The sequence below is a fragment of the Pseudomonas sp. MWU12-2319 genome (assembly GCF_023242525.1).
Lineage (GTDB): Bacteria > Pseudomonadota > Gammaproteobacteria > Pseudomonadales > Pseudomonadaceae > Aquipseudomonas > Aquipseudomonas gingeri_D.
On record NZ_JALJES010000015.1, the window covers coordinates 55934 to 113604 of the forward strand.

Consider the following 57671-nt stretch of genomic DNA (forward strand, 5'->3'; position numbering starts at 1 on the left):
TTGCTGCCGGACAGCCGCAGCGGTGGTGGCGAACTGGGCCGCCGCCTGGCCGCGAGCCTGGGTGAGCGCCCGGCCACGCGGGTCTGGCAGGTCAAGGGCGAGGAGTGCATCGGCCGTGCCGGTGCAGGCCTGCAGGATCTGGCGCGGCCCTTGGCCCGGTTGATCCTGGCCGCCGCCGAATGCGCCGAGCCGGTCAGCGAAACCCGTCATGAAGCCTTGCCCGTGGAGTTATCCACAAGCGTGGTGCGCAGCTTGCCGAGGATCGAAGATCTCGGCGCGGTGGCGGTGGACCCGGGGGCGATTCCCATGGCCGAAGCCGAATTTATTTTCTCCGGCGGCAACGGGGTCAAGGACTGGGCGCTGTTCCACGAAACAGCGGCGGCCTTGGGCGCCACCGAGGGCGCGTCGCGGGTGGCGGTGGACGATGGCTTCATGTCCCGCGACCGTCAGGTCGGCGCCAGCGGCACCTGGGTCACCGCGCGGGTCTATGTGGCCGTGGGGATTTCCGGGGCGATCCAGCACCTGCAAGGCATCGGTGCCTGCGACAAGGTGGTGGCGATCAACCTCGATCCGGGTTGCGACATGATCAAGCGCGCCGACCTGTCGGTGATCGGCGAAAGCAGCGAGATCTTCCGCGCCCTGATCGCGGCGGTGACGGCATACCGCAACGGCGCCAAGCGCGATGCGGCTTAAGGTAGGGATGACGTCATGAGTACGAATGTAATCAGCCTGGTCTCCATCGGCGCCCACCCCACCTCCGGCCGCGCCCGTCGCGCCGAACAGGATGCCCGCGCGGTGGAACTGGGTTTGCAACTGGCTGGGGATAACTTGCAGGTGGTGCATGCCGGCGATGTCTCGGAGCCGGCGCTGCGGGCTTACCTGGGCATGGGCCTGGACGAATTGCGGGTGCTGGAACAACCGGCCGGCGCCGATGCGCTGCCAGTCCTGACCGATTATCTTCGCGACGCCGGCGCCCAGTTGGTGCTCACCGGCAGCCAGGCGGAAACCGGTGAAGGCTCGGGCATGCTGCCGTTTCTGCTGGCGGAAAACCTCGGTTGGCCGCTGGTGGTGGGCTTGGCCCAGGTCGAGTCCATCGAACACGGCGTGGCCCATGTGCTGCAAGCTTTGCCGCGGGGGCAGCGGCGTCGTTTGAAAGTCCGTCTGCCGTTTCTCGCGACGGTGGATAACGCCGCGCCCAAGCCACGGCAGAGCGCCTACGGACCGGCGCAACGGGGTGTGTTGCAGGCCGAGGAAGTGGAGGTGCTGGAGGATGAGTTATTCACAGGCGCCTTGCTGCAACCGGCCAAGCCACGGCCCAAGCGCTTGAAGGTGATCAAGGCCAAGAGCGGCGCCGACCGGATGAAAGCGGCCACGGCCAAGGCCAGCGGCGGCGGTGGGCAGGTGCTCAAGGGCGTCAGTGCCGAGGCCGGGGCCGATGCCATTCTCAAGCTGCTGATCGAGGAAGGCGTGCTGCGCTGAAGCCCGTTCAGCGCCGTGTAGATCGGTACAGCACCAACAACTCACGGTAGTAGTGCCACACCTGCAACGCATAGTGCTCGCGTCCGTCGCCCTGCTCCGGCAGGGCGCCGGCGTTGTAGGCGCCCACGGCCGGCCAGCCGTAACCCAACTGCTGAATAAACTGCGCCAGAATCCAGGCCCCGACCATGACACTGGTGCAGGGCTCGCTCTGCAGCTTGTGCTCGTCGATACCAAAGGCCGCCAGGCGCGGCAGATGGCGGCTGTTGATTTGCATCAGGCCGATATCGCGGCTGCCGTCGCGGTTGATATTGAGCGCCGCCGGGTTCATGCCCGACTCGACTTGGGCGATGGCGTAGAGCAGCAGCGGGTCGATGTGATAACGCTCGCCGGCGTCCTGAAAACAGTTGGCCTCGGCGCTGCCGGCCAGGATCAGGTAGAAGACGACGAGCAGGGTGTATGGATGGCGCATCGGGTTCTCTCGCAAAGCGTGTGGCCAAGACACCTCCATACCTCCACTGCAAGAACATGGCGCGTTGTGGACAGAGTGTAGTCGGACGCTTGAGGGCTTCATTTCCCGCCGTGTAAAACCATAAGCCTTCGCTTGACGGCCAAGTGTCCACAGAGACTGTGGGCCGGCCTGTGGATAAGGTGTTTGTGCATGGCTACAGCCCATGCCAATCAACGTCTGTAGCCCTTCGTATGAAAAATGATCAACCTAACCGACGGTTTTTATTCGGATTTTTATGTGGATAAGGGCGTTGCCGAGGTTCGCTCGGGCGCCGACTTGTTAACAAAGTCTGTTGGCGTATATGTGGATAAGATGTTTGCTGTCCTCTGTAGGCCTTGTTTTATATGGTCTGTAGAGGGTTGGTCAAAAAACACCCAAACAGGCCTTTTACAGCCCTCGACAGGCCTGAAACCTTCATATCTCGCGGCTTTCAGCGGTTTTCCACAGATGACTGGAAAAGTGCCCGACTTGCACACAAAGTCTGTTGGCGCTTCTGTGGATAAGGTGTTCGCGGTCCTCTATAGGCCTTTAAAAACGTGGTCTTCAAGGTTTTGATTAAAAAACGATCAAAGACTGCCTGAATAGACCTTTCTGAATAAGTCACGGATTTTATTCAGATTCCTTCAGTGTCGACGGTGCATAAAGCGCTACTTGCGCACATTTACTGTGGGTGGCTCTGTGGATAAGTTGTTCGCTAAGGCCGCAAAGCCCCGGTTCTTATAGCCCATAGCGCTATAGATCAAATTTCATACAGTTCTAAGGGTGTTTATTGACACCCTCTTGGGCGCCACCTTGACTCAAGGCTCAGGTACACAACGTTTCTGCCAGCCATGCCCACGCCCAGGGAGATAGTCATGACACGGATTTCGACATCCATCAGTGAGATCAAGGAACGCTACGACGTCATCGTGATCGGTTCCGGCTACGGCGGTGGTATCGCCGCGTCGCGGCTGGCGCGGGCCGGGAAAAGTGTCTGCCTGCTGGAGCGCGGACGCGAGATCCAGCCGGGGGAATACCCCAACACCATGATCGCGGCGACGGAGGAGTTGCAGGTGCATGACCCGGACGGCCATATCGGTTCGCGCACCGGTCTGTTCGACCTGCACGTCAATGCCCAGCAGAACGTGGTGGTCGGTTGCGGCCTGGGCGGGACTTCGCTGATCAACGCCAACGTGTCCCTGGAGCCGGAGCCGGGGGTCTTCGAGGACCCACGCTGGCCCCAGGCGGTGCGCGATCATCGTGACACGCTGCTGGCCGAAGGTTATGCGCGGGCTCGGGAAATGCTCAAGCCCAATCCGTATCCGGCCTCCGGACCGAAACTGGCGAAGCTGGACGCCAACCGCAAGTCGGCGGACTTTCTCGAGGAAAAAGCGCATTTCTATACGCCACCGATCAACGTGACCTTCGACAAGCTGCCCAACAACCTCAACCATGTCGGCGTCGAACAGCTGCCGTGCAACCAGTGTGGTGACTGCGTCTCGGGCTGTAACAACAAAGCCAAGAACACCACCCTGATGAACTACCTGCCGGATGCCTGGAATCACGGCGCGGAGATTTTCTGCCAGGCCGAGGTGCGCCATCTGGAGCGTGACGGTGACGGTTGGATCGTGCACTTCCAGTACCTGGACAGCGGCCGGGAAAAGTTCTCGGCACCGACCCTGTTTGTCAGAGCCAACGTGGTGGTGGTTTCCGCCGGCACCCTGGGCTCCACGGAAATCCTCCTGCGTTCGCGCAGCAAAGGCGTGCCGATGTCCGACCAGCTCGGCGAAAACATGAGCGGCAACGGCGATATCCTCGGCTTCGGCCACAATTGCGAGCAGACCATCAACGGCATCGGTTTCGGCGCCCACTCGGCCAAGGAGATGGAGCCGGTCGGGCCGTGCATCACCTCGATCATCGATATGCGCACCGAAGGTGACTGGCGCAGTCGCATGGTGATCGAGGAGGGCTCGATCCCGGGCGCGCTGGGGCGGCCGATGGTGCCGGCCATGGCCGGGTTTGCCGGGATGATCGGCGAGGCCACCGACAAGGGCGTCAGCGCCCAGCTCCACTACAAGGCCCGCGAGGCCGAGAGCTTTCTGCGCGGCCCGTATTACGGCGCGCTGCACAATATGCAGACCTACCTGATCATGAGCCATGACGACGGCAAGGGTCGCATGTTGCTGGACGACAAGGACCAACTGCGTATCGACTGGCCCGGGGTGGGCGAGCAGGAGAACTTCAAGCTCGGCAACGAACGCCTGCATCAGTCGACCAAGGCCCTGGGCGGGGTCTGGGTGCCGAACCCGATCTGGACCAAGTTGCTCAAGCACAGCATCGTCTCGGTACACCCGTTGGGTGGCTGCGTGATGGGCGAGGATGCCGCGCAAGGCGTGGTCAATCACAAAGGCCAGGTGTTCAGCGGGAGCCACGGCGATGCGGTTTATCCGGGGCTGTATGTGACCGACGGGGCGGTGATTCCGACTTCCCTGGCGGTCAACCCGCTGCTGACCATCTCGGCGGTCAGCGAGCGCAACATGGGCTTGCTGGCGGCCGATCGCGGCTGGGTCATCGACTACCGCCTGCCCTCGGCACCGCGCAAGCCGGTGCCGCCGCCGACCCTCGGGGTGCAGTTCACCGAAACCATGAAGGGTTATTTCTCCAAGGACTTCACCCAGCCCCAGGGCACCGACCTGGCGGTCTACCAGGCGGCCGCCAAGAGCGGCGAGGCGCAGAACTCACCCATCGAGTTCACCCTGACCATCACCGGCAACGACCTCAATCGCCTGATCAAGGAGCCGGAGCATGCCGCGACCCTGGTCGGCACCCTCAATGCCCCTGCGCTGTCGCCTTATCCGCTGACGGCCAGCAACGGCGTGTTCAACCTGTTCGAGCAGTACCAGGAACAGGTCGGCGTGCGCCATATGAACTACGACATGAAGCTGACCGCCGAGGACGGTCGCGACTATTTCTTCAGTGCCTTCAAGACCGTGCCCGAAGACAACGGCGTGCTGAATATCTGGCCGGACACCAGCACCCTTTACGTCACGCTCTACCAAGGCCCGGACAAGACCGGCGCGGTGATCGGCTCCGGGGTCATGCATATCAAGCCCGCCGACTTCGCCAAGCAGATGACCACCATGAAGGTGCTCAATGCCCGTAACGAGCGCGAGCGCATCGAGGCCCTGGCGCGTTTCGGCAAGTTCTTCGCCGGGATTCTCTGGGAAAGCTACGGCGGGGTGTTTGCCGGCGATATCTACTTCAACCCGGACGCGCCGCCCCGGCACAAGCGGCCACTGGATGCGCCGGTGCCGACGGTGCATTTCTTCGAGACCGAGGACCAGGTGCAACTGCGCCTGACCCGTTACCAGGCCGGCAGCAAAGGTCCGGTGATGTTGGTGCATGGGTTGGGCGTGGGCTCGAATATCTTCTCCACCGATACCATCCAGACCAACCTGCTGGAGTACCTGTGCAAGCACGACTACGACGTCTGGCTGCTGGATTTCCGGGTCAGCATCCTGTTGCCGGCGAGCAAGCACGAGTGGAACGGCGACCAGATCGCCCAGTACGACTACAAGGCGGCCATCGCGCAGATTCGCCAGGCCACCGGGGCCCGGGATGTGCAGTGCGTGGTGCATTGCTATGGCGCCACGACCTTCTTCATGTCGATGCTGGCGGGATTGCAGGATGTGCGCTCGGTGGTCTGCTCGCAGATTGCCGCGGACACGGTGGTGGCCACGGCGACCGGGATCAAGGCCGGCCTGCACCTGCCGGGGGCGCTGGAGGCGGTGGGCATCAAGTCGCTGACCGCCTATGCCGACAGCAAGGAGAGTTGGTTCAACAAACTCTATGACAAGGCCCTCAACGTCTATGCGCGGATCGAGGCCCAGGGTTACTGCACCAATCCGGTCTGTCACCGGATCACCTTCATGTATGCCTCGCTGTACCGTCACGACACCCTCAACGAAACCCTGCACGACAACCTGCATGAGCTGTTCGGCCAATCGAATATCCAGACCTTCGAGCACCTGGCGCTGATCTGCCGCAAGGGGCACCTGGTGGACTTCAAGGGCAACGACGTCTACATGCCGCATTTCAGCCGGCTGCAATTGCCGATCTGTTTTATCAGTGGCGCCGATAACCAGTGCTATTTGCCGGAGAGCACGGAGAAGACCTACGACCGGCTGGTGGATCTGCATGGCCCCGAGTTGTTCAGCCGCCATGTGGTGCCGGGTTATGGCCATATCGACTGCATGTTCGGCAAGAACGCGGTGGCCGATGTGTATCCGCTGATCCTTGAACATCTGGAGAAAACCGCGCTGGGCTGATGCGCATCAGTCTCGAAAACGCCGCCACACCTTGTAGGAGCAGGGCTTGCCCGCGAAAGGGCCGGTGCGGGTTATCCAGGAGATCAGGTTGATAATACTGGCCTCTTCGCGGGCAAGCCGGGACGCCGGACTGCCTGCTCCTACAGATCTGTGTAAAGCCGCACCCCCGGTGATCGGCCGGAAGAAATGGATTGGCAAGGAAGGGTGATATGGACAATTACATCCGCTGGTTCCAACGCTTTATCTGGATAGGCATCGTGATGAACATGGTGTTCGCACTGCCTGCCCTGTTCGCCCCGGCGCTGCTGACCTCGGTGGTCGGCCTGCCGCCGGTGCTCTCGGACCCCTGGCTGGAAAACGCCGGCATGCTGCTGGTGGGGATCAGCCTGTTCTACATGCCGTCGGGCTTCAACGCCCCGCGCTTCGTGATCCACTCCTGGTTATGCGTCTTGAGCCGGCTGGTCGCCGTGGCGTTCTGGATCTACCTGATCGACACCAGCAACACCCCCACGGTGTTCGTGCCCATGCTCTACGGCGACCTGAGCATGTTCCTCATCCTGGGCGTCACGCTCTTCATGGGCAGCACGCCGGCCCACCGGCCCTGGGCCTTGCTGGTCGATGGCTGGCATGCCTGGTGCCAGGGGTGGGAAGCCCGCTGGCATCGCCACGGCTTTCGGGTCGGCCTGCTGATCACCCTGCTGGTGCTGGGTTTTATCGGCTACGAAACCTGGTACAACATGCTGCGGGTGGTGCCCGAAGAGAAATTCACCTCCGACGAAGACCACTTCAAGTACGCCGCCATCGGCCTGGGCATCGAGGCGCGAATCCCTTATTACCTGTTTGCCGTGCTGCCGCAGATGTGCCCGGAAAAAATGCCCAAGCCCGGTGGCTGGGAGGCGTTCGGCTTCCTCTATGAAAACGGTCGCGACCTGCCCATCGGCATGGCCAAGCGGCAGATCGGCTACCCGACCGTGGAACCCAACTGCGCGCTGTGCCACACCGGCTCCTACCGCGCCTCGGCCAGCGATGTGGCCAAGCCGATCGCCACCGCGCCGGCCAATACCCTGCAACTGCAAGCCTTCCAGTGGTTCGCCTACGATTGCGCCAGCGACCCGAAATTCACCACCGACGCGGTGATGACGGCGATCAACGCCAAGTTCCAGCTGGGCTTCTTCGAGCGGCTGTACAACCGCTACCTGATTATCCCCATGGCCAAGACCGCGCTGCTCAAGCAGAAGCAGGCCTACGCCTGGCAGAAACTGCGGCCGGCACAAGGGCCCGGGCGTACCGACACCTTCAACCCGACCAAAATGGTGGTCTTCGGTTTCCCGGATGACTCGACCATCGGCACCGTCGACCTGCCGCAGATCTGGAACCAGAAGCCGCGCGAATCGCTGTACCTGCACTGGGACGGCAACAACAACGATATCCACGAGCGTAACTACGCCGCGGCCATGGCCGTGGGCGCGACGCCGCAGTCGGTGTTGCCGGAGAGTTTCAATCGGGTCACCCAGTGGTTGCTCGGCACCAAGCCGCCGGCCTGGCCGTTCGCTTTGGACCAGGCGCGGGTAGCCCAGGGCAAGCCGATCTGGGACAACAACTGTGCGGGCTGCCATGAGTTCGGCAAGGCCGACACCGGCCAGGTCACCACCCAAATCGACCAACTGGGCACCGACCCCCATCGCCTGGATTCCTTCACCGTCGGCCTCGTGCAGGCGTTCCATGGCTTCAAGAAACCGCCATTCGATTTCAACGCTTATCGCAAGACCCAGAGCTACAGCAACACCCCCACCGACGGCATCTGGATGCGCGCGCCGTACCTGCACAACGGTTCGGTGCCGAGCCTGTGGGACCTGTTGCAGACACCGGACAAACGGCCGGTGGTGTTCAACACCGGCTCGGATGTCTATGACCCGGTCAAGGTCGGTTTCATCACCAGCGGTGCCCAGGTCCAGGCGCCGACCTACTTCAGGTATGACACACGCCTGGAGGGCAACCACAACAGTGGTCACCTGTACGGGACCCAACTGACCGACGCCGAGAAATGGGCGCTGATCGAATTCATGAAGACGTTGTAGGGAGACAGCTATGAATTTGCCTCATCTGGAACATGAACTTGCGAAAATCCGTGTCCGTCTCAGTGGTCTGAAAGCCCGGTTGGAGTTGTCCTGGAAAAAACTCACCAGTGACATCGAGCCCGAGGAATTCCAGGCCATCCAGGCGTTGTTGCAACGCGGGCATGACCAGGCCCAATACGTGCTGGACCATGGCGACCTGCCGACGGACGAGCCGGCGGTGCCCTGGGAGTTGTCCCATGGGTTGTCGATCCTGCATATGGGCAACGCCAAGGCCTTGCCGACCTCGGAGTCGCAGCTGCAAACCCGGGTCCTCAAGGACGGCACGTTGCTGGGCTGTCGCAAATGGGAGTTGCTCGACCTGCTGTGGAGCGAGGCGTTGATCAAGTGGATCGAGAACCTGCGGCGCCATGCGCCGTTTGCCACCACGCCGATGGTGATGATGATCGACAACGACGTGACCCTGGCGATTGCCGGCGACTGGGGCACCGGGCCCTTTGAAAGCCATGCCCCGGCGGTCAATGTCGCCAAGCAGATGCAGTTGGCCCAGGCCGATTTCACCATTCACCTGGGCGACGTCTACTACGCTGGCACCGGCTCCGAGGAAGATGTCGACATGGCCGGCTGGCCGATGGGCAAGCACGGCGCCTTCACCCTCAACTCCAACCATGAGATGTACAGCGGCGCCCATGGTTATTTCGCGGAGCTCAACTCACGGTTCCCGATGCAGCAGGGCACCAGTTATTTTGCGTTGTACAACGATGACTGGCTGATTGTCGGACTGGATTCGGCCTATGCCTCCGCGCCGCTCGGTCTTTATATGGACGGTACCTTGAACCAGCAGCAGATCGACTGGATGAAGAGCCTGCCCAAGGGCAAGAAGTTGCTGGTGCTCAGTCATCACCAGGGTTTCGATATCAGTGGGGCAAACAAGACCACGCTGTATCAGCCGGTGTGTGATGCCTTGGGCCGGGTGCCGGATTATTGGTACTGGGGGCACCTGCACAATGGGATTGTGTATGCCGAGCAGGGCGGGTTACGGGCGCGTTGTGCCGGGCACGGGGCGATTCCCTATGGCGTGACCAGCGAGCTGGATGGCAATGAGCGGGTGCTGTTTTCCGAAGTGCAGAATGCCATGGACGATGAATACCCGGAGCGAGTGCTCAATGGGTACGTGAAGGTGCGGTTGAGCGGGGAGAATATTATCGAGGAGTTTATTGGCGAGGATGGGTCGGTGAGGTGGGCGTCTCACGGGTAATTCGGTGCTGGCCGAGCTGACGCATTCGCGGGCAAGCTCCGCTCCCACAGGATCTGTGTGGTACCGCAGTTTTGCGATCGATCACAAAACCCCTGTGGGAGCAGGGCTTGCCCGCGAAGCCTTTGCTCTTAGCCGTGCACCGGCACACCCTTGAGGTACGGCGCAGGCTCGGCCCCCAGGTTGCTCAACAGCCGCTCGCTGTACCAATCCACAAAGTTGACCACGCCAAACTCATAGGTCTTCGAGTACGGCCCTGGCTGGTAGGCCGTGGAATTGATACCGCGCTGGTTTTCCTCGGCCAGGCGACGGTCCTGGTCGTTGGTCGCATCCCAGACTTCACGCATGCGCGCCACGTCATAGTCGACGCCTTCCACCGCATCCTTGTGTACCAGCCACTTGGTGGTGACCATGGTTTCCTGGGCGCTGATCGGCCACACGGTGAACACGATGATATGGTCGCCCATGCAGTGGTTCCACGAGTGCGGCAGGTGCAGGATGCGCATCGAACCCAAATCCGGGTTCTTGATCCGGCCCATCAGCTTCTTGCAGCCCTGCTGGCCGTCCATGGTCATGGACACGGTGCCCTTGAGCAGCGGCATGCGCACGATCCGGTTACGCAGGCCGAAGCTGGCGTGGGCGTAAGGGATCTTCTCGGCTTCCCAGGCCACGGTGCATTCGGCCACGTGGTCCTTGAATTTCTGGTCGGCCCGCGGGTCGGTGACGTCGTCCCATTCCAGCAGGGTCTTCAGCAGTTCCGGGTGGGAGCCGCCGCAGTGGTAGCACTCGCGGTTGTTTTCCAGCACCAGCTTCCAGTTGGCCTTCTCCATCAAGGTGGTTTGCACCGCCACCTTGGTGTTTTCCATGTCGTAGGGTTCCATGTAGTGGTTCAGGGTCGTCAGGAACTCATCGATGGCGGGCGGGTTTTCCGCCAGGCTGATGAAGATGTAGCCGCCGGAGGTCTTCACGTGCACCGGCTTGAGGCCGTACTGCTTCATGTCGAAGTCGGCGCCCATCTCGGTGCCGGCGAACAGCAGGCGCCCGTCCAGTTCGTAGGTCCACTGGTGGTAGTGGCAGACCAGCTTGGCGACCTTGCCCTTGTCGCTGGTGCACAACCGCGAACCGCGGTGGCGGCAGACGTTATGGAAGGCGTGGACCACGCCGTCGGCGCCGCGAATCACGATGATCGGGTTCTTGCCGATCTGCAGGGTCATGTAGTTGCCCTTGGTCGGGATTTCGCAGGTCATGCCGGCGATCAACCACTCTTTCTGAAAGATTTCCTGCATATCGATTTCGAACAGCCGCTCATCGGAGTAGAACGGTTGCGGCAGGGAGAAGGTGCGTTCGCGCTCTTGCAGCATTTGCGCGGTGGCCTTGCGTGCGGGTTCCAGCGGATCGCCCAGGCTCAGGGTTGCGGTGACGTCCATCGATTTAGTCCTCATGGCCATGCGGTGTGGCCGGCGAATAGTGGCTGATACGGTTAGCACGCAAGTACGGAAATACATTGGATCATTTGCGATGGAGTGTGCGGCTGGCAGCGACATGAACCTTATCCATGGGCGACATGGCCGAATCCGTTCCCGACGCGCAACCCCCGGTCGTTGCGGGCTGGTCGCGATAAGCATGCCAATGTCGCGGATAGGTAAATGGTCGCTTCGACCCTTGCGCAGAATCGCCAACATAGAGCCGACAGTCGGCGGTGGAGAACAATATGTCGAACAACTTCCTCAATCCGGTAACAACCCAGACCTGGGCCAATGGTCGGCATATCGTGCGCTGCGTGAAGGTCATCCAGGAAACCTGGGATGTGCGCACCTTCTGCTTCATGGCCGACCAGCCGATCATGTTCTTTTTCAAGCCGGGGCAGTTTGTCACCCTGGAGCTGGAAATCGAAGGCCAGCCGATCATGCGCTCCTACACCATTTCCAGCTCGCCGTCGGTGCCCTACAGCTTTTCGGTGACCATCAAGCGCGTGCCCGGCGGCAAGGTTTCCAACTGGTTGCACGACACCCTGCACGAAGGCCAGGAGCTGGCGGTGCACGGTCCGGTGGGGCTGTTCAACGCCATCGACTTCCCGAGCCCCAAGGTGCTGTACCTGAGTGGCGGCGTCGGTATCACCCCGGTGATGTCCATGGCCCGCTGGTTCTACGATACCAACGGCAATGTCGACATGGTGTTTATCCACAGCGCCCGTTCGCCCAAGGACATCATCTATCACCGCGAGCTGGAGCATATGGCCTCGCGGATCGACAACTTCAGCCTGCACCTGATTTGTGAGAAGCATGGTTTGGGCGAGCCGTGGGCCGGTTATCGCGGTTATCTGAACCACAAGATGCTGGAGTTGATGGCGCCGGACTTCCTGGAGCGTGAGGTGTTCTGCTGCGGGCCGACGCCGTATATGAACGCGGTGAAGCGTTTGCTGGAAGCGGCCGGGTTCGATATGAGCCGCTACCACGAAGAGTCGTTCGGTGCGACGCCGCCGGAGGCTCGTGCCGACGCGGTGGAACAGGCCGAACAGGCTGCAGAGGCACCGGAAGTGGATGCGGCGGATCTGCATCAAGTGGAGTTCACCGCGACTGGCAAGAGCATTCGTGTGGCACCGGGGGAAACCGTGCACGCGGCGGCGGCCAAGCTTGGCCTGATGATTCCCAAGGCCTGCGGCATGGGCATCTGCGGGACCTGCAAGGTGCTGAAGCTGGGCGGCGAAGTGGAGATGGAGCACAACGGCGGGATCACCGACGACGATGTGGCCGAGGGTTATATCCTGTCGTGCTGCAGCGTGCCGAAGGGGGATGTGCGGATCGAGTATTAACTGAAGCACCGCGGTCCCCTTGTGGCGAGGGGGCTTGCCCTAATGTTAAGGCCGAACACGGCCCCTGTAGGAGCATGGCTTGTCGGGACGCCGCATCGCAGCGAAGAGGCCCGTAAGACCGCCAAAAGCTTCGCGGGCAAGCCCTGCTCCTACAGTCCGCGTGAACCGGACTTTAATCGCTTGGGTCTTGAGGTTTACAGACTGAACCGCGCCACCATGCTGTTCAAATCCACCGCCAGGCGCGACAGCTCATTGCTCGCGGCGCTGGTCTGGTTCGCCCCGGTCGCCGATTGCACCGACAGATCGCGGATATTCACCAGATTGCGATCCACCTCGCGGGCCACCTGAGCCTGCTCCTCCGCCGCACTGGCGATCACCAGGTTGCGTTCGTTGATCTCGACAATCGCCGTGTTGATGGTGTCCAGCGCCATCCCCGCGCCCTTGGCGATATTCAAGGTCGACTCCGCCCGATCGGTGCTGTTGCGCATCGAATCCACTGCTTGCTCGGTCCCACCCTGGATACTGCCGATCATCCGTTCGATTTCGCTGGTGGACTGCTGGGTCCGGTGCGCCAAAGCACGAACCTCATCCGCCACCACGGCAAAACCACGCCCGGCTTCCCCGGCCCGTGCCGCTTCAATCGCCGCGTTCAAGGCCAGCAGGTTGGTCTGGTCGGCCAGCCCGCGGATCACATCCAGTACCTTGCCGATATCCTGGGATTCCTTGGCCAGGTTGCCGATCAGCGTTGCGGTGCTTTGCACATCGCTGCTCATGCGTTCGATGGCGCCGACGGTTTCCTGCACCAGGTCACGACCGTCGCCGGCCGAGGCGGTGGCGTTCTTCGACGCTTCGGAAGTGCTCACGGCATTGCGCGCGACTTCTTCCACGGCGCTGGTCATTTCATTGACCGCCGTGGCGGCCTGTTCGATCTCGTTGTTCTGCCGTACCAGGCCCTTGGCGCTTTCGTCGGTGACGGCATTCAGCTCTTCCGCCGCCGAAGCCAGCTGGGTCGCCGAACCGGAAATACGCTGCAGGGTGTCGCGCAGTTTCTGCTGCATCTTGACCATGGCCTGCAACAGGCGCCCGGCTTCGTCGTTTCCCTCGACCTGGATCGGTCGGGTCAGGTCGCCTTCGGCGATCTGCTCGGCGGCGGTCAGGGCGTCGGCGATAGGGTGGGTGATGCTGTTGGTCAGCAACCAGGCGAGCAGGAGGGTCAGGCCGGTGGCGGCCAGCAGCAAGCCCACCACCATATTGAACGCCGAGGCGTATTGGTCGGCGGCTTGTTGATGGGTGTCGTCGGTCTGCTGGGTATTGATCTCCACCAGCTTGGTGAGCACGGTGTTGACCTGTTCGGAGTTGGCCAGCAAGTCGCTGTTGATCAGGGCTGCCAGTTCAGTGACCTGATTGTTGCGCGACAGGCTTTTCATCCGATCTTCAAGCTGGCGGTACTGGCCGAGCACCTGCACATAGCGGTCGTAGGCCACGCGCTCTTCAGGGCTGCTGATCAGTTTTTCGTAGATGGCCTGGGCCTTGCCGATCTGCTGGTTGCGCAGGGTGAACAGGTCGAGGATTTTCTGTTGCTCGTCGGGCGCGCGGTTGGTCACCAGGCGATAGGACAGCACCCGCAGGCGCAGGGTCAGTTGGGTAAGGTCGTCGAGGCTCTTGATGCTCGGCACGCTGTTGGTACTGAGCTCTTCGGCGGCGCCACGGATCTTGCTCATCTGGTTCAGGGCAAATATCCCCAGGATCAGCATCAGCGCGCCGATCAGGGAGAAGCTGAGGAAGGCGCGCGGGGCGATGTTCATGTTGCGTAGGGACATGGTGGCTACCTGAGAGGAGGGCGCATTCCGTGCGACTTTTAAGGCGTGTCTGAATGACCTATCGGTCATTCGACTAAAGTCTTAAGCCCCTGCGCGTATTTGTCGCAGGCGGAGGTTTCCGACAGGGGGCGGGGAACATGTCCTGGCAATCGCAGTCCCTAAGGTTCCAGGAAAAGCACCCCGCCAGGAAAATCAAGGCTTTGCGACAGTTTTCCCCTGGCAAACAGGGGGGCTTTTCTTTATCGTACGCGCCCTTTGAAACTGCCCGAGAGATCAAGAAAATGTTGGAAGCTTCCCTGAGTCAACTGGAACAACTGGTCAGCGAGCTGGTTCAGCAAAAACAGGAGCTGTTGGCCGCCAATACCGCGCTGAGCACTGAACTGGCCCAGGCCAAGGACGAAAACGAAAGCCTGCAACTGAGCCTGATGGAACAGGAAGAAAAGCACGGTGCTACCGCCGCCCGTATCCAGGCGCTGGTCGAGCGTGTCAGCGCAGGTCCCGTGAGCGCATGAGAACCAGCAGCGATGGGGTGACCGTCATCTCGATCCTCGGCGAGGAGTACTCGATCAAGGCCCCCGCCGGCCAGGAGCGGACCTTGCAGGACGCGACGGTAATGCTCCGGGCGGCGTTGGCCGACACCAAGAAGAAGTTCCCCACGCTGATCGGCGACAAGCTGCTGGTATTGGCGGCGTTGAACCTGTGTTCGCAGCAGATCGAAGCGCAGCAGCGTCACCGGGAAGAACTGGACCGTTACCAAGAGCAGGTCAGCGCCACGGTCGAAGTGATTTCGAAAACCATCGGGCAACACTGACGATACCGCCCGGATCAGAGGCTGGCACGGTCCCTGTAGGAGCATGGCTTGCCAGCGAAGAGGCCGGTGAGCCTTGTGGTGCCTGTCCAGACGCTATCGCCGGCAAGCCGGCTCTCACAGAGGCCATAAAGGTCCGTAGCCTCTGTGGTCAGGCGGCCATCACCTCGCGAATATCCGCCGCCAGTTCCCGTACCCGCGCTTCCTCGGTGTCCCACGAGCACATGAAGCGCGCGCCGCCCTTGCCGATGAAGGTGTAGAAGCGCCAGCCCTTGGCGGTCAGCGCGGCGATGGCCGGTTCCGAGAGGTGCAGGAACACGCCGTTGGCCTCCACCGGGAACATCAGTTCGACGCCGGGAATGTCCTTGACCAGGCTGCTGAGCAGCTGCGCGCAGTGGTTGGCGTGGCGGGCGTGCTTGAGCCAGGCGTCGTTTTCCAGCAAGCCGACCCAGGGCGCCGAGAGAAAGCGCATTTTCGAGGCCAACTGCCCGGCCTGCTTGCAGCGATAGTCGAAATCCACCGCCAGGTCGTGATTGAAGAACAGGATCGCTTCACCCACCGCCATGCCGTTTTTCGTGCCGCCGAAGCACAGCACGTCGACGCCGACCTTCCAGGTCAGTTCGGCCGGGGTGCAGCCGAGGTAGGCGCAGGCATTGGAGAACCGCGCGCCGTCCATGTGCAGGTGCAGGCCGAGTTCCTTGCAGGTGGCGCTGATGGCGCGGATTTCATCCGGGGTGTAGACGCTGCCGACTTCGGTCGCTTGAGTCAGGGTCACCACGCGCGGCTTGGGGTAGTGGATGTCCTGGCGCTTGAGGGCGATTTCGCGGATCGAGTCCGGGGTCAGCTTGCCATTTTCGGTGCGTGCGGTGAGCAGTTTGGAACCGTTGGAGAAAAACTCCGGCGCGCCGCACTCGTCGGTCTCGACGTGGGCGGTCTCCGAGCAGATCACGCTGTGGTAGCTCTGGCACAACGACGACAGGGCCAGGGAGTTGGCCGCGGTGCCGTTGAAGGCGAAGAACACTTCACTGTCGGTTTCGAACAACTGGCGGAAGCCGTCGGCGGCGCGCTGGGTCCATTCGTCGTCGCCGTAGGCGCGCTGGTGGCCGTGGTTGGCCTGTTCCATGGCGGCCCAGGCCTCGGGGCAGATACCGGAATAGTTGTCGCTGGCGAATTGTTGGCTCTTGTCGGTCATGGCCCGGTCCTTGTGAACGATTATGGTGCGCACTGTAACCAGAATTGGCGTTATCGCACAGGCACAGTTTCCGTAGGAAAAGCCTCTATAGATCGAAAGGTTGACGCTGTCCTTGTAGGAGCAGGGCTTGCCCGCGAAGGCGTCAGTATTGTCAACCTGATCTCTGGATCGCCCGCACCGGCCTCTTCGCGGGCAAGCCCTGCTCCTACAGGGGTTGTGGTGTTTTCCAGATCCTTGTTCCAGACGCTGTTCGGCCCTCGACTATCTCAGCGCGCCAAGCCATGTCGTAAACGCACCTTTGCGTGGCGTCCATAGGCATTTGATCGGTCTGCGTCGGCCCTACCATCGCATTCAAAGGGCACTGCCGTCAGGCAACGGCCCCACTGATAAAAATGGCGCACCGCCGCCGCTGGGAGAGACGCGATGTTCAGCAAGCAAGACCAGATCCAGGGTTATGACGATGCACTGATGGCGGCCATGAATGCCGAGGAGCAGCGCCAGGAAGATCATATCGAGCTGATCGCGTCGGAAAACTACACCAGCAAGCGCGTCATGCAGGCCCAGGGCAGCGGCCTGACCAACAAATACGCCGAAGGTTATCCAGGCAAGCGCTACTACGGTGGCTGCGAACACGTGGACAAGGTCGAGGCCCTGGCCATCGAACGCGCCAAGCAACTGTTCGGCGCCGACTACGTCAACGTCCAGCCGCACTCCGGTTCCCAGGCCAACGCCGCGGTCTACCTGGCCCTGCTCAACGCCGGCGACACCGTGCTGGGCATGAGCCTGGCCCACGGCGGTCACCTGACCCACGGCGCCAAGGTCAGCTTCTCCGGCAAACTCTACAACGCCGTGCAGTACGGCATCGACACCACCACCGGCTTGATTGACTACGACGAAGTCGAGCGCCTGGCGGTCGAGCACAAGCCGAAAATGATCATCGCCGGTTTTTCGGCCTACTCGAAAACCCTCGATTTCCCACGCTTCCGTGAAATTGCCGACAAGGTCGGTGCTTACTTCTTCGTCGACATGGCCCACGTGGCCGGTCTGGTCGCTGCTGGCCTGTACCCGAACCCGCTGCCCTACGCCGACGTGGTCACCACCACCACCCACAAGACCCTGCGCGGTCCCCGTGGCGGCCTGATCCTGGCCAAGGCCAACGAAGAACTGGAAAAGAAATTCAACGCCGCGGTATTCCCCGGCGGCCAGGGCGGCCCGCTGATGCACGTGATCGCCGCCAAGGCCGTGAGCTTCAAGGAAGCCCTGGAGCCAAGCTTCAAGGCCTACCAGCAGCAAGTGATCGATAACGCCCAGGCCATGGCGGGCGTATTTATCAAACGCGGCTACGATGTAGTGTCCGGCGGTACCGACAACCACCTGTTCCTAGTCAGCCTGATCCGTCAGGGCCTGACCGGCAAAGAGGCCGATGCCGCCCTGGGCCGTGCCCATATCACCGTGAACAAGAACGCCGTGCCGAACGATCCACAGTCGCCGTTTGTCACTTCCGGTCTGCGCATCGGCACCCCGGCCGTCACCACGCGTGGGTTCAAGGTGACCCAGTGCGTCGAGCTGGCCGGCTGGATCTGCGACATCCTCGACAACCTCGGCGACGCGGATGTCGAAGCGAACGTCGCCAAGCACGTGACAGCCCTGTGCGCGGATTTCCCGGTTTATCGCTGAGAGCGGTTTTGGAGTAAATGACTATGCAACGCTATTCGGGCTTCGGCCTCTTCAAGCACTCTCTCAGCCATCACGAAAACTGGCAGAAAATGTGGCGCACGCCGACCCCGAAAAAGGTCTATGACGTGGTCATCGTCGGCGGCGGCGGGCATGGTCTGGCGACCGCCTACTACCTGGCCAAGGAGCACGGCATCACCAACGTGGCCGTGGTCGAGAAGGGCTGGTTGGGCGGCGGCAACACCGCCCGTAACACCACTATCGTGCGTTCCAACTACCTGTGGGACGAGTCGGCGCACCTGTACGAACACGCGATGAAATTGTGGGAAGGCCTGTCCCAGGACCTGAACTACAACGTGATGTTCTCCCAGCGCGGCGTCTACAACCTGTGCCACACCCTGCAGGACATCCGTGATTCGGAGCGTCGGGTCAGCGCCAACCGCCTCAATGGCGTCGACGGCGAACTGCTCAACACCCAGCAGGTGGCGGACGAGATTCCGTACCTGGACTGCTCGAAGAACGCCCGTTACCCGGTGATGGGCGCTACCGTCCAGCGTCGCGGCGGCGTGGCCCGTCACGATGCCGTGGCCTGGGGCTTCGCCCGTGCGGCCGACGCCCTCGGCGTCGACCTGATCCAGCAGACCGAAGTGATCGGTTTCCGCAAGGAAAACGGCGTGTGCATCGGTGTCGAAACCAACAAGGGCTTTATCGGCGCCAAGCGCGTCGGCGTGGTCACCGCCGGTAACTCCGGGCATATGGCCAAGCTGGCCGGTTTCCGCCTGCCGATCGAATCGCACCCGCTGCAAGCGCTGGTGTCCGAGCCGATCAAGCCGATCATCGACAGCGTGATCATGTCCAACGCCGTGCACGGTTACATCAGCCAGTCCGACAAGGGCGACCTGGTGATCGGTGCCGGTATCGACGGCTACAACGGCTACGGCCAGCGTGGTTCGTACCCGGTGATCGAGCACACCATCCAGGCCATCGTCGAGATGTTCCCGGTGTTGTCCCGCGTGCGCATGAACCGCCAGTGGGGCGGCATCGTCGACACCACCCCGGATGCCTGCCCGATCATTTCGAAAACCCCGGTCCCGAACATGTTCTTCAACTGCGGTTGGGGCACCGGCGGCTTCAAGGCTACCCCTGGCTCGGGCAACGTGTTTGCCGCGAGCCTGGCCAAGGGTGAAATGCACCCGTTGGCCGCTCCCTTCTCCATCGACCGTTTCCACAACGGTGCGTTGATCGACGAACACGGTGCTGCTGCGGTCGCCCACTAACAGGAGAAATCCCTATGTTGCATATCTTCTGTCCTCATTGCGGCGAGCTGCGCTCCGAAGAGGAATTCCACGCTTCCGGCCAGGCGCATATCCCGCGTCCACTGGACCCGGGCACCTGCACCGACGAGCAGTGGGGCGACTACATGTTCTTCCGCGATAACCCCCGCGGCCTGCACCACGAGTTGTGGGACCACGTTGCCGGTTGCCGTCAGTATTTCAACGTGACCCGCGACACCGTTACCTACGAGATTCTCGAAAGCTACAAGATTGGCGAGAAGCCGCAATTCACCGCTAAAGCAGACAGTTCGAAAGTGCCCGGCGCGGCTGTGGGAGAGAAGGTATGAGCCAGGTCAATCGCCTGTCCAACGGTGGTCGGATCGACCGCAACAAAGTCTTGAGCTTCACCTTCAACGGCCAGGTCTATAAAGGCTTTGAAGGCGACACCCTGGCCGCCGCGTTGCTCGCCAACGGTGTGGATATCGTCGGTCGCAGCTTCAAGTATTCCCGGCCACGGGGCATCTTTGCCGCCGGTGCCGAAGAGCCGAACGCGGTCCTGCAACTCGGCGCCACCGAAGCGACCCAGATCCCTAACGTGCGTGCCACCCAGCAAGCGCTGTATCAGGGCCTGGTGGCTACCAGCACCAACGGCTGGCCGAGCGTCAACAACGACATGATGGGGATTCTCGGCAAGGTCGGCGGCAAGCTGATGCCACCGGGCTTCTACTACAAGACCTTCATGTATCCGCAGTCGTTCTGGATGACCTACGAGAAGTACATCCGCAAGGCCGCGGGCCTCGGTCGCTCGCCGACCGAGAACGATCCGGACACCTACGACTACATGAACCAGCACTGCGACGTGCTGATCGTCGGTGCCGGCCCTGCCGGTCTGGCCGCTGCACTGGCCGCCGCGCGCAGCGGTGCGCGGGTGATCCTGGCCGATGAACAGGAAGAGTTCGGCGGCAGCCTGCTCGATTCGCGCGAAAGCCTCGATGGCAAGCCGGCGGCCGAGTGGGTCGCCAGCGTTATCGCCGAATTGAAAGGCCTGCCGGACGTGCTGCTGTTGCCGCGCGCCACCGTCAACGGCTACCACGACCACAACTTCCTGACCATTCACGAGCGCCTCACCGATCACCTCGGTGACCGTGCGCCGATTGGCCAGGTGCGCCAGCGTATCCACCGGGTCCGCGCCAAGCGCGTGGTCCTGGCCACCGGTACCCATGAGCGTCCGCTGGTCTACGGCAACAACGACGTACCGGGCAATATGCTCGCCGGTGCCGTTTCGACCTACGTCCGCCGCTACGGCGTGGCCCCGGGCAAGAAGCTGGTGCTGAGCACCAACAACGATCACGCCTATCGTGTGGCTTTGGACTGGCTCGATGCCAGCCTGCAAGTGGTGGCTATCGCCGATGCCCGCAGCAACCCGCGCGGCGCACTGGTGGAAGAAGCACGGGCCAAGGGGATTCGTATCCTCACCGGCAGCGCCGTGATCGAAGCCCGTGGCAGCAAGCACGTGACTGCGGCGCGCGTCGCCGCCATCGACGTCAAGGCCCATAAAGTCACCAGCCCTGGCGAATGGCTGGACTGCGATCTGGTAGCAAGCTCCGGCGGCTACAGCCCGGTGGTCCACCTGGCCTCGCACCTGGGCGGCAAACCGACCTGGCGTGAAGATATCCTCGGTTTCGTACCGGGCGAAGCACCGCAGAAACGCGTGTGCGTCGGCGGTATCAACGGCGTCTACGGCTTGGCCGATGCCTTGGCCGACGGTTTTGAAGGTGGCGTTCGCGTGGCCAGCGAAGCCGGTTTCAAGGCGGTCGAAGGCGTGCTGCCCAAAGCCCTGTCGCGTCTGGAAGAGCCGACCCTGGCGCTGTTCCAGGTGCCCCATGAAAAAGCTACCGCACGGGCGCCAAAGCAATTCGTCGACCTGCAGAACGACGTCACCGCCGCCGCCATCGAACTGGCGACCCGCGAGGGCTTCGAGTCGGTCGAACACGTCAAGCGCTACACCGCGCTGGGCTTCGGCACCGACCAGGGCAAGCTGGGCAACGTCAACGGCCTGGCCATCGCCGCCCGTTCGTTGAACGTGACCATCCCGCAGATGGGCACCACCATGTTCCGCCCGAACTATACGCCGGTGACTTTCGGCGCGGTCGCCGGCCGTCACTGCGGGCATATCTTCGAGCCGGTGCGCTACACCGCCTTGCAGGCCTGGCATGTGAAGCAGCGCGCCGAGTTCGAGGACGTGGGTCAATGGAAACGTCCGTGGTACTTCCCGCGCAACGGCGAAGACCTGCATGCGGCGGTCAAGCGTGAGTGCAAGGCCGTGCGTGACAGCGTCGGCCTGCTCGACGCCTCGACCCTGGGCAAGATCGATATCCAGGGCCCGGACGCCCGTGAATTCCTCAACCGTATCTACACCAACGCCTGGACCAAGCTCGACGTGGGCAAGGCGCGCTACGGCTTGATGTGCAAGGAAGATGGCATGGTCTTCGACGACGGCGTCACCGCCTGTCTGGCCGACAACCACTTCCTGATGACCACCACCACCGGCGGCGCGGCTCGCGTCCTGCAGTGGCTGGAGCTCTACCACCAGACCGAGTGGCCGAACATGAAGGTGTACTTCACCTCCGTGACCGACCACTGGGCGACCATGACCCTGTCCGGGCCGAACAGCCGCAAGCTGCTCAGCGAAGTGACCGACATCGACCTGGACAAGGACGCGTTCCCGTTCATGACCTGGAAAGAAGGCCTGGTCGGCGGTGTGCCGGCGCGGGTGTTCCGGATCTCCTTTACCGGCGAGCTGTCCTATGAGGTCAACGTCCAGGCCGACTACGCCATGGGTGTGCTGGAGAAAATCGTCGAGGCGGGCAAGCAGTACAACCTGACCCCGTACGGCACCGAGACCATGCACGTGCTGCGGGCCGAGAAGGGTTTCATCATCGTCGGCCAGGACACGGACGGCTCGATGACCCCGGACGACCTGAACATGGGCTGGTGTGTCGGCCGGACCAAGCCGTTCTCCTGGATCGGCTGGCGCGGGATGAACCGTGAAGACTGCGTGCGTGAAGAGCGCAAGCAGTTGGTCGGGCTCAAGCCGATCGATCCGACCAAGTGGCTGCCGGAAGGCGCCCAGCTGGTGTTCGACACCAAGCAGACGATCCCGATGAAAATGGTCGGTCACGTGACCTCCAGCTATGCCCACAACTCCCTTGGCTATTCATTTGCCATGGCCGTGGTCAAGGGCGGCCTGAAGCGCATGGGCGAGCGGGTGTTCGCACCGCTGGCCGATGGCAGCGTGATCGAGGCGGAAATCGTTTCTTCGGTGTTCTTCGATCCGAAGGGTGATCGCCAGAACATCTGACGGAACCCGGGATCGAGGTTGGACGCGGACCTTGTAGGAGCTGGCTTGCCGGCGATGACGGCGGCACAGTCACCACAGGGTCCACGGACAACCGCAAAGACAGAATTCAACACAGGTGTTTCACATGACCACAGCCAACGTTTACCAACAACGCCCGACTTCCGGGGCCAAGGCCGAGTCGTCGTTGCACCATGCCGACCTCGCCAGCCTGGTGGGTAAAGGCCGCAAGAACGCCGGTGTCACCGTGCGGGAAAAAAAATTGCTCGGTCACCTGACCATTCGTGGCGATGGCCATGACGCGGCCTTCGCCGCCGGCGTGCACAAGGCCCTGGGCCTGGAACTGCCCGTGGCACTGACCGTGGTTGCCAAGGGCGATACCAGCCTGCAATGGCTTGGCCCTGACGAGTGGCTGCTGATCGTCCCGAGCGGCGAAGAGTTCGCTGCCGAGAAGGCGCTGCGCGAAGCCCTGGGCGACCTGCATATTGCTATCGTCAATGTCAGCGGCGGCCAGCAACTGCTGGAGCTGAGCGGACCGAACGTGCGCCAGGTGCTGATGAAGTCCACCAGCTATGACGTGCACCCGAACAGCTTTCCGGTGGGTAAAGCCGTCGGGACGGTGTTCGCCAAGTCGCAACTGATGATCCGCCACACCGCCGAAGACACCTGGGAGCTGGTGATCCGTCGCAGCTTCTCGGATTACTGGTGGTTGTGGTTGCAGGATGCGGCGGCCGAGTACGGTCTCAGCGTCCAGGCCTGAGGTTTTGTGTGATCTGTAGGAGCCAGCTTGCTGGCGATGGACTCACGGGCGCCGCAGTGTTTCAGGCGCCCAGCGTTATCGTTGGCCTCCATCGCCAGCAAGCTGGCTCCTACAGGGTTTGGTGTCGTATACAAGGGTAAGGATTGCCTGGAGCTCTCTACCAAGAGGCTTGCGATCAACCGCTTGGCGGTTGCCCCTCACGAACAGGAGTCAAGCAATGAGCCGCGCCCCCGATACATGGATTTTGACCGCCGACTGCCCCAGCGTGCTCGGCACGGTGGATGCGGTGACCCGCTATCTGTTCGAGCAGGGCTGCTACGTCACCGAGCACCACTCGTTCGATGACCGCCTCTCGGGGCGTTTCTTCATTCGCGTGGAGTTTCGCCAGCCCGACGGTTTCGACGAACTGGCCTTCCGCGCCGGCCTCGCCCTGCGCGGTGAGTCCTTCGGCATGCTGTTCGAACTGACCCCGCCGAACTACCGGCCGAAAGTGGTGATCATGGTCTCCAAGGCCGATCACTGCCTCAACGACCTGCTCTACCGCCAGCGCATCGGCCAATTGTCCATGGACGTGGCCGCCGTGGTCTCCAACCACCCGGACCTCAAGCCCCTGGCCGACTGGCACCAGATTCCCTACTACCATTTCCCGCTGGACCCGAACGACAAGCCGGGTCAGGAACGCCAGGTCTGGCAGGTGATCGAGGAGTCCGGTGCGGAGCTGGTGATTCTCGCCCGCTATATGCAGGTGCTCTCGCCCGAGCTGTGTCGCAAGCTCGACGGCAAGGCCATCAATATCCACCACTCGTTGCTGCCCGGCTTCAAGGGCGCCAAGCCCTATCACCAGGCCTATAACAAGGGCGTGAAACTGGTGGGGGCCACTGCGCACTACATCAACAACGACCTGGATGAAGGCCCGATCATTGCCCAGGGCGTGGAGGTGGTGGACCACAGTCACTACCCCGAGGACCTGATCGCCAAGGGCCGCGATATCGAAGGGCTGACGTTGGCGCGAGCGGTGGGGTATCACATTGAACGGCGGGTTTTCCTCAACGCCAACAGGACCGTCGTCCTCTGATTTTTTTGCTGCCGGTGCCGGCCTCATCGCCAGCAAGAACAACGCAACAACCACAGGCAATAACCCGAGCAATCTCCCACAGTGGACGCGGTGCCTGCCGTGAAGCAATACCCCTGTAGGAGCCGGCTTGCTGGCGAAGAGGCCCGCAAGAACAACGCAACAACCACAGGCAATAACCCGGGCAATCTCCCACAGTGGACGCGGTGCCTGCCGTGAAGCAATGCCCCTGTAGGAGCCGGCTTGCTGGCGAAGAGGTCGCAAGAACAACGCAACAACCACAGGCAATAACCCGAGCAATCTACGCGCTGCCCCCTGGCAACGTGTTGCTACATAAAAACAACAGCGAGGTGAAAGCATGTCTGGCAATCGTGGTGTGGTGTATCTCGGCAATGGCAAGGTCGAGGTGCAGAAAATCGACTATCCGAAAATGCAGGACCCACGCGGCAGGAAGATTGAGCACGGTGTCATCCTGCGCGTCGTCTCCACCAACATCTGTGGTTCGGACCAGCATATGGTCCGTGGCCGTACCACTGCCCAGACCGGTCTGGTCCTGGGTCATGAAATCACCGGTGAAGTGATCGAGAAGGGCAGCGACGTCGAGAACCTGAAACTCGGCGACCTGGTCTCGGTCCCCTTCAACGTGGCTTGCGGGCGCTGCCGTTCCTGCAAGGAGCAACACACCGGCGTCTGCCTGACCGTCAACCCGGCCCGTGCCGGCGGTGCCTACGGTTATGTCGACATGGGCGACTGGACCGGCGGCCAGGCTGAATACGTGCTGGTGCCGTACGCCGACTTCAACCTGCTCAAGCTGCCGGATCGCGACAAGGCCATGGAGAAGATCCGCGATCTGACCTGCCTCTCCGACATCCTGCCTACCGGCTACCACGGCGCGGTCACCGCGGGTGTTGGTCCAGGCAGCACCGTATACATCGCCGGTGCCGGTCCGGTCGGCCTCGCGGCGGCGGCTTCGGCGCGCCTGCTGGGCGCGGCGGTGGTGATCATCGGTGACGTCAACCCGATCCGCCTGGCCCACGCCAAGGCCCAGGGTTTCGAAATCGCCGACCTGTCCAAGGACACCCCGCTGCACGAACAGATCGCCGCGCTGTTGGGCGAACCTGAAGTGGATTGTGCCGTCGATGCCGTGGGCTTCGAAGCCCGTGGTCACGGCCATGAAGGCGTGAAGCACGAGGCTCCGGCCACCGTGCTCAACTCGCTGATGGGCGTGGTCCGCGTGGCGGGCAAGATCGGTATTCCGGGCCTGTATGTGACTGAAGACCCGGGTGCGGTGGATGCTGCCGCGAAAATGGGCAGCCTGAGCATCCGCTTCGGCCTCGGCTGGGCCAAGTCCCACAGCTTCCACACCGGCCAGACCCCGGTGATGAAGTACAACCGCCAGCTGATGCAGGCGATCATGTGGGATCGGATCAATATTGCCGAGATCGTCGGTGTCCAGGTCATCAGCCTGGATGACGCACCGAAGGGCTACGGCGAGTTCGATGCGGGCGTGCCGAAGAAGTTCGTGATCGACCCGCACAAGCTGTTCAGTGCGGCGTAAGCAGTAAAGGGCAAGACGGAAAAAGGGCGACTTCGGTCGCCCTTTTTAGTGGGTGAAATTCAGTTGGAACAGACGGGCTTTTTGGCCGATATCCCGGTGGTACACGGTCGTTGGCAGCACATCGTTTCTGTAGGAGCAGGGCTTGCCCGCGAAGCTTTTAGCGATCTCAAGGGCCTCTTCGCGGCGGTGCGGCGATCCGACAAGCCCTGCTCCTACAGTTTTGTTTCGTTGCATATTCTGCGATCAGGCCCGTAGCCGCCAGCCCAGTACATCCATCAGGTCGCAGCCATCGCGCATGACCATCGCGGGACCTGGAGGATATGTTGGAAGTCGATGTCATTGGCGTTGTGCAGTTCGATGTGGGACAGGGCTTCGAGCATCTGTGTCGCCGCGAGGAAGCGGGCGGCGGCGTTGGCGTGGAGCACGTCGGTCGGGCTTTCGGCGTCGATCAACAGGCTGGGAATCAGGCAGTCGATGGCGGTGAGGGGTATGTATTTCGTCATGGGTAAAACCTCAGTCTATTGGTTAGAAACCGCCCGATTCGTCGCCAAACGAAACGGGTGGCAGCTGTACGCAGGTTGGCGAACCGGAATAGACCAAGCCGGCAGACCCGAAGGTCTCCCGCGCACAGCTGCCATATAGAAGCAGCTTTGCGGGTGCGAACGCGCCTGCAAACAAGCACAGAGCTTTCGCACAGTCTAAAAACCGAGTCGCCAAACCCGTATCGCCAATCAGGGCGACCGGCGGACTATAAGCCGCAGGCTTCTGAGGACGCAAGGCGGGGAATTGTTACGGGTCATTCTGATGGGTGGATCTAAGGATCGGCTATCTTCTAGCCGAAACAAACCTTGAAAAAGCTGAATATGGCAAAAATAGCCAGATTGCTTCGGCGTTGCTATAGTGAGCTGGCCATCTCAGCTTGCGAGCACATGCCATGATTGCCTTGCCTGACCTCCTTGATCTGCCCCGCCAGAATGCCTCCCAGGTGAAGAACAAGTGGGCCGACGTTGTCCGTCTGGTCCATCAGTCCGGCACTGTGGCGGTGACCAACCACTCGACTGTGGAAATGGTGCTGCTGGCCGCCGAGACCTATCAGCAGCTGATCGCCGAAGTACAAGCCTACAAGGCCCGGGAGCAATCGGCCCTGGAGGAGTTGACCCAACGTTTCGATGCCCGCCTGGAGGTTCTGCAACAGCCTGAATCTGTCACTGGCGTGCGTTCACTGCTGGCGGCCAAAGGCAAGCTGGGCAAGCGTCCCAAGGCAGGATCTTCCTACTGATGAGTGAAGTATTACCCAGCGAACGTCCTTATATTTTCGTCTTGGCTGGTGTCAACGGTGCAGGTAAAAGCTCCGTGGGTGGTGCGCTCCTGGCTGAACACGGGCTGGATTGGTTCAACCCGGATAGTTTTGCACGTGAGTTGGTCGGCTCGCAGGGCATTGATCCTGCTCAGGCCAATGCCCTGGCTTGGGAGCACGGCCGCTCCCTGTTGGAAACCGCACTGCTCCAGGGGCGTAACTACGCGTTCGAAACCACGCTGGGTGGTAACACGATTGCGCGCTTGCTGGCTCAGGCCGCTCGCACTCATGACGTGGTGATGCTGTTTTGCGGATTGTCGTCCGCGGAGCAGCACCTGCAACGGGTACGTTTTCGCGTTTCCGTCGGTGGTCACGATATTGCGGAAAAGAAAATTCGCGAGCGTTGGGTATCCTCTCGAGCGAATCTGGTCAGTCTGATGCCGCTGTTGGCGCACTTGCAGGTGTTCGATAACAGCGCCGACGTCTTACCGGGTGAGGATATTCCAGACCCTGTGCTGATTCTGGAGATGGTGGCTGGACAGATCACTTTCCCGGATCCGGAAGATGCCGTTGCCTTGCAGGGCACACCACAATGGGCGCGGCCGCTGGTACAGGCGGCTATTGAATATCTTCCGGAGTAGTCGGTCTGAAACGCCGCCGATCCTGCAAGGACCTCGCGGCTTTTGGGTTCAGAGCGCCGCCAACGGCCCCTGGTACAACACCGGTCCGGTCGGTTGCCCGGTCGGTGACCCGCCCGTCGGCTCAAGGCTGACCGCCAGCACCACCGAGGTGCTGAGCAACGCCTTATGCGCTTCGCTCAACTCGACCCGTCCCTTGCCCTCCTTGGGCACCAGTCCCAGGGACACCGGCTTGCCGCCCACCGGAATCGCCCACAGTTCCAGGCTGCGGTCGGCGGTCACCGCCGCCAGGCTCAGCGGTTCCACTTGCAGGTAGTCGGCATGGGCCTTGACCCGCAATGCCGGGGTTTGCGTGCCGCTGAGCAGGGTTGCGCTGGCGCTCACCGGGTCATGGTTATAGAACACGCCCAGGGCCGCCACCAGCACCAGCGAACAGGCCGCCGCGAGGATGCGCAACCGACTCCAGAACGGCCGTTTCTCAGGCAGGTGCAGCCGTTGCGGATCGATCCTTGCGACAACACCTTGCCACACCCGATCCGGCACCGGCTGTTCGGCCACCGATTCGGTCAGGGCCATCAGGTTTTCCTGCCACTCGGCGACCTGGGCCCGCAGTTTGGCGTCGTCGCGCATCAGTGCTTCGAAACGCCGACGCGCAGCCTTGGACATCACACCGATGGCGTAGTCGGCGGCGAGGGCGCGGCGCAGGCGGGGGTTCTGGTAGTTCATGATTCAAGGCACCTGCGCAGGCGTTCCATGCCGCGACGTATCCAGGATTTGACCGAGCCCAGCGGCGCCGGCAGTTGTTCGGCCAGTTCCGCGTAGGACAAACCGTGGAAGTAAGCCAGGGTGATCGACTGGCGTTGCATGCCTTCCAGGGTCTCCAGGCAGCGGTTCAGGGCACTGGCCTCGCGGGCGCTGTCGAGCAGTTCGTGGGCCGAGGGGCTGTCGTCGGCCAGGCTGTCTTCCTGGCCATCGACCAGGGGCACCTCGCGAAGCCGGCGCAACTGGTCGATGGCCAGGTTGCGGGTGATATTGACCATCCAGGTCATCGGCGCCGAAAGGTGTGCCTCGTAGCGCGAAGCGTTGTTCCAGATGCGCACGAAACTTTCCTGGAGGACTTCCTCGGCCAGGTCGGCGCGGCCCAGGCAACGCAGGGCTACACCGTGCAGGCGTGGGGCGACGCTACGATACAGCGTCTCGAATGCGCGGCGGTTGCCCAGTGAGCACTGGGCCAACAGCTGCCTGAGTTGATCGGCGTCGGCGGTGGAAATGGGTGTTCTCCAGACAATCAAAAGACGATGTATGGGCCGCGCTGTGCGCTCGTTGCCGCCTGAGGGTAGTTCACGGCACGCGGTTGTTCCATTCATGGGGGTTCCTCGCGGGCTGGCCGGCCTCGCGGATAGCTTGGCCATGGACCCGTAACATGGCTCAACGCGGTCTCTGTAGGAGCCGGCTTGCTGGCGATGGACCCACGGGCGCCGTGGTGTTTCAGGCGCCCCGCGTTATCGTTGACTTCCATCGCCAGCAAGCCGGCTCCTACAGTAGAGCGGTGGCTTGGCCGGGCTCAGCTTTTGGGCAGCAGCACCTTGTCGATCACCTGGATCACGCCGTTGGATTGCATCACGTCGTAGGTGGTGATGTCGGCGGTGGTGCCTTTCTCATCCTTGATCACGATGTTGTGCGGGCCGTTCATCATTGCCCACAACTTGCCCCCGGCCACGGTGGTCAGCTCGGTCTTGCCGCCGCCGGCCTTGATGCGCTTGCTCAGTTCGGCCATGTCGAGTTTCCCGGCCACCACGTGGTAGGTGAGGATATGGGTCAGGGTGCCTTTGTTTTCCGGCTTGAGCAGGGTGTCGACGGTGCCGGCGGGCAGGGCGGCGAAGGCGGAGTTGACCGGGGCGAAGACGGTGAACGGGCCCTGGCCCTTGAGGGTCGGCACCAGTCCGGCGGCCTTCACGGCGGCGACGAGGGTGGTGTGGTCGGCGGAATTGACCGCGTTGTCGACGATGTCCTTGCTCGGCAGCATGCTTTGTCCGCCGACCATCACACTGTCGTGGTCCATGCTCATGCTCGCCGCCTGGGCCAGGCCAGCGGACAACGCGAGGGTCAACAAGCTGGCAATCAGGGGCGCTTTGATCGAAGTGCATTTCATGATGGGGAATCCTTGTCGGTATGAAGTCGGCCAGGAAGTTCTGTCCGTGCTTGATATACGCAAGGGGGCGGGGATCGGATGCAGGGACCGCTGAATTTTTTATGGGGACGGTAGGAGGATTCGGCGCGTGCGGAACAAGTCCGGTTTTTTTGACTCCAACGGCAAGTGTTCGGCGCCTGTCCCTGCTGGCGGGTGGTCATGATGACTTTCGAGGTGTTGCAATGAAGATTCCACGCGGTGTTGTACTGGCTTCGCTCCTGGCATTCGCCGCTACCCCGGTGTTTGCGGCGTTCAGCCTGAACGATGCGGCCAATGCGGTTTCGTCCATGCAAGGCGGGCAAAATGGCAATGCGGCGGCACCGGCCAGTGGTCTGCTCAGTACCCTGGGGTCGCAGTTGCACGTCACCCCGGAACAGGCGGTGGGGGGGACCGGTGCGATGCTCGGCCTGGCCAAGAACAAACTCAGCGGCAACGACTATTCGCAGTTGAGCAAGAGCGTGCCGGGGCTCGACCAGCTCTCGGGCGGCGGTGTCCTGTCCGGCCTGGGCGGTTTGCTCGGCCAGTCGGGTAACTCGGCGTCGGTGGGCAGCGCACTGGGCAATGTGCAGAACACCAGTGACCTGAACAAGGCCTTCGGTGCCCTGGGCATGGACAGCGGCATGGTCGGCCAGTTTGCTCCGGTGATCCTGCAATACCTGGGGCAGCAGGGTGTCGGTGGTCCGTTGCTCAAGAGCCTGGGTAGTATCTGGGGCGCCGGTAGCTGATTCAGCCTCGGGCTCGAATAAAAGAGCATCGAACGGTTCAGGCTGTTCGGTGCTTTTTTCTGTACGGGCGCAACGGTATTTTTGCGCTGGAACGCGGATTTGTGGGAGCCGGCTTGCCGGCGATAACGTCCGAACAGGCGCCGCAAGGCTCAAGGGCCTCATCGCCGGCAAGCCGGCTTGTATGGTAGGACTTGAAGGGAGGAGGAGGGACAAAGCCGGATTCTGACTGTTCGCGCAGTACAGACCGTGGGAGATTTCACCCCTCCTCCTTTCACCCAAGCGCCGATAAAGAATGCTTCAGGCTAGACCGACGATAGGAACAAGCCTGCGCCTCTGGGTGACCCCTTCAAGTACGCAAACCTTATCCCGGAGGATGCTTAATGGCAATGCTGGTTCCCGTCTCAAAACCGATAGTGGGCGTAGATGTCGCCAAGAATGAGCTGGTGATCTACCACGCTGAACGCGATCTGCTGGAGACCATTGCCAACACCAAGGCGGCCATCAAGAAGTGGCTAAAGGCGTTGCCTGGAACTGTCACCATCGCCATTGAAGCCACGAACATCTATCACGTGCTTTTTGCCGATTTGGCCTATGAAGCCGGGTGTGACATTTACATGATCGGTGGCTATGAACTGAGCCACTATCGAAAAGGCGTGAATGTACGCGCCAAGACCGATGCCCTCGATGCCCGCCTATTAGCTCGGTACCTGAAAAATGAGGCCGAGGAGTTACATCCATGGACGCCACCGTCCCCTCTTTATCGCCAGTTGTTGAGCCTGTTCCGTCGGCGTGCTGCATTGGTCCAGGCCCGTACCAGCCTGGTTCAAAGCTGGGCCAATGAGCCGCGTCTGAAAACCTCATTCGCCGCTCAGGTCCGCTCGATGCAAAGACTAGAAGCGCTCGTCGAAAAAATGATCAAGGACCTGCTGGAAAAAGCTGGCTTGATGGGTCAACTGAAACGTTGCATGAAGGTTGAAGGTATTGGTTTTTTAACGGCTGCCCGGTTGCTGGCTACTTTTCAGCGTGGTGAGTTCAGGGGCGGCGATGCATTTATCGCCTTTCTTGGGATGGACCTGAGGGTGTCCAAATCGGGGCAAAAGGACGGACGTCGCAGCCTGACCAAACGGGGTGACTCAGAGGCTCGTCGACTGCTGCATAACGCCGCCATGTCTGCCAGCCGTACAGCGACCTGGAAACCGCTCTACGAAGAGCTAAGGGCCCGTGGCTTCAGCACGACTCAGGCGTTGGTCATCCTTGCCCGTAAATTGGCGCGGGTGGTGTTCGCCCTGTTAAAAAACCAGAGCGAGTACCAATCTAAAGTTGCTTAAGGGCTTCCCCGCAACCATAGAATCTCCCACAGGTGGTGGTCAACCGGGCCGATTTGTCGACGCGCTCTCGCTGCGCAAGGCTGCGATACGTTGGTCCTTTTCACTCCAGAGCTGGTTGACCCAGTCCTGGATCTGCTGGCGAAACAGCGGGTCGTTCTCGTAGTCGCCTTGCCACAGATCGGCGGTCAATTCGCGGGTCTGGAAGTCGATGATGACCTTGGGCAGGTTGCCGCTGATCAAATCCCAGAACCCCGGAATCCGCTCTTGTGGATAAACCACGGTGACATCGAGGATCGCGTCCAGTTGTTCGCCCATGGCCGCCAGCACGAAGGCCACGCCGCCGGCCTTGGGCTTGAGCAGATGGGTAAAGGGCGAGTCCTGCTCCTGGCGTTTGGCCGGGCTGAAGCGGGTGCCTTCGAGGTAGTTGACCACGGTCACCGGCTGGCGCTTGAACAGCTCGCAGGCGGCCTGGGTGATTTCCAGGTCATGGCCCTTGAGTTCCGGGTGCTTGTCGAGAAAGGCCTTGGAGTAGCGCTTCATGAACGGATAGTCCAGCGCCCACCAGGCCAGGCCCAGGAACGGTACCCAGATCAGTTCTTTCTTGAGGAAGAACTTGAAGAACGGCGTGTGTCGGTTGAGGGTCTGGATCAGCGCCGGGATATCGACCCAGGACTGATGGTTGCAGACCACCAGGTACGAGGTGTCGCGGCGCAGGCCTTCGGCACCGCGAATATCCCAGCGGGTGGGGATGCACAGGGCGAAGATCAGCTTGTCGATCTCGGCCCAGGTTTCGGCGATCCACATCACCGCCGCGCTGGCATAGTCGCGAAAACGACCGGGCAGCAGCAGCTTGAGCAGGGCGAAGAGCATCAGCGGGCCGAACAGTACCAGCGTGTTGAGCAAAAGCAGGAACGTGACGAAACTGCCGGTGAGCAGGCGGCGCATACAGGGACTCTTTCAAAACGTGAGGGCGCGCCATGATAAAGGCGGGCGCGGGCAGACGCCAAATCGCCCGGGCGACAAATGTTTCACGGGATGTCGGATAGGTTGATAGTGGTCTGTCAGATTTGTTCATGAACCAACGCGCGAACAGCGGTCTAAAATGGCGCCCCTTGTGCGTCCACCCAAAGGTACAGCCGAAGTGAAATCCATTCTTGCCCTGTTGTCCCTCCTGGCCCTGCCGGTCATGGCGGCCGAACCGACCCTCTACGGGCGCTACGAATATATCCAGCTGCCGGAAATCGGCCAGACCTTCAAGGCCAAGATGGACACCGGTGCGTTGACCGCCTCGCTATCGGCCAAGGATATCGAACTGTTCAAGCGTGACGGCGAGGACTGGGTACGTTTCCGCCTGGGCACGGCCGATGCCGACGGCAAGGTCTACGAGCACAAGGTCGCGCGCATCAGCAAGATCAAGACCCGTACCGAGGAAGACGAAGACGGCGAAGCCAGCGACGCGAGCAAGCGCCCGGTGGTGGAACTGGATATGTGCCTGGGTAACGTCAAGCGTAGCGTGGAGGTCAACCTGACCAACCGCAGCGGCTTCAACTATCCGCTGTTGATCGGCGCCAAGGCCCTGCGCGAATTCGGCGCGGCGGTGAACCCGGCGCGGCGTTATACCGCTGACCAACCCCACTGCTGATTGACGGGGCGGCACGGGTCCGGCACCGTTGCGCGATCAACACCAGTGCTCGGACGCCATGCCCCATATCCTGATTGTCGAAGACGAAGCGGCGATTGCCGATACCCTGATCTATGCCCTGCAGGGTGAAGGGTTCACCACCACCTGGCTGAACCTGGGGGGCGCGGCGGTCGAGCACCAGCGCACGACGCCGGCCGACCTGCTGATCCTCGATATCGGCCTGCCGGATATCAGCGGTTTCGAGGTGTGCAAGCAGCTGCGGCGCTTTACCGAAGTGCCGGTGATGTTTCTCAGCGCCCGTGATGGCGAGATCGACCGCGTGGTGGGCCTGGAAATCGGCGCCGACGATTATGTGGTCAAGCCCTTCAGCCCACGGGAAGTCGCGGCGCGGGTGCGGGCGATCCTCAAGCGTGTGGTGCCCCCGGCGTTGTCGGCGGTTTCCAGTGAACGCTTCCTGGTCGATCACGAACGGGTACAGATCAGCTATCGCGGCCAGCCCTTGAACCTGACCCGTCACGAATTCCGCCTGCTCGCCAGCCTGCTGGAGCAACCCGAACGGGTCTTCAGCCGCGAGCAGTTGCTCGATGCGCTGGGCGTGGCGGCGGACGCCGGCTACGAGCGTAACATCGACAGCCATATCAAGAGCCTGCGAGCCAAGCTGCGTGCGGTGGCTGGCGATGCCGAACCGATCCAGACCCATCGCGGCCTGGGCTACAGCTACAGTCCGGGGAACAGCTGATGCCGTTGGGGATCCGGATTTTCCTGGTGTATTTCCTTTTCGTCGGCCTGACCGGCTATTTCGTGCTGAACACGGTGATGAAGGAAATCCGCCCCGGCGTGCGTCAGTCCACCGAAGAAACCCTGGTGGACACCGCCAACCTGCTGGCGGAAATTCTCCATGACGATGTGAAGAACGGCACCCTCAGCCAGAGTCGCCTGCCGCAGGCACTCAAGGCCTATGGCCAGCGCAAGCCGGCGGCGACCATCTGGGGCCTGGAGAAGAATCAGGTCAACCACCGGATCTACGTGACCGACGCCCGTGGCATCGTGTTGCTCGATTCCGCCGAGCAAGCGGTGGGACAGGACTATTCGAACTGGAACGATGTCTACCTGACCCTGCGCGGCGAGTACGGCGCCCGCTCGACCCGCACGGTGGACGGTGACCCGAACTCCTCGGTGATGCACGTCGGCGCGCCGATCACCGACAATGGCCAGATCATTGGCGTGGTCACGGTGGCCAAGCCCAATAGTTCGTTGCAGCCTTATGTGGATCGCACCGAGCACCGCCTGCTGATGTACGGCGCCGGGCTGATCGGCCTGGGCCTGTTGTTCGGCGCGCTGTTGTCCTGGTGGCTGAGCGCGGCGTTGCGGCGCCTGACCGCTTACGCCCAGGCGGTCAGTGAAGGTCAAAAGGCCGAGCTGCCACGCTATCGCGGCGGCGAGATGGCGCAGTTGGCCAATGCCGTGGAGCATATGCGCACGCAGTTGGAGGGCAAGGCCTATGTCGAGCGCTACGTGCACACCCTGACCCACGAACTGAAAAGCCCGTTGGCGGCGATTCGCGGGGCGGCGGAGCTGTTGCAGGGCGAGATGCCGGAAGCCCAGCGCGAGCGTTTTGTCGGCAATATCGACAGCGAAAGCGCGCGGATGCAGCGGTTGATCGAGCGGTTGCTGAACCTGGCACTGGTGGAGCAGCGTCAGGTATTGGAGGAGCAGGTCGAGATCCCCTTGGGGAGCCTGGTAGATGAAGTCTTGCAGGCCCAGGCCGCGCGGATCGAACGCGGACGCTTGCAGGTGCAGCAGTCGATTGCACCGGACCTGAAGGTATTCGGCGAACCCTTCCTGCTGCGTCAGGCCATCGGCAATCTGTTGGACAATGCCCTGGACTTTACGCCGCCGGAAGGGCTTGTGCACTTCAAGGCCGAACGCCAGGGCCGGCAGCTGTGCTTGACGCTGTTCAACCAGGCCGAGGCGATTCCCGAGTATGCGCTGCCGAGACTGAGCGAACGCTTCTACTCCCTTCCACGGCCAGGTAGCGGCCGCAAAAGCACCGGGCTGGGGCTGAACTTTGTCGAGGAAGTGATGAAGCTGCACGGCGGCGAACTGCGCATCGGCAATGTGCCCGGCGGGGTCGAGGTCAGCCTGAGCTTTCCCGGATAAACACCGCATCTCCACACAGTCTCCACATTCGTCCCATCAAGCCCCCACACAGGCTGCGCAGACTCTCCCCCATACCAACAGGGAGAGAACCCATGAACCGCGGTCTGGCTATAAAACTCGGGGCGATTGCCCTACTGATGCTGTTGTTGCTGGTCCCGTTGATGATGATCGACGGGGTGATCAGCGAACGTCAGCGCTTGCGCGACGGTGTCCTGGAAGATATCGCCCGCAGTTCCAGCTACAGCCAGCAATTGAATGGTCCGCTGTTGGTGGTGCCGTATCGCCAGACCGTTCGCGAATGGAAGACCGATGCCAAGGGCGAGCGCTACCAGCAAAGCAGCGAAGTCAGCGGGCGCCTGTACTTCTTGCCGGAGCGTTTTGAGCTCGATGGCAAGGTTCAGACCGAACTGCGCTCGCGGGGCATTTACGAGGCGCGGCTGTTTCATGCCAATAACCAGATCAGCGGTAACTTCGTGCTGCCGTTGCAATTGGGTATCACCGAGGACTTTGCCGATTACCGCTTCGACGAGCCGTACCTGGCGGTGGGCATCAGCGATATCCGTGGCATCGAAAACGCCCTGACCTTGCAGGTGGGCAGCCAGAACCTGGAGTTTCGGCCCGGGACCCAGGTCAGTTGGCTGGGTGACGGTGTGCATGTGAACTTGCCGCGGGTCGATGGCCGCGAAGAGCAGCGCCTCGATTTTTCCTTCGACCTGGTGCTACAAGGCACCGGTCAGTTGCAGGTGCTGCCGGTGGGCAAGACCAGCAGCATCCATCTGAGTGCCGATTGGCCGCACCCGAGCTTTATCGGCAACTACCTGCCGGTCAAACGGGAAGTCACCGACCAGGGGTTCAGCGCCCAGTGGCAGACCTCGTTCTTCTCCACCAATCTGCGTGAAGCCTTGAACAACTGCCTGGCGACCAGCGACTGCGATGGCTTCAAGGCCCGCAGCTTTGGGGTGAGTTTTATCGAACCGGTGGACCAGTACCTCAAGTCCGACCGGGCGATCAAATATGCGCTGCTGTTTATCGCCCTGACCTTTGCCGGCTTCTTCCTCTTCGAAGTGCTCAAGCGCCTGGCGGTGCATCCGGTCCAGTACGCCCTGGTCGGCGTGGCGTTGGCTTTCTTCTATCTGCTGTTGCTGTCGTTGTCGGAGCACCTTGGGTTTGGCCTGGCTTATCTGTTGTCGGCTGGGGCCTGTGTGGCGTTGATCGGCTTCTATGTCTGCCATGTCTTGCGCAGCCTGACCCATGGCCTGGGTTTCGGCATCGGCCTGGCCGCGTTGTATGGTTTGCTCTATGGGCTGCTGAGCGCCGAGGACTATGCGTTGCTGATGGGCTCGCTGCTGCTGTTCTGTCTGCTCGGAGTGTTTATGGTGCTGACCCGCAAACTCGACTGGTACGGGATTGGCCAGGGCAAGCCTGCCGAGGCGCTGAACTTTGATAGGGGAGCTGCCCATGAGTAGGTCGCTGGGGTTACGCGAGGATCAGCAATGGGGCGCGGAGTTGGCCCGCCTGTTGGCTAGTCAGACAAGACCGAGCACGGTCCCTGTAGGAGCCGAGCTTGCTCGCGATAGGGCCCGTGAGACCACTGAAAGCTTTACAGGCAGGTCACGTGGCGCTCTGTCTTGAAAGCCTCTCCGGCGGTTATCCATGGCGACGGCCCAACAACCCGCGCAGGGAAATAGCCACCGGAATCCCCAGCCCCACCCAGCTCAGCGCATCCCAGGCGCCGTCGCCCAACAGCGCGGCGAACAGGCCGGCCGCGCTGAGGAGGGCAATCAACACGGGAATGCCGAAGACCTTCCAGAAAATCGAAGCACGCGGTTTCATCGTGCACCCTCGGTTTTCAGGCTAGTCCGTCGGCGTACCCACCACAGGTACACGCCGCTGCCGAGCACGATAATGGTCAAGCCATCCAGCACCGCCCAGAGCACCTTCATCGGCATGCCGCCGTAGTCACCGAAATGCAGCGGTTGCGACATGCCCATGGCGTCCATGTACCAAGGGCGTTGGCCCACGGCGGTGACTTGCAGGGTGGCGGCGTCGATCAGCACCGGGGTCAGCAGGTGCGAGGTGAGGTGGGTGCTGCCTTTCATAAAGACGGCGTAGTGGTGTTCGCTGGAAAAGCGCGTGCCGGGGAAGGCGATAAAGTCCGGGCGCATGTCGGGGGCGGCCTCGGCGGCGATCTCCAGCAGGCGCGTGGCCGGGGCGAGTTCGGTCAGCGGTGGGGCGTCGCGGTACGGCGCGACCATGGCGCCGAGGGTGTCGGCGCGCCAGGCGGCGATCAGCAGGTCGGCGCAGGCGCTGATCACCCCGGTGATGCCTACCACCAGGCACCAGGTCAGGGTCACGATGCCGATCAGGTTGTGCAGGTCGAGCCAGCGCAGGCGGGTGGATTTATCGCGGCGCACGCTGGCGAACGTCTTCCGGCGCATGAACGGCAGGTAGAGCGCCACGCCGGAGATGATCGCCAGCACGAACAGCACGCCCATAAAGGCCAGCAGCAGTTTGCCGGGGAGCCCGGCGAACATATCCACGTGCAGGCGCAGCATGACCATCATCAGGCCGCCGTTGGCCGAGGGCAGTTCCACGGCCTGGCCGTTGCGGGCGTCGAGCATGAAGGTGTGGGAGGCGTTGGGTTCGGTGCCGGCGGTTTTCGCCATGATGGTGGTCACGCCGTCGGGCTCGTCCTCGTCCCAGCCGAAATACTGCATGACCTCGCCCGGACGATGGGCCTCGGCGGCGCGGACCAGTTGCTGCAGGTCCAGGCGCGGGGTGTCGGCGGGCAGCGTTGGCAGCGCGGCGGCGTCGCCCAGCAGGTGGTCGATCTCGTGGTGGAAGATCAACGGCAAGCCGGTCAGTGCCAGCATCAGCAGGAACAGCGTGCAGATCAGGCTGGCCCAGGTGTGGACAAAGGACCAGCGGCGGATGGTTTGGCTTTTCATGGCTTTTCCAAATGCAAAAGGGCCACGGCGGACCGTGACCCTTGTTTCGACGCGATGCGGCTAGCGGGTTACCACTTGTAGTTGACGGCGGCGACCACGCTGCGCTGGTCTCCGTAGTAGCACCAGGTGCCGTCGCAGGTAGAGAGGTAGTCCTTGTTGAACAGGTTCTTCGCGTTGACTTCCACCGACGCACCGGCCAGGGAACTGCTCAGGCGACCCAGGTCGTAATGCACCGCAGCGTCATAGACGGTGTAGGAGCTGACGTGACCATTGGGAGTGTTGGCCGTGTTGCCGAAGGTATCGCCGACATAACGCACGCCACCGCCGACACCAAAGCCATCGAGGAAACCGGTGCGCCAGGTGTAGTCGCTCCAGAGGGAAGCCTGGTTACGCGGTACCAGTTGCAGGCGGTTGCCCTGGTCGTCGCCCTTGAGGATTTCCGAGTCGGTGTAGGTGTAGGCCGCGATCAGCTTGAGGTTCTTGGTCACGTCGGACGTGGCTTCCAGCTCCAGGCCACGGACCTTGGTTTCGCCGATCTGGCTGGTGATGCCACGGTCGCTGACCGAGACGTTTTTCTGGCGAAGGTCGAAGACGGCCGCCGTGAGCAGGGTCTTGCTGCCTGGCGGTTGGTACTTCACACCGGCTTCGTACTGATGGCCTTGAGTCGGTTTGAAGGACTGGGTTGCGCTGGCGTTGGCGCCCGCGGATGGCTGGAACGACTCGGTGTAGGAAATGTAAGGGGTGATCCCGGAGTCGAACACATAGCTCAGGCCGGCGTTGCCGCTGAAGGCGCTGTCGCGCTGGGTGTGGGTGGCGTTGTTATTGTTGAAGAAGGTGGTGCCGGTGTGAATCCAGTCCTCACGGCCACCGAGGGTCAGGCGCCACTTGTCCAACGCGATCTGGTCCTGGGCATACAGGCCGGTCTGGTTGGTCTTCTGGTTGTAGTTGTAGAAGGTGTTGTAAGCGATATTGGAGAAGTTCTGCCCGTAGATCGGGTTGTTCACGTTGCTGTCAGGCGCGTTGCCTTCCTGCCATTTGTAGCGGGTATCGGTGCGCTGATGGTCCAGGCCCAGCAGGACGGTGTGGCTGAGGGCGCCGGTCTGGAAGTCGGCCTGGAAGTGGTTGTCCACGGCGATCTGGCTGATGTTTTCATCGACCTTGTCGACCAGACGGGTCAGCGTGCCGTCCGGAGCGACGACATTGCCAAAGGAGGCGTAGGCCTGACGGAAATTCAGCTCGCTCTTGGTGTAGCGCAGGTTCTGTTTGAACTGCCAGACATCGTTGAAACGGTGATCGAAGGCGTAACCCAGGGCGTAGTAAGTGCGGTCGTAGTAGTCCGAATCCGGATCGCCGAGGTTTTTGCTGTGTGAAATCGGCCCGGCCGCCGAAGGCAGCTTGGTGCCTTGCAGGGGCAGGAACTGGCCGCTGATACCGGTATCGTCGCGGGTGAATGCGGACAGGAAGGTCAGGTGCGTATCGTCGTCGACATTCCAGGTCAGGCTGGGTGCGATGTTGTAGCGCTTGTCGCTGACATCGTCGATGGGCGTGTTGCCGTCACGGATGACACCGTCGATGCGATAGAGAAAGCGGCCGTCGTCGTCGATTTTGCCGGTGCTGTCGAAACTGATCTGTTTGCGGTTATTACTGCCTGTTTCGGCACGGACTTCGTGGCTGCTCTCGGCCTCGGGGCGACGGCTGACCATGTCGAGCATGCCGCCTGGCGGGGTTTGACCATAGACCGAAGAGGCCGGGCCACGCAGGACGGCAATACGTTCCAGGTCCCAGGTTTCGAGTTTCGGGTTGGCGTAGGAGCCTTTGGGCAGAGGCAGGCCATCGAGGAACTGGGTGGGTTCGAAGCCACGGATCCGCAACCAGTCGGCGCGCGAGTCGCTGCCGTAGCTGCTGGCGATCACGCCGGGGGTGTAGCGCAGGGCGTCGTCGAGGTTCTGGACGCCGCGGTCTTCCATCTGTTCGCGGGTAATGACCGAAATCGAGCGCGGTGCCTCGACAATCGGCGTATCGGTCTTGGTGCCGGCGGCGGTGCGGGTGGCGGTATAGCCTTCGACCGGGCCCCAGGCGTTTTCAGCAACGCCCTGGCCGGTGATATTGGTTTCCGGCAAGGCCACTACGCCGCTCGGGATCGCGATCAGGGTGTAGGTCCCGGCGCTGCTTTGGATCAATTGCAGACCGGTACCGCCAAGAGCTTTGTGCAGGGCGGTGATGGCGTCGAACTGGCCTTTGACCGGTGCCGAGGTTTTGCCCGAGGCCAGCGCCGGGTCGATGCTCAGGGCCAGGCCCGCCTGGCTGGCGATCTGGCTCAGGGTCGAACCCAGCGGTCCGGCCGGCAGGTTGTAGGCATGAACGCTGGAAGCCTGTTCGGCCGCCATCAGCGTCGGGCTGAGCAACGGGGTGCCAAGAGCGATGGCGACGGCGAGGAGACTGGGGCGTAGCAAGGTGTCGAGCGGGCGGGACATAGGGCGGGTTCCTGAATGGAAATGTTTCTCAATGCCTATGGGCCGAGCGAAATTCGGAAAGTGATAGGGTTGATTGAAAATAATTTAGATTCACATCGAGGGGCGAACGTCGATTTTGTGGAAGCGGTCGCTCAATACCCGAGCTGATGACTCTGTGGGAGCGGAGCTTGCCCGCGAAGAGGACCTTGAGGCCGCCAAAAGCTTCGCGGGCAAGCTCCGCTCCCACAGTCGATAGTGTTTCAATCCGCCAGATTCGGCTCAGGGCTGGGTATCGGTCTTGGCCCGTAACGTCACCCACCACTGGGTATGCCGCGTGATCTGCACCGGCAAGGTCGGCAGTAATGCGGTCAGCGCCAGGTCGGTGTCATGCAGCGGGAAACTGCCGGTGATCCGCAGGTCGGCAACGTGCGGATCGACACCCAGATGGCCACGCCGATAGCGGCCCAACTCTTCGAGCATGTCGGCCAAGCGCACGTTGTCCACCACCAGCATGCCCCGGGTCCAGGCATCGGCGCCGGGGTTGAGGGCCTGCAACGGACCGAGGCTGTCACGACGCATCAGCACCTGCTGGCCTTCATGGAGGACCTGTTCATCGGCGTCGGCCTGCGGGCGGGCCGCCACCGCCGATTGCAGAACACTCAACAGCGTGCCGTCGTCTTCACGCTTGACCAGGAAACGCGTCCCCAGCGCGCGCATGCGCCCTTCATCGGTTTCGACGATAAACGGCCGGGTGTCGTTATGCCCGGTCTCGATCAGGATTTCACCCTCGCGCAGGACGATGCGCCGGGTCTTCTCATCGAAGCGCAGATCCAGGGCACTGTGGGTGTTGAGCTGGATCGTCGTACCGTCGGCCAGGTGCAGGGTGCGTTGCTCGCCGGTGGCGGTGCGCTGGTCGGCCAGCCAGTAATCCATGGGCAGGTAGCGATTGCCGAGGAACAGTGCCAGGCCGCAGGCCAGTATCACACTGGCCAGGCCGCTGCCGAGCTTGCGTACCCGCTGACGGAGGCCGTCGCGGGATTTCAGCAGGGCGCCCCGGGCCGGGCCGCTGGTACCGCTGAAGCGTTGGTCGAGCATGCCCAACTGCGACCAGGCGCGGGCGTGTTCTTCATGGGCCGCGTGCCATTTCTCGAACTCGGCCTGTTCCACGGTGTTGCGACCGCCCGAGTCCAGGCACAACTGCCAGGCAATGGCGGCATCGAGGACGCGGGCGGAAACCGGTTTGGCGCTGAACTGATTCATGTCGGCTCGCCGTACAGTGCGACATAGCACTGGCGAATGCCCTGGGCCAGGTACTGGCGCACGCGGGGCACGGAAACGCCGAGCTTTTCGGCGATCTCGGCATGGCCGAGGCCGTCTAGGCGACTGTAGAGGAACGCGGCGCGGGCCTTGCTCGAGAGCTTGCCGAGCAGGTGGTCGATGGCCCGCAGGTCTTCGAGGATCAAGTGTTGTTCTTCCGGGGACGGTTGCTCGCCCTCCGGGATCAGCATCAGTTCACTGAGGTAGGCCTGTTCCAGCGCGGCGCGGCGGAAGTGGTCGAACAGCAGGCCTTTGGCGATGGCCACGAGGAAGGCCCGGGGTTGTCGCGGTGTGTTCAGTTCGTCGCGGCCCAGCAGGCGGACAAAAGTGTCTTGGCTGAGGTCTTCGGCCCGCTGCGGGCAAGCGATGTTGCGGCGCAGCCAAGCCAACAGCCAGCTGCGATGGTCGCGATACAACGCGCCGACAAGGGCATGGTGGGGGCTTCGGACTGACGACAACGGACATCACCGACAAGAAGTTTAAAATAACGAGAATTATTCGCGATTGTGTCAGGGCCCAGGAAAAGGCGCAATGGCTGCTGGTCGGTTGGTTGTGTGCCATTTTAGAAGGAGGGACTCTGCTGACGACGTTTCCACTGCCCCAGGCGTTGTTGCAGCTTCAACGGGCTATCGATCTGCTGTTGCCGTGCCCGGCTGAACAGGATCAGCGCCAGTTCGGCGGTGGCCAGGGCGTCAGCGCTGGCGTTATGCCGCTCCTCCACCTGCAACTTGAAATGGTCGATCCAATCGTCCAGCCCGGCTTCGCGCAAGGTCGCTTGCGGGCATAACAACGGTGCGATATCGGCGACATCAAAAAATGGATGTTGCAGGCGATACCCGAGGCTGTCTTTCAGCGCACGGGTGAGCATGTGCTGGTCAAAGGGCGCATGGAACGCCAGCAACGGGCTGTCGCCGACGAACTCCATAAAGTCCAGCAACGCCTGCGCCGGATCGCTGCCGGCGGCCAGGGCACTTGGCCCCAGACCATGGATCAGCACGCTGGGGTTGACGCTCTGTCCGGGGCGCAACAAGGTCCGTTCAAAGCACTGCCCCAGGTCGATGGCGCCGTCTTCGATGACCACCGCGCCGATGGACAGCACCTGGTCGCGGTTCAGGTTCAGGCCGCTGGTTTCCAGGTCGAGGACAACCCAGCGCTGTTCCCGCAGCGAACACTCGTCCAGGGGCTTGGCGGCGGGCAGTTGCCTGAGCCGCGCCTGTGTCGCGGCATCCAGTGTCGGCTCGTTGGCCCTCAGCCAGGAAAACAGCTTCATAGCTGATACCGCAGGGCCAGGCTGCTTTGCAGGCGTTGGGCCTGGCGCAGGGCTTCACGCAGGATGCGTCGGTCCAGCTGGTTGAGGCTTTCCGGATCGACCCGATTGGAATACGGCAGATTCTGCCGGGTCTGCAGTTGATGTTGCTGCAAGCGGGTCTGTTGGATGAAGTGATAGGCCTCTTCATAAGCCGCGCCATCGAGGCCTTCGATCACTTCCTTGGCTACCAGCTGGCGCAGGCGTTCGAGGGTATTGCTGGCCTCGATGCCATTGGCCAGCGCCAGCAGGCGGGCACCGTCGACGAACGGGGTCAGGCCCTGGACTTTCAGATCGAGCGTGGCCTTGTCGCTGCCGTTGCGGCTCAGCACGAACTCACGCAAACGCCCCACCGGTGGGCGCTGGCGCAGGGCGTTTTCGGCCATCATGCGTTGGAACAGCCGGTTGTCGGCGACCTGGGCGAGGATGCCCTGGCGCAGTTGCTGGCAGGCCTGTTCCTCGCCCCAGACCACCCGCAGATCGAAATAGATGCTCGAGGCCAGCAGGTTCTCCGGCGTGGCTTCGCGAATAAAGGCGGAGAAGCGCCGCGCCCATTCGGCCCGCGACAGGCACAGCTCAGGGTTGCCGGCCATGATATTGCCTTTGCACAGGCTGAAGCCGCACAGCGCCAGGCTCTGGTTGATCTGCTGCGCCAGGGGCAGCAGCTTGCCGCGAATCTCGGCGGCATGGGCGGCGTCGCGGGCCTCGAACAGGATGCCGTTGTCCTGGTCGGTGTACAGCGTCTGCTCGCGGCGGCCTTCGCTGCCGAAGCACAGCCAACTGAACGGCACGCCCGGGTCGCCTTTCTCGGCCAGGGTCAGTTCGATGACCCGGCAGACGCTGTGGTCGTTGAGCAGGGTGATGATCTGGGTGATCTGGGTCGATGACGCACCGTGGGCCAGCATGCGTTCCACCAACTGGCCGATCTCGCCGCGAATGGCGATCAGGTTGTCCAGGCGCGCCGCGCTGCGGATGGTCCGCGCCAGGTGCACCAGGTCGACCCGTTGCAGGGAAAACAGGTCGCGCTCGGAGACCACGCCGCACAGGCGCTGCTCCTTCACCAGGCAGACATGGGCGATGTGCCGTTCGGTCATGGCCATCGCGGCGTCGAAGGCGCTGTGGTCCGGGGTCAGGGCGAAGGGGGCCTGGGTCATGTGTTGGTCGATGGGCTGGTTGAAGTCATGGACGCCGTCGGCCACCACCTGGCGCAGGTCGCGCAGGGTGAAGATGCCGAGTGGGGCCTTGGCCTCATTGACCACCACGATGCTGCCGACCTGCTGCTCGTGCATCAGGGTCACCGCTTCGCGCAGCGGGGTGCTCGGGCTGCAGGTCACCGGATGACGCATCGCCAGCTCGCCGAGGCGGCTGTTGAGCGAGTACTGGGTGCCGAGGGTTTCCACGGCCTTGCGCTGGACTTGCTGGTTGACCTGGTCCAGCAGGCTGCTGACGCAACGCAGGGCAAAGTTGCGAAAGGTCTCGGAGGACGAGAACAGCTTGATGAACGCCGGTTTGTTCAGTTGCAGGCAGAAGGTGTCTTCACCCGCCAGGTGTTCGGTGCGGGTGGCCCGCTCGCCGAGCAGCGCGGCGAGGGGGAAGCACTCGCCGGTGGTGATTTCGAAGACGGTTTCGCTGCCGCCCTTGGCCGTGTGCGGGCGCTCGCCGACCACCCGTCCCTGCTTGACGATATAAAAGTGCTCCACCGGCCCGTCGGCGGGCTTGATGATGCTCTCGCCCGTGCTGTAGAAACGCAGTTGACACTGTTCAACCAGATAGGCCAGATGGGCGTTCTCCATCTGATTGAAGGGTGGGAATCGCTGCAGGAACTGCAAGGTGCCGTGGATGTTTTGCAACACCGCGGTCTTCCCGGCCTGGGTGAAGGCATCCGCTTTGCTCATGACCGCTACCGATTTTTGTCCGTTGTTATGGGCGCGAAGAATCGCCGTTCTACCCATGGTCGGCCCCCGCTTCCCGGGTGCCCATTGGACGTAAGTCTAGGTTTGAGAAATGGCCTACAGTTGAAGAAGCAGATTCTTAACAAATATCGACTTGGAAAACTTTCCGACGAAGTGCACATTGAGCATCCGTTTAGCGATGTCTGAGCACTGTGCTAGGGGATTGGATTGCCGAAGGGATACCAGAGAGCCGTATGTCTGACCACGATATTTTAAGCGATGCCGAGCGCGAGGCCATTCTGCAGGTGATGCAGGCACCGCAATTGTCGTATCAGCGGGTCCTGATTGTCGATGACGACCAGGATGCCCGGGAGTTGCTGTCGGAAATTCTCGCCCTCCACGATATCCACTGCGTGACCGCCGCCAGTGGCGCGGCGGCCTTTGCGTTGCTGGAGTCCAACCGCGGCATCGGTCTGCTGATCACTGATTTGCGCATGGCCGATGATGGCTTGGACCTGATTCGCAAGGTGCGCGGCTCGGAGCGGGCGGCGCTGCCGATCATCATCGTCTCCGGCAATGCCCAGGTGCGTGATGCTATTGATGCGATGCATTTGAGCGTGGTGGATTTCTTGCTCAAGCCCATCGATACCACGCAGTTGCTGAAGCTGGTCAAGCGTGAGCTGGGGATGGTGGCTTAGCCCCTGTAGGAGCGAGCTTGCTCGCGATGGTGGCCCAGGCACCGTGGGGTATCAGATGCCCAGCGTTATCGTTGACGCCCATCGCGAGCAAGCTCGCTCCTACAGGGAGCGGTGTCTTGAGGCGAGCGGAATGAAAAAGCCCTGATCGTTACCGATCAGGGCTTTTTCTTTTCGCCATCAGCGCGGGATTACAGGCCGTTACGGGCCTTGAACTCACGACGCCGACGGTGCAGTACCGGCTCGGTGTAGCCGTTGGGCTGTTTGGTCCCTTCGATCACCAGTTCGACCGCCGCCTGGAAGGCGATGTTGCTGTCGAAGTCCGGGGCCAGCGGGCGGTACAGCGCGTCACCGGCATTCTGCCGATCGACCACCGGGGCCATGCGCTTGAGGCTTTCCATGACCTGGTCCTGGGTGACCACGCCATGGCGCAGCCAGTTGGCGATGTGCTGGCTGGAAATGCGCAGGGTGGCGCGGTCTTCCATCAGGCCGACATCATGGATGTCCGGCACCTTCGAGCAACCGACACCCTGGTCGATCCAGCGCACCACGTAGCCGAGGATGCCCTGGGCGTTGTTGTCCAGCTCGCTGCGGATCTCCTCGGCCGACCAGTCGGTATTGCTCGCCAACGGGATGGTCAGGATATCGTCGAGCGAAGCCCGCGCGCGTTTGGCCAGTTCGGCCTGGCGGGCGAACACGTCGACCTTGTGGTAATGCAGCGCATGCAACGCCGCCGCGGTCGGCGACGGGACCCAGGCGGTGTTGGCGCCGGCCAGTGGGTGGGCGATTTTCTGTTCGAGCATCGCCGCCATCAGGTCGGGCATGGCCCACATGCCTTTACCGATCTGGGCGCGACCTTGCAGGCCGGTGCTCAAACCGATATCGACGTTCCAGTTCTCGTAGGCGCCGATCCATTTTTCCGTCTTCATGGCCGCCTTGCGCACCATCGCGCCGGCTTCCATGGAGGTGTGGATCTCGTCGCCGGTGCGGTCGAGGAAGCCGGTGTTGATAAACACCACGCGCTCGCTGGCGGCCTTGATGCAGGCTTTCAGATTGACGGTGGTGCGTCGCTCTTCGTCCATGATCCCGACTTTCAGGGTATTGCGCGGCAGGTTCAGGAGCTCTTCGATACGGCCGAACAGCTCGTTGGTGAACGCCGCTTCTTCCGGACCGTGCATCTTCGGCTTGACGATGTAGACCGAGCCGGTGCGGCTGTTCTTGCGCACGCTGTTGCCGTTGAGGCTATGGATCGCCGCGAGGCTGGTGATCAGGCCGTCGAGGATGCCTTCGGGCACTTCGTTGCCGTGGCTGTCGAGGATCGCATCGATGGTCATCAGGTGACCGACGTTGCGCACGAACAGCAGCGAGCGACCGTGCAGGCTCAACTCACTGCCATCGACGGCGGTGTAGCGGCGGTCGGCGTTCATGGTCCGGGTGAAGGTGGTGCCGCCCTTGGCGACCTGTTCCGCCAGGTCGCCCTTCATCAGGCCGAGCCAGTTGCGGTAGATCACCACCTTGTCATCGGCATCGACGGCGGCGACCGAGTCTTCGCAGTCCATGATGGTGGTCAGGGCCGCTTCCATCAGCAGGTCCTTCACTCCGGCGGCATCGGTCTGGCCGACGGGGCTGCTGGCGTCGATCTGGATTTCGAAGTGCAGGCCGTGGTTTTTCAGCAGGATCGCGGTGGGTGCCGCGGCATCGCCCTGGAAGCCGATCAACTGGGCGTCGTTGCGCAGGCCGCTGTTGCTGCCGCCCTTGAGGGCGACCACGAGCTTGCCGTCGACGATCTTGTAGCCCACGGCGTCGACATGGGAGCCGGCGGCCAGGGGCGTGGCTTCGTCGAGGAAGGCGCGGGCGAAGGCGATGACCTTGTCGCCACGGACCTTGTTGTAGCCTTTGCCTTTTTCCGCGCCGTCCGCTTCGCTGATGGCATCGGTGCCATAGAGCGCGTCATACAGCGAACCCCAGCGGGCGTTCGAGGCGTTGAGGGCGAAACGCGCGTTCATCACCGGCACCACCAACTGTGGGCCGGCCATGCGGGCGATCTCGTCGTCGACATTCTGGGTCGTGGCCTGGAAATCCGCCGCTTCTGGTAGCAGGTAGCCAATGTCTTGCAGGAAGGCTTTGTAAGCCACGGCGTCATGGGCCTGGCCGGCCCGGGACTGGTGCCAGGCATCGATCCGGGCCTGGAAATCATCGCGTTTGGCGAGTAGGGCCTGGTTCTTCGGGGCCAGGTCATGGATGACCTTGTCGGCACCGGCCCAGAACTGGTCGGCGGTCAGACCGGTACCGGGAATGGCTTCGTTATTCACGAAGTCGAACAGGACTTTGGCGACCTGAAGGCCACCGACTTGAACGTGTTCAGTCATTGCTTGCCTCACTCTGCTCAGCTATTCAGCTCTTCTATTTAAAGCCTTGCGTGCTTCTCTGAACACAGTACCAGAACATGCCCTCGCGGGCGGCTGGGCTCGCCCGGCCGACCTGAGCCGGTGGGGCTTTCCGTGGTTTCACAGACACTCGGGCAGACGTCCATCCAACGTTATGTAGTGCGTGCCGGCGCATACTACATGATGCATTGCGGTTGTGAAAATTAGACTAAATACGTCGTTTCGCGACCAGTGGGTTCTGTCCGGTCACGCATCAGTCGCTGATGTTCTCAAGAAAAGCATGGATTGTTCCAGATAAATCTGAAAATCGTACACGATTTGTTTTTCCGTACGGCGCCGTGGTGTGTGCTGGGGATGGTGTGGAAGCGTGCCTGATCTTTCGAAGGGCAGACCCGATGTCATCCGCTTGTCCGTATCTTGCGCGTACAGGGCCTGGTCGAGCTTGTACCTTTTCTCATCAAGCTACACTGAGGGCTTGGGTATTGTGTGTCAGCCGGTTGTTGGCAAGCTTCCTCGGTTCTTCGCCATTGCTGTTTTCATTGCTGTTACCTCAATCAGCAAGAACCAGTAAGTAAAGGAGAGCCTTTATGAAAAAGAGTACCAATACCCCTGAACCTGCAACGCCAGATCAGGTGCTTGAGGATGGCTCGGTTGGGGCGTTAAGCCTTCCAGCTGAGCCAAGAAAAATATTCACGGCTTTAAATGAAAGAAGTTTTCTCTTTCATCATAGCGCTAGTAATCCTGATCTTAGGATTACCACTAGGGATAATTTGTTATTCGCATTGTGGACGTTTAATACTACCGAGTCGTCGCCTGTCGGTGTGTGGGAGGGAGAGATTCAATGCTTTCCGTTTAACGCGTACATGACTGCAAAAGGCACAGATGTCGTCGTTGTCGAGAAGAATGGGGAAAATAATCAAATTTGGATAATTAGGCGCTCGGGAAGCCGTTTTGTAACTATTGAAAGCAGCGTGAGCAGATTCCTCTTGGCGGTCGATGACTCCAGTACAACAGATGATACGCTGGTCATTCTCAGGGGTGGTCCTCATATCCCCGCTGAAGATTTCATGATAGGTATTAACGCTGTACAGCCCTGACAAGAGCAGACAGTTGCGCTTCAAACGGCCCTGGCTGGGTTCCAGTATTTCCGGGTAAGTTCAGCCAGGGCCGGGTAAGCAAGTCGTGAGTGGCGGCGTTGGCGATGATGGATGAGTTCGTTCTTCAGCGCCCCCAAAAGCTTTCTATCAGTGCCTTGTCGAAACAGTTGCCCTTGCGTGACATCGAACGATGCATCTTGAACTACGTTTTGATGTATATCAGCCATTACTGAGAGCCCGGCTCGAAAGATCGAGTTATATCAATCCCCCAAGTGCCCACGGGTGTGGCCCGCTTGCCTATACTGGAGCGACCAACGACAAGAGGGCTATCCCGTGGACCATCTCGTACTGACAGTATTCGCACCCGACAAGGCCGGCCAGGTCGAGCAGATTGCCCTGTGTATCGCCGAGCACGGCGGCAACTGGCTGGAAAGCCGCATGTCGGGCCTGGCCGGGCAGTTTGTCGGGATTGTCCGGGTCGAGGCGCCCGCCGAGGCCCATGACGCGTTGATCAAGGCACTGCAAGCGCTCGCCAGCCAAGGGATTCAGATCCAGGTGATTCCCGGCGGCGGCGAAGCGCCCGGACGCTGGAAACCCATCGCGATGGAACTGGTGGGCAATGATCGCCCGGGAATTGTGCGGGACATCACCCGCCTGTTGACTGAACAAGGCATCAATCTGGAGCAACTGGTGACCGACGTGAGCCCCGCGCCCATGAGCGGCGACCCGCTGTTCCATGCCGAGGCGATCCTGGCGGTGCCGTTTGACCTGCCGCTGGAAGCCTTGCAGTCGGGCCTGGAAACCCTGGCTGATGAGTTGATGGTGGAGTTGATGCTGCGCAGTGACGAAGAGTGAAGCGGGTTATCCAGTTTTAACGGGGACGGGCCTGTGGATAACCTGGGGAGAGCCGGCGCCCGGCCAGGCCGGCCGGGGCTTTCCCTGATATGAACAAAAAACGAACAGTTTCAAGGGCTTGTGCACAAACGGCGTGGACCGGCTTGTGGATAACCTTGGGGTAGAAGCCTGCAGCCCAGGTGGCGCAAGGCTTGCAGGCTTTTGTGTGTTTTTTGATCAGCTGCGCTTGCGCAGGCTGAGCCAGGCATCGACGCTGTACACCGCCAGTCCCGTCCAGATAAACACGAAGGCCATCAGGTTACTGGCGGTCAGGTGTTCGTCGTACAGCAGCACGGCCAGCAGCAACACCAGGGTTGGCGCGATGTATTGCAGGAAACCCAGGGTGGTGTAGGGCAGGTGACGCGCCGCCGCGTTGAAGCTCACCAGCGGGATCAGCGTGACCGGGCCGGCGGCGATCAGCCACCAGGCTTGCGAGGTGGTCCAGAATTCGGCCTGGGCGCTGGTGGCGAGCGGATTCAGCAACAGCCAGCCGATGGCGATGGGCACCAGCATCCAGGTTTCCACCACCAAGCCCGGCAGGGCCTTGACCGGTGCCTGTTTGCGGATCAGCCCGTAGAAACCGAAGGTCAGCGCCAGCACCAGGGAGATCCAGGGCAGGCTGCCGACCTGCCAGACCTGCTGCGCCACGCCCACGGCGGCGAGTCCGACGGCGATCCATTGCAGGCGGCGCAGGCGTTCGCCCAACAGCAGCATGCCCAGCAGCACGTTGACCAGCGGGTTGATGTAGTAGCCCAGGCTGGCCTCGAGCATGCGCCCGTTGTTGACCGACCAGACGTAGGTCAGCCAGTTGGCGGCGATCAGGGTGCCGCTCAGGGCCAGGATCGCCAGGCGGCGCGGGTTGTCCCGCAGCTCGCTCCACCAGCCCGGGTGTTTCCAGACCACCAGCAGCAGGGAGCCGAACAGGGCGGACCAGAGCACGCGGTGGATGATGATCTCGACGGCCGGTACGGCGGCGATGGCTTTGAAGTAGATGGGGAACAGGCCCCAGATAATGTAGGCGCTGAGGCCAAGGATGTACCCGCGACGCGGGTTGGCGGCTTGCATGCAGAGTCCTTGCTTAGGCTGCTAACTAATTATGGGGGTTGGTGCGCTGGTCTTGGCTGGTGCGGTGGGGCTGAGGGCCCTATCGCGAGCAAGCTCGCTCCTACAGGGGGGATGCAATCCATTACTGTAGGAGCGAGCTTGCTCGCGATGGCGTCTTTTCAGACGCCGACACCGCTAAATCCTGCCACAACCGTCAGAATAATTTCAGCGGTTCTTCATTCAGCGCGGAGAGTTGTTCGCGCAAGGCCAGGACCTGGTCGCCCCAGTAGCGCTCGCTACCGAACCACGGGAAGCTGTGGGGAAACGCCGGGTCGTCCCAGCGGCGGGCCAGCCAGGCGCTGTAGTGCATCAGGCGCAGGGCGCGCAGGGGTTCGATCAGCGCCAGTTCGCGGGGATTGAAGTCGTGGAACTCGCTGTAGCCGTCCATCAGTTCCGACAGTTGGCCGAGGCATTCCTGGCGGTCGCCGGCGAGCATCATCCACAGGTCCTGCACCGCCGGGCCCATGCGGCAGTCATCGAGGTCGACGATATGGAACATCTCGTCGCGGCACATCATGTTGCCGGGGTGGCAGTCGCCGTGCATGCGGATGTTTTGGTGCGGGGTCTCGGCGTAGACCTGTTGCACCCGCTTGAGCAGGTCGCGGGCCACGGATTCGTAGGCCGGCAGCAGGCTGCGGGGAATGAAGTTGCCTTCCAGCAGGGTGGTCAGCGAGTCTTCGCCGAAGTTCTTCACACCGAGGGCTTCGCGGTGTTCGAACGGACGGGTGGCGCCCACGGCGTGCAGGCGGCCGAGCAGTTGTCCGAGGCGATAGAGCTGGTCGAGATTGCCCGGTTCCGGGGCCCGGCCGCCACGCCGGGGGAACAGGGTGAAGCGAAAACCGGCGTGTTCGAACAGGCTTTCGCCGTTGTGGATCATCGGCGCGACGACCGGGACGTCGCAGTCGGCCAGTTCGAAGGTGAAGCGGTGTTCTTCGAGGATGGCCTCGTTGGTCCAGCGCTGGGGGCGGTAGAACTTGGCGATCAGGGGTTCGCCGTCTTCGATGCCCACCTGATAGACACGGTTTTCGTAGCTGTTGAGCGCCAGGACCCGGGCGTCACTGAGAAAGCCGATGCTTTCCACGGCGTCGAGCACCAGGTCGGGGGTGAGTGTTTCAAACGGGTGGGACATGCTGACTCCTGCGGGCGGCAGGCGGCCGCGTCCGGCCAAGCATGTTAGCGCACCGGGGCGTAGAAAGGTGTCGGCTGTTCCGGCTTCTTCGCGGGCAAGCTCCGCTCCCACAGGTTTTCTGTCGTATGCGGTATCCAGTCTCGACTCAAATACTGTGGGAGCGGAGCTTGCCCGCGAAGGCGGTTGATCAGGCGCCGATAATCCCGCCATCCTCCCGCCGGATCGCCATCACCGACGAGCGTGGCTTGCCGTTCGGCAGATGCTCGGGAAAGGTCGAGTTGCCGGCTTCACCCGGATGCTGGATGCCGACGAACAAGGTCTTCTGATCTGGCGAGAAGCTGATACCGGTCACTTCGCAACCCACCGGGCCGACCATGAATCGACGGATTTCCCCGCTGGCCGGGTCGGCGCAAAGCATCTGGTTATTGCCCATCCCGGCAAAATCCCCGGCGTTGCTGTAGTCGCCGTCGCTAAGGATCCACAGACGGCCGGCCTTGTCGAAACCCAGGCCGTCCGGGCTGTTGAACATATTCTGCGGGGTGATGTTGGAAGAGCCGGCCTTGGCCGTGCCGGGATGTGCCGCCGGGTTGCCCGCCACCACGAACAGGTCCCAGCCAAACGTGTGGGCACCGTGATCATTGCCCGCGGCCTGCCAGCGCAGGATCTGTCCGTAGACATTCTTCTCCCGGGGATTCGGTCCGCCGGCCGGCATGCCGTCCTCACCTCGCTTGGAATTGTTGGTCAGGGTGCAATAGACCTGGCCATCGATGGGGCTGACGACGATCCATTCCGGACGGTCCATGCGCGTCGCCTTGACCACACTGGCGGCCAGTCGGGCATGGATCAGCACTTCGGCCTGGCTGGTGAAACCGCTGCCTGCGTCGATGCCGTTCTTGCCGAAGGTCAACTCGACCCATTCACCCGAACCTTTCGGACGATCAGGGTTGCCGTCGCCGTTGTCGAAACGCGCGACATACAAGGTGCCGTGATCCAGCAGGTCACGGTTGGCCTTGGGGTGCTTGTGGTCGATCTTGTCGCGGCTGATGAACTTGTAGATGAATTCACCGCGCTCATCGTCGCCCATATAGACCACGGCGCGGCCGTCACGGGTTTCGGCCAGGGCGGCGTTCTCGTGCTTGAACCGGCCCAGGGCGGTGCGTTTGACCGGGGTGGACTGCGGGTCGAACGGATCGATTTCCACCACCCAGCCATGACGGTTCAGTTCATTGGGGTTCAGGGCCATGTCGAAGCGCGGATCGTGGGCGTGCCAGTTGATCTCCTTGCTGGTGGCCACGACGCCATAGCGCTTTTGCGCGGCATCGAATTTCTGTTCGGTATTGCTGCTGCCGAAGCAGTCGGTGAAGTTCTCTTCGCAGGTCAGGTAGGTGCCCCAGGGTGTCTTGCCGTTGGCGCAGTTCTGGAAGGTGCCGAGGACGTTGCGACCCTGCTTGTCGGCCTGGGTCTGCAACCAGGGGTGACCGGCTGCCGGGCCGCCGAATTTGATCGGTGTGTTGCCGTGGATCCGCCGGTTATAGGCCGAACCCTGGACGAAGTGCCATTGGTCGTCCTTGCGCTGTATTTCGATCACCGACACGCCTTCGCTGGCCTGGGCCTTGCGCACGTCTTCAAGGGATTGCGGCTGGCCGCCGTGGGGGTAGAGGTAGCGATAGTTGGTGTATTCGTTGTTGATCGCCATCAACGCCCGGTTGTCGTCGCCGGGGAAGGGGAACAGGCTCATGCCGTCGTTGTTGTCGCCGAACTGGACTTCCTGGGCCTTGGCGCTGCCGTTGCCGCTCGGGTCGAAGGCCGGGCCGTTCTTGGCCAGGGGTTGGCCCCAACTGATCAGCACTGAGGAGGTATAGCCGGGTGGCAAGGTCAGGGTGTCGCGGGTGGCGGCGGCGATGCTGTCGAAACCCAGCAGTTGGCCGGAGGCGGCGCTGACGCTGGCAGCTATCACGCTGCGGCTCAACAGGTTGCCGCCGAGGAACATCGCCGCGCCGCACAAGGCGCCGGCACTGATAAAGCCACGACGGCTGAGGCCGACCATCTGTTCCAGGTCGGTGGGTTGGTTTTCTTCTAAGAGGTTCATGATCAGGCTCCCTGCGGGTCAGGGGGTCACCTTAGTAATGCGTTGTGACGGATTTGTTGCAGGAAAAGCGGGGGATCGCTGCGCGATCGATCGCCGGCAAGCCGGCTCCTACAGGTGGGATTCGTTCTTCTGTAGGAGCCGGCTTGCTGGCGATGGCGTCATAACGGTGTACCCAAAATCACCAGGGACGGCGCAAACACCGCCTGCACGGGGCTTCCCACGTTCAGAGCAAGGCTTTTTATCTGCTCCGGTCGCGCCAGCGCACAGAGGATTTGTCCGTTTGGCAGGGCGATTCTGACCTCCGAAGGGCCGTCTTCATCCTCGGAAATGTCCTCGATTTGACCGCTTAGAGAATTGTGTCCGGATTTTGCGGGATGCCCGATCGCACTCAATTCCAGCCAACCGGCCTTGATCAGGGCGACGACTTCGGTGCCGCTCTCCAGTTCCAGGCGTTGGGTGCTGTCGTGGGTGATCTGTGCCTGCAGCGTGAGTCCGCCGGCCAGGGCCAGACGCACAAGGTCGTTGCGCCCGTGGCGGGTGATGTCCTGCACCGTGCCGTGAAGCTGGTTGCGGGCGCTGGTGCGCAGCATCAGGCGGCCGAGCAGGTCGAGGTCGCCGCTGTCTTCGGCGGCTTCGAGGACCTGGGCCTGGAGGGTTTGCAGGCGTTGATAGAGACGCAGCACCCGTTCGCCTTCCGCCGACAGCTTGGCGCCACCACCGCCCTTGCCGCCGACACTGCGCTCCACCAGGGGCTTTTGCGCCAGGTTGTTCAACTCGTCGATGGCGTCCCAGGCCGCCTTGTAACTCAAGCCTGCGCTTTTCGCGGCGCGGGTGATGGAGCCCTGTTCGGCGATATGTTGCAGCAGGGCGATACGCTGCGGGCGGCGGACGATGTGTTGGGTCAGCAGGACGGGCAGGGACATGGGGCGGACTTCGGGCGGCGGGGGTATTGGGCAAGGTGCCTCTCGGTGCTTTCGACGTCAAGCCGCCGCAAGCCAAACGCGGTTTCTGTGGGAGCCGGCTTGCTGGCGATGGCGGCCGTCGGGGCGCCACAAGGCTCAAGGGCCTCTTCGCTGGCAAGCCAGGCTCCTACAGGTTTTGTGGTGTCTTTGGGGAGGTTAGCGATTTTCCGGGCTCGGTGTACGCGCCAGGCAATAGACATCGACCCGCCGCGCTCCCGCCTTCATCAGCAAGCGGGCCAGGCTTTCGGCGGTGGCACCGGTGGTCAGTACATCGTCCACCAGCGCCAGGTGCAGGCCTTCGACCTCCGCGCCAGGCGCCAGGGCAAAGGCATTCAGCAGGTTGCGTCGGCGAGCCCTGGCGTCCAGTTCCTGTTGCGCGATAGTGTCCTGAACACGCCGTAAACGCTGTTCATCTGCGGAGATTTCCAGGCTCTGGCTCAGCCAGTTCGCCAGCATCGCCGCCTGGTTATAACCCCGCTGACGCAAGCGCCGGGTCGCCATGGGCACCGGCAGCAACAGGTCCGGTCGCGGCAAGCCATCGTCAAAGCGCTCGCGCAACGCCTGGGCCAGCAATTCACCCAGCAGTCGCCCCAGCGGCCATTGGCTCTGGTGCTTGAAGCGGGTGATCAGGCTATCCAGTGGAAAGCGATAGGTCCAGGGCGCAATCACCTGCTCGAAGGCTGGCGGCTGCTTGAGGCACTGTCCGCAGGTCAGCCCCGTCGCCGCCAAGGGCAGGGCGCAGACCTGGCAGGCCTCCATCAGCCAGGGTAGTTCGCTCTCGCAGGGCGTACAGATCGGGTGGGGTGTATCGGTGGTTTCATCGCACAACAAACAGGTCTGTTTGTTTTTTAACCAGATGTAAACCGGTCCTTCGTATCGTGGTTGACAGCGCATGAGTCTTCCTTAAATATGCCGAGCATCCGTGTCGCGCCTGTGGGTATTCCTTTGCCCCAGACGCTTGCCCAGCATAAAACAAGGAACTCCGCCGATGAGCGCCAGCATCACCGCCACTTTGCGTCACGATTGGTCTTTGGCCGAGGTCAAGGCTCTGTTCGTCCAGCCGTTCAATGACCTGCTGTTCCAGGCCCAGACCGTGCACCGCGCGCACTTCGACGCCAATCGCGTGCAAGTGTCGACCCTGCTGTCGATCAAGACCGGCGCCTGCCCGGAAGACTGCAAGTACTGCCCACAGTCCGGCCACTACAACACCGGGCTGGAAAAAGAAAAGCTGATGGAAGTGCAGAAGGTGCTGGAAGAGGCCGCGCGGGCCAAGGCCATAGGTTCGACCCGTTTCTGCATGGGCGCGGCGTGGAAACACCCGTCGGCCAAGGACATGCCGTACGTGCTGCAGATGGTCAAAGGGGTCAAGGCCATGGGCCTGGAAACCTGCATGACCCTGGGCAAGCTCGACCAGGACCAGACCGCCGCCCTGGCCGACGCCGGCCTGGACTACTACAACCATAAC

General features: G+C 61.9%; 48 protein-coding genes and 2 pseudogenes (2 of these 50 running past the window's edge). 27 read left to right on the forward strand and 23 right to left on the reverse strand.

Features of this window, described 5'->3' with window-relative positions:
- Window positions 1-693: the 3' portion of an electron transfer flavoprotein subunit alpha/FixB family protein gene (locus M5C01_RS23065; protein WP_152741109.1), read on the forward strand. 528 nt of this gene lie to the left of the window's left edge; the window shows 693 of its 1221 coding nt (coding positions 529-1221); the start codon falls outside the window, past its left edge; the stop codon is at window positions 691-693.
- Between the two features lie 15 nt (window positions 694-708).
- On the forward strand, window positions 709-1479 hold the full coding sequence (locus M5C01_RS23070) for an electron transfer flavoprotein subunit beta (RefSeq protein WP_103495262.1): 771 nt from the start codon (window positions 709-711) through the stop codon (window positions 1477-1479).
- Between the two features lie 7 nt (window positions 1480-1486).
- On the opposite strand, the gene M5C01_RS23075 is transcribed toward M5C01_RS23070, so the two are convergent.
- Window positions 1487-1948: a transglycosylase SLT domain-containing protein gene (locus M5C01_RS23075; protein ID WP_152741108.1), complete on the reverse strand. Its 462-nt coding sequence runs from the start codon at window positions 1946-1948 to the stop codon at window positions 1487-1489.
- Between the two features lie 893 nt (window positions 1949-2841).
- Between M5C01_RS23075 and M5C01_RS23080 the strand changes: the two genes are divergently transcribed.
- From M5C01_RS23080 to M5C01_RS23090, 3 genes are all read left to right on the forward strand, one after another.
- On the forward strand, window positions 2842-6294 hold the full coding sequence (locus tag M5C01_RS23080) for an alpha/beta fold hydrolase (RefSeq protein WP_152741107.1): 3453 nt from the start codon (window positions 2842-2844) through the stop codon (window positions 6292-6294).
- Window positions 6295-6503: 209 nt separating this feature from the next.
- Window positions 6504-8372 carry a hypothetical protein gene (locus tag M5C01_RS23085; RefSeq protein WP_152741106.1) on the forward strand — a complete coding sequence of 623 codons (1869 nt, stop codon included), beginning with the start codon at window positions 6504-6506 and terminating at the stop codon, window positions 8370-8372.
- A 10-nt stretch (window positions 8373-8382) separates the two neighbouring features.
- The gene (locus M5C01_RS23090) at window positions 8383-9627 is read left to right on the forward strand and encodes a metallophosphoesterase (protein WP_152741105.1); all 1245 of its coding nucleotides are present in this window, start codon (window positions 8383-8385) and stop codon (window positions 9625-9627) included.
- Window positions 9628-9755: 128 nt separating this feature from the next.
- Here the strand turns inward: M5C01_RS23090 and gbcA are convergent, their stop codons facing one another.
- Window positions 9756-11051, reverse strand: coding sequence for a glycine-betaine demethylase subunit GbcA (gene gbcA, locus M5C01_RS23095; RefSeq protein ID WP_103495267.1), 1296 nt, complete (start codon window positions 11049-11051; stop codon window positions 9756-9758).
- 284 nt (window positions 11052-11335) lie between these two features.
- Between gbcA and gbcB the strand changes: the two genes are divergently transcribed.
- Window positions 11336-12436 (forward strand): glycine-betaine demethylase subunit GbcB, encoded by a 1101-nt coding sequence (gbcB, locus tag M5C01_RS23100; protein ID WP_152741104.1) that lies wholly within the window; start codon window positions 11336-11338, stop codon window positions 12434-12436.
- 194 nt (window positions 12437-12630) lie between these two features.
- Here the strand turns inward: gbcB and M5C01_RS23105 are convergent, their stop codons facing one another.
- Window positions 12631-14256 carry a methyl-accepting chemotaxis protein gene (locus tag M5C01_RS23105; protein ID WP_152741103.1) on the reverse strand — a complete coding sequence of 542 codons (1626 nt, stop codon included), beginning with the start codon at window positions 14254-14256 and terminating at the stop codon, window positions 12631-12633.
- Window positions 14257-14537: 281 nt separating this feature from the next.
- Between M5C01_RS23105 and M5C01_RS23110 the strand changes: the two genes are divergently transcribed.
- The gene (locus tag M5C01_RS23110) at window positions 14538-14768 is read left to right on the forward strand and encodes a hypothetical protein (protein WP_100938572.1); all 231 of its coding nucleotides are present in this window, start codon (window positions 14538-14540) and stop codon (window positions 14766-14768) included.
- Complete coding sequence (locus M5C01_RS23115; protein WP_152741102.1) at window positions 14765-15067, forward strand: cell division protein ZapA; 303 nt, start codon at window positions 14765-14767, stop codon at window positions 15065-15067. Before M5C01_RS23110 ends, M5C01_RS23115 begins: the two co-directional genes overlap by 4 nt.
- Window positions 15068-15215: 148 nt before the next feature.
- On the opposite strand, the gene M5C01_RS23120 is transcribed toward M5C01_RS23115, so the two are convergent.
- Window positions 15216-16256: a low specificity L-threonine aldolase gene (locus M5C01_RS23120; RefSeq protein ID WP_152741101.1), complete on the reverse strand. Its 1041-nt coding sequence runs from the start codon at window positions 16254-16256 to the stop codon at window positions 15216-15218.
- Window positions 16257-16679: 423 nt separating this feature from the next.
- On the opposite strand from M5C01_RS23120, the gene glyA reads away from it, so the two are divergent.
- The 7 genes from glyA (at window position 16680) to fdhA (ending at window position 25952) form a co-directional block, all read left to right on the forward strand.
- Window positions 16680-17933, forward strand: coding sequence for a serine hydroxymethyltransferase (gene glyA / locus M5C01_RS23125; protein ID WP_103498194.1), 1254 nt, complete (start codon window positions 16680-16682; stop codon window positions 17931-17933).
- Window positions 17934-17956: 23 nt separating this feature from the next.
- Window positions 17957-19207, forward strand: coding sequence for a sarcosine oxidase subunit beta (locus M5C01_RS23130; RefSeq protein WP_103498195.1), 1251 nt, complete (start codon window positions 17957-17959; stop codon window positions 19205-19207).
- 14 nt (window positions 19208-19221) lie between these two features.
- Window positions 19222-19551, forward strand: coding sequence for a sarcosine oxidase subunit delta (locus M5C01_RS23135; RefSeq protein WP_100938567.1), 330 nt, complete (start codon window positions 19222-19224; stop codon window positions 19549-19551).
- Complete coding sequence (locus M5C01_RS23140) at window positions 19548-22565, forward strand: sarcosine oxidase subunit alpha (RefSeq protein WP_152741100.1); 3018 nt, start codon at window positions 19548-19550, stop codon at window positions 22563-22565. The genes M5C01_RS23135 and M5C01_RS23140 overlap by 4 nt, the downstream gene beginning before the upstream one ends.
- A gap of 124 nt (window positions 22566-22689) precedes the next feature.
- Window positions 22690-23322, forward strand: coding sequence for a sarcosine oxidase subunit gamma family protein (soxG, locus tag M5C01_RS23145; RefSeq protein WP_100938565.1), 633 nt, complete (start codon window positions 22690-22692; stop codon window positions 23320-23322).
- 217 nt (window positions 23323-23539) lie between these two features.
- Entirely contained in the window at window positions 23540-24397 is an 858-nt protein-coding gene (purU, locus tag M5C01_RS23150; RefSeq protein ID WP_152741099.1) for a formyltetrahydrofolate deformylase, read from the forward strand.
- Between the two features lie 355 nt (window positions 24398-24752).
- The gene (fdhA, locus tag M5C01_RS23155) at window positions 24753-25952 is read left to right on the forward strand and encodes a formaldehyde dehydrogenase, glutathione-independent (RefSeq protein WP_103498198.1); all 1200 of its coding nucleotides are present in this window, start codon (window positions 24753-24755) and stop codon (window positions 25950-25952) included.
- 243 nt (window positions 25953-26195) lie between these two features.
- Here the strand turns inward: fdhA and M5C01_RS23160 are convergent.
- Window positions 26196-26455: pseudogene (locus M5C01_RS23160) on the reverse strand (short-chain dehydrogenase).
- 431 nt (window positions 26456-26886) lie between these two features.
- Between M5C01_RS23160 and M5C01_RS23165 the strand changes: the two are divergent.
- Window positions 26887-27231 carry a type II toxin-antitoxin system Phd/YefM family antitoxin gene (locus M5C01_RS23165; RefSeq protein ID WP_103499646.1) on the forward strand — a complete coding sequence of 115 codons (345 nt, stop codon included), beginning with the start codon at window positions 26887-26889 and terminating at the stop codon, window positions 27229-27231.
- Window positions 27231-27890 carry an AAA family ATPase gene (locus tag M5C01_RS23170; RefSeq protein ID WP_152741098.1) on the forward strand — a complete coding sequence of 220 codons (660 nt, stop codon included), beginning with the start codon at window positions 27231-27233 and terminating at the stop codon, window positions 27888-27890. Before M5C01_RS23165 ends, M5C01_RS23170 begins: the two co-directional genes overlap by 1 nt.
- Window positions 27891-27938: 48 nt before the next feature.
- On the opposite strand, the gene M5C01_RS23175 is transcribed toward M5C01_RS23170, so the two are convergent.
- The 3 genes from M5C01_RS23175 to M5C01_RS23185 all read right to left on the reverse strand — a co-directional run bounded on the left by M5C01_RS23175 (window position 27939) and on the right by M5C01_RS23185 (window position 30039).
- A complete protein-coding gene (locus M5C01_RS23175; RefSeq protein WP_152741097.1) occupies window positions 27939-28613 on the reverse strand; it encodes an anti-sigma factor in 675 nt (224 codons plus the stop codon).
- Window positions 28610-29254 carry a sigma-70 family RNA polymerase sigma factor gene (locus M5C01_RS23180; protein WP_152741096.1) on the reverse strand — a complete coding sequence of 215 codons (645 nt, stop codon included), beginning with the start codon at window positions 29252-29254 and terminating at the stop codon, window positions 28610-28612. The genes M5C01_RS23175 and M5C01_RS23180 overlap by 4 nt, the downstream gene beginning before the upstream one ends.
- Window positions 29255-29451: 197 nt before the next feature.
- Window positions 29452-30039: a fasciclin domain-containing protein gene (locus M5C01_RS23185; RefSeq protein WP_152741095.1), complete on the reverse strand. Its 588-nt coding sequence runs from the start codon at window positions 30037-30039 to the stop codon at window positions 29452-29454.
- Window positions 30040-30260: 221 nt separating this feature from the next.
- Between M5C01_RS23185 and M5C01_RS23190 the strand changes: the two genes are divergently transcribed.
- Together M5C01_RS23190 and M5C01_RS23195 are read left to right on the forward strand one after the other, a co-directional pair.
- Window positions 30261-30803 carry a DUF2780 domain-containing protein gene (locus M5C01_RS23190; protein WP_152741094.1) on the forward strand — a complete coding sequence of 181 codons (543 nt, stop codon included), beginning with the start codon at window positions 30261-30263 and terminating at the stop codon, window positions 30801-30803.
- Between the two features lie 380 nt (window positions 30804-31183).
- On the forward strand, window positions 31184-32131 hold the full coding sequence (locus tag M5C01_RS23195; RefSeq protein WP_152741093.1) for a transposase: 948 nt from the start codon (window positions 31184-31186) through the stop codon (window positions 32129-32131).
- Between the two features lie 39 nt (window positions 32132-32170).
- Here M5C01_RS23195 and M5C01_RS23200 read toward each other — a convergent pair whose 3' ends face one another.
- Window positions 32171-33076: an acyltransferase gene (locus M5C01_RS23200; RefSeq protein WP_152741092.1), complete on the reverse strand. Its 906-nt coding sequence runs from the start codon at window positions 33074-33076 to the stop codon at window positions 32171-32173.
- A gap of 196 nt (window positions 33077-33272) precedes the next feature.
- Here M5C01_RS23200 and M5C01_RS23205 point away from each other — a divergent pair, with 196 nt between their 5' ends.
- From M5C01_RS23205 to creD, 4 genes are all read left to right on the forward strand, one after another.
- A complete protein-coding gene (locus M5C01_RS23205; RefSeq protein WP_178129956.1) occupies window positions 33273-33773 on the forward strand; it encodes an ATP-dependent zinc protease in 501 nt (166 codons plus the stop codon).
- Between the two features lie 58 nt (window positions 33774-33831).
- The gene (gene creB, locus M5C01_RS23210; RefSeq protein ID WP_103499639.1) at window positions 33832-34512 is read left to right on the forward strand and encodes a two-component system response regulator CreB; all 681 of its coding nucleotides are present in this window, start codon (window positions 33832-33834) and stop codon (window positions 34510-34512) included.
- Complete coding sequence (gene creC, locus M5C01_RS23215) at window positions 34512-35933, forward strand: two-component system sensor histidine kinase CreC (protein WP_152741090.1); 1422 nt, start codon at window positions 34512-34514, stop codon at window positions 35931-35933. The genes creB and creC overlap by 1 nt, the downstream gene beginning before the upstream one ends.
- Before the next feature lie 92 nt (window positions 35934-36025).
- Window positions 36026-37399 (forward strand): cell envelope integrity protein CreD, encoded by a 1374-nt coding sequence (gene creD, locus M5C01_RS23220; RefSeq protein ID WP_152741089.1) that lies wholly within the window; start codon window positions 36026-36028, stop codon window positions 37397-37399.
- A 181-nt stretch (window positions 37400-37580) separates the two neighbouring features.
- Here creD and M5C01_RS23225 read toward each other — a convergent pair whose 3' ends face one another.
- The 7 genes from M5C01_RS23225 to M5C01_RS23255 form a co-directional block, all read right to left on the reverse strand.
- Complete coding sequence (locus tag M5C01_RS23225) at window positions 37581-37766, reverse strand: hypothetical protein (protein ID WP_152741088.1); 186 nt, start codon at window positions 37764-37766, stop codon at window positions 37581-37583.
- Complete coding sequence (locus tag M5C01_RS23230; protein WP_152741087.1) at window positions 37763-38881, reverse strand: PepSY-associated TM helix domain-containing protein; 1119 nt, start codon at window positions 38879-38881, stop codon at window positions 37763-37765. Before M5C01_RS23230 ends, M5C01_RS23225 begins: the two co-directional genes overlap by 4 nt.
- 68 nt (window positions 38882-38949) lie before the next feature.
- Window positions 38950-41355 carry a TonB-dependent siderophore receptor gene (locus tag M5C01_RS23235; protein WP_152741086.1) on the reverse strand — a complete coding sequence of 802 codons (2406 nt, stop codon included), beginning with the start codon at window positions 41353-41355 and terminating at the stop codon, window positions 38950-38952.
- A gap of 258 nt (window positions 41356-41613) precedes the next feature.
- Window positions 41614-42594 carry a FecR family protein gene (locus M5C01_RS23240; RefSeq protein ID WP_152741085.1) on the reverse strand — a complete coding sequence of 327 codons (981 nt, stop codon included), beginning with the start codon at window positions 42592-42594 and terminating at the stop codon, window positions 41614-41616.
- Window positions 42591-43109: an RNA polymerase sigma factor gene (locus M5C01_RS23245; RefSeq protein WP_152741084.1), complete on the reverse strand. Its 519-nt coding sequence runs from the start codon at window positions 43107-43109 to the stop codon at window positions 42591-42593. Before M5C01_RS23245 ends, M5C01_RS23240 begins: the two co-directional genes overlap by 4 nt.
- Window positions 43110-43213: 104 nt before the next feature.
- Complete coding sequence (locus M5C01_RS23250) at window positions 43214-43921, reverse strand: 3'-5' exonuclease (protein ID WP_103497089.1); 708 nt, start codon at window positions 43919-43921, stop codon at window positions 43214-43216.
- The gene (locus M5C01_RS23255; RefSeq protein ID WP_152741083.1) at window positions 43918-45852 is read right to left on the reverse strand and encodes a putative nucleotidyltransferase substrate binding domain-containing protein; all 1935 of its coding nucleotides are present in this window, start codon (window positions 45850-45852) and stop codon (window positions 43918-43920) included. Before M5C01_RS23255 ends, M5C01_RS23250 begins: the two co-directional genes overlap by 4 nt.
- 251 nt (window positions 45853-46103) lie before the next feature.
- Here M5C01_RS23255 and M5C01_RS23260 point away from each other — a divergent pair, with 251 nt between their 5' ends.
- Window positions 46104-46547, forward strand: a complete 444-nt coding sequence (locus tag M5C01_RS23260; protein ID WP_103497087.1) for a response regulator — start codon at window positions 46104-46106, stop codon at window positions 46545-46547.
- A gap of 188 nt (window positions 46548-46735) precedes the next feature.
- Here M5C01_RS23260 and M5C01_RS23265 read toward each other — a convergent pair whose 3' ends face one another.
- On the reverse strand, window positions 46736-48913 hold the full coding sequence (locus tag M5C01_RS23265; RefSeq protein WP_152741082.1) for a malate synthase G: 2178 nt from the start codon (window positions 48911-48913) through the stop codon (window positions 46736-46738).
- A gap of 605 nt (window positions 48914-49518) precedes the next feature.
- On the opposite strand from M5C01_RS23265, the gene M5C01_RS23270 reads away from it, so the two are divergent.
- Entirely contained in the window at window positions 49519-50028 is a 510-nt protein-coding gene (locus M5C01_RS23270) for an RICIN domain-containing protein (RefSeq protein ID WP_152741081.1), read from the forward strand.
- Window positions 50029-50048: 20 nt separating this feature from the next.
- Here the strand turns inward: M5C01_RS23270 and M5C01_RS23275 are convergent.
- Window positions 50049-50215: pseudogene (locus M5C01_RS23275) on the reverse strand (IS3 family transposase); the annotation flags it as partial.
- 146 nt (window positions 50216-50361) lie between these two features.
- Here M5C01_RS23275 and M5C01_RS23280 point away from each other — a divergent pair.
- Complete coding sequence (locus M5C01_RS23280; RefSeq protein WP_177103850.1) at window positions 50362-50883, forward strand: ACT domain-containing protein; 522 nt, start codon at window positions 50362-50364, stop codon at window positions 50881-50883.
- Window positions 50884-51099: 216 nt separating this feature from the next.
- Here M5C01_RS23280 and rarD read toward each other — a convergent pair whose 3' ends face one another.
- From rarD to M5C01_RS23305, 5 genes are all read right to left on the reverse strand, one after another.
- A complete protein-coding gene (gene rarD / locus M5C01_RS23285) occupies window positions 51100-51987 on the reverse strand; it encodes an EamA family transporter RarD (RefSeq protein WP_152741080.1) in 888 nt (295 codons plus the stop codon).
- Window positions 51988-52180: 193 nt separating this feature from the next.
- Window positions 52181-53155 (reverse strand): serine/threonine protein kinase, encoded by a 975-nt coding sequence (locus M5C01_RS23290; RefSeq protein WP_152741079.1) that lies wholly within the window; start codon window positions 53153-53155, stop codon window positions 52181-52183.
- Between the two features lie 187 nt (window positions 53156-53342).
- A complete protein-coding gene (locus M5C01_RS23295) occupies window positions 53343-55244 on the reverse strand; it encodes a PhoX family phosphatase (RefSeq protein WP_152741078.1) in 1902 nt (633 codons plus the stop codon).
- A gap of 158 nt (window positions 55245-55402) precedes the next feature.
- Window positions 55403-56167, reverse strand: a complete 765-nt coding sequence (locus M5C01_RS23300; RefSeq protein ID WP_152741077.1) for a TOBE domain-containing protein — start codon at window positions 56165-56167, stop codon at window positions 55403-55405.
- A 195-nt stretch (window positions 56168-56362) separates the two neighbouring features.
- Window positions 56363-57100: a ComF family protein gene (locus M5C01_RS23305; RefSeq protein WP_152741076.1), complete on the reverse strand. Its 738-nt coding sequence runs from the start codon at window positions 57098-57100 to the stop codon at window positions 56363-56365.
- A 94-nt stretch (window positions 57101-57194) separates the two neighbouring features.
- Here M5C01_RS23305 and bioB point away from each other — a divergent pair, with 94 nt between their 5' ends.
- Window positions 57195-57671, forward strand: the beginning of a protein-coding gene (gene bioB / locus M5C01_RS23310; RefSeq protein WP_100938536.1) for a biotin synthase BioB. It continues 579 nt past the right edge of the window; only the first 477 of its 1056 coding nucleotides appear in the window; it begins with the start codon at window positions 57195-57197; the stop codon falls past the right edge of the window.

Bases quoted from the DNA above. Each gene is read 5' to 3' on its own strand.
- M5C01_RS23230 (WP_152741087.1), bottom strand. From the start codon at position 38,881: ATGAAAAGCCAAACCATCCGCCGCTGGTCCTTTGTCCACACCTGGGCC.
- M5C01_RS23140 (WP_152741100.1), top strand. From the start codon at position 19,548: ATGAGCCAGGTCAATCGCCTGTCCAACGGTGGTCGGATCGACCGCAAC.
- M5C01_RS23185 (WP_152741095.1), bottom strand. From the start codon at position 30,039: ATGAAATGCACTTCGATCAAAGCGCCCCTGATTGCCAGCTTGTTGACC.
- M5C01_RS23120 (WP_152741101.1), bottom strand. From the start codon at position 16,256: ATGACCGACAAGAGCCAACAATTCGCCAGCGACAACTATTCCGGTATC.
- M5C01_RS23240 (WP_152741085.1), bottom strand. From the start codon at position 42,594: ATGAATCAGTTCAGCGCCAAACCGGTTTCCGCCCGCGTCCTCGATGCC.
- M5C01_RS23090 (WP_152741105.1), top strand. From the start codon at position 8,383: ATGAATTTGCCTCATCTGGAACATGAACTTGCGAAAATCCGTGTCCGT.
- creD (WP_152741089.1), top strand. From the start codon at position 36,026: ATGAACCGCGGTCTGGCTATAAAACTCGGGGCGATTGCCCTACTGATG.
- M5C01_RS23305 (WP_152741076.1), bottom strand. From the start codon at position 57,100: ATGCGCTGTCAACCACGATACGAAGGACCGGTTTACATCTGGTTAAAA.
- M5C01_RS23070 (WP_103495262.1), top strand. From the start codon at position 709: ATGAGTACGAATGTAATCAGCCTGGTCTCCATCGGCGCCCACCCCACC.
- M5C01_RS23295 (WP_152741078.1), bottom strand. From the start codon at position 55,244: ATGAACCTCTTAGAAGAAAACCAACCCACCGACCTGGAACAGATGGTC.
- M5C01_RS23175 (WP_152741097.1), bottom strand. From the start codon at position 28,613: ATGAACTACCAGAACCCCCGCCTGCGCCGCGCCCTCGCCGCCGACTAC.
- M5C01_RS23075 (WP_152741108.1), bottom strand. From the start codon at position 1,948: ATGCGCCATCCATACACCCTGCTCGTCGTCTTCTACCTGATCCTGGCC.
- M5C01_RS23235 (WP_152741086.1), bottom strand. From the start codon at position 41,355: ATGTCCCGCCCGCTCGACACCTTGCTACGCCCCAGTCTCCTCGCCGTC.
- M5C01_RS23165 (WP_103499646.1), top strand. From the start codon at position 26,887: ATGATTGCCTTGCCTGACCTCCTTGATCTGCCCCGCCAGAATGCCTCC.
- gbcA (WP_103495267.1), bottom strand. From the start codon at position 11,051: ATGGACGTCACCGCAACCCTGAGCCTGGGCGATCCGCTGGAACCCGCA.
- M5C01_RS23260 (WP_103497087.1), top strand. From the start codon at position 46,104: ATGTCTGACCACGATATTTTAAGCGATGCCGAGCGCGAGGCCATTCTG.
- M5C01_RS23180 (WP_152741096.1), bottom strand. From the start codon at position 29,254: ATGAATGGAACAACCGCGTGCCGTGAACTACCCTCAGGCGGCAACGAG.
- gbcB (WP_152741104.1), top strand. From the start codon at position 11,336: ATGTCGAACAACTTCCTCAATCCGGTAACAACCCAGACCTGGGCCAAT.
- M5C01_RS23265 (WP_152741082.1), bottom strand. From the start codon at position 48,913: ATGACTGAACACGTTCAAGTCGGTGGCCTTCAGGTCGCCAAAGTCCTG.
- soxG (WP_100938565.1), top strand. From the start codon at position 22,690: ATGACCACAGCCAACGTTTACCAACAACGCCCGACTTCCGGGGCCAAG.
- M5C01_RS23225 (WP_152741088.1), bottom strand. From the start codon at position 37,766: ATGAAACCGCGTGCTTCGATTTTCTGGAAGGTCTTCGGCATTCCCGTG.
- M5C01_RS23105 (WP_152741103.1), bottom strand. From the start codon at position 14,256: ATGTCCCTACGCAACATGAACATCGCCCCGCGCGCCTTCCTCAGCTTC.
- fdhA (WP_103498198.1), top strand. From the start codon at position 24,753: ATGTCTGGCAATCGTGGTGTGGTGTATCTCGGCAATGGCAAGGTCGAG.
- M5C01_RS23115 (WP_152741102.1), top strand. From the start codon at position 14,765: ATGAGAACCAGCAGCGATGGGGTGACCGTCATCTCGATCCTCGGCGAG.
- M5C01_RS23290 (WP_152741079.1), bottom strand. From the start codon at position 53,155: ATGTCCCACCCGTTTGAAACACTCACCCCCGACCTGGTGCTCGACGCC.
- M5C01_RS23130 (WP_103498195.1), top strand. From the start codon at position 17,957: ATGCAACGCTATTCGGGCTTCGGCCTCTTCAAGCACTCTCTCAGCCAT.
- M5C01_RS23300 (WP_152741077.1), bottom strand. From the start codon at position 56,167: ATGTCCCTGCCCGTCCTGCTGACCCAACACATCGTCCGCCGCCCGCAG.
- M5C01_RS23085 (WP_152741106.1), top strand. From the start codon at position 6,504: ATGGACAATTACATCCGCTGGTTCCAACGCTTTATCTGGATAGGCATC.
- M5C01_RS23255 (WP_152741083.1), bottom strand. From the start codon at position 45,852: ATGAGCAAAGCGGATGCCTTCACCCAGGCCGGGAAGACCGCGGTGTTG.
- glyA (WP_103498194.1), top strand. From the start codon at position 16,680: ATGTTCAGCAAGCAAGACCAGATCCAGGGTTATGACGATGCACTGATG.
- M5C01_RS23135 (WP_100938567.1), top strand. From the start codon at position 19,222: ATGTTGCATATCTTCTGTCCTCATTGCGGCGAGCTGCGCTCCGAAGAG.
- rarD (WP_152741080.1), bottom strand. From the start codon at position 51,987: ATGCAAGCCGCCAACCCGCGTCGCGGGTACATCCTTGGCCTCAGCGCC.
- M5C01_RS23170 (WP_152741098.1), top strand. From the start codon at position 27,231: ATGAGTGAAGTATTACCCAGCGAACGTCCTTATATTTTCGTCTTGGCT.
- M5C01_RS23195 (WP_152741093.1), top strand. From the start codon at position 31,184: ATGGCAATGCTGGTTCCCGTCTCAAAACCGATAGTGGGCGTAGATGTC.
- M5C01_RS23080 (WP_152741107.1), top strand. From the start codon at position 2,842: ATGACACGGATTTCGACATCCATCAGTGAGATCAAGGAACGCTACGAC.
- M5C01_RS23270 (WP_152741081.1), top strand. From the start codon at position 49,519: ATGAAAAAGAGTACCAATACCCCTGAACCTGCAACGCCAGATCAGGTG.
- creB (WP_103499639.1), top strand. From the start codon at position 33,832: ATGCCCCATATCCTGATTGTCGAAGACGAAGCGGCGATTGCCGATACC.
- purU (WP_152741099.1), top strand. From the start codon at position 23,540: ATGAGCCGCGCCCCCGATACATGGATTTTGACCGCCGACTGCCCCAGC.
- creC (WP_152741090.1), top strand. From the start codon at position 34,512: ATGCCGTTGGGGATCCGGATTTTCCTGGTGTATTTCCTTTTCGTCGGC.
- M5C01_RS23200 (WP_152741092.1), bottom strand. From the start codon at position 33,076: ATGCGCCGCCTGCTCACCGGCAGTTTCGTCACGTTCCTGCTTTTGCTC.
- M5C01_RS23110 (WP_100938572.1), top strand. From the start codon at position 14,538: ATGTTGGAAGCTTCCCTGAGTCAACTGGAACAACTGGTCAGCGAGCTG.
- M5C01_RS23250 (WP_103497089.1), bottom strand. From the start codon at position 43,921: ATGAAGCTGTTTTCCTGGCTGAGGGCCAACGAGCCGACACTGGATGCC.
- M5C01_RS23190 (WP_152741094.1), top strand. From the start codon at position 30,261: ATGAAGATTCCACGCGGTGTTGTACTGGCTTCGCTCCTGGCATTCGCC.